A 56,560-nucleotide genomic window follows, 5' to 3' on the forward strand; every position below is an offset into this window, starting at 1 on the left:
CTTCCCGCCAAACGAGTGCAGAAACCTCTTCAAGGCTGCCGGATATGTTGCAGATTAAATGGACGACGCTCTAGCAGCGGTGCACGCGCGGTGCATATGCCGGCGGCGGTATTGGTGAGGCACCCGATGTCCGCCCGCGCCGGCATCTGGTATCATGCCTGAGACGGCTGTTGGCCGGGAGGCCCGGATCACGTCCGGGGCGGTATTGCGCGGGGGGAATGGTAGGCCCGGCAGGACTCGAACCCGCAACCAAAGCGTTATGAGCGCTCTGCTCTAACCAATTGAGCTACAGGCCCCCGAAGCGTTTGGTATTCAGTGCGCGCGGGCGGGTCAAGCGGTGAGCATGCTCCAGAGCCACCATAGCCCGGCGAGGCAGGGCAGGACCACGACGATGATCGCGCGGGCCCAGGCCCAGGCGCGGCCCCGGCGGATCAGGCGCACGACCTTTTCGGCCCAGTGGATCGACAGTTCCTCGGGCGGGTTGCACAATTCCTGCACGGCCTTGGCCCAGGACGGGCTGTCGGCGGCCCAGAGCCCGGCGAGGCCGATCACGGCATGGATGATCGTGGGCAAGAGCGTCGTGCCGGCCATCAGGACCAGCACGCTGACCTGCCCGGTATCACCGGCCAGAACGGCGTCGCGGAAGCCGCGCCAGTCGAAGGCCAGTGTCTGAGGGAAGGCCATTTGCCAAAGCTCCAGCAGGCCGATGATCGCTGTCACCAGCGCGCCCAGGGCAACGGCGGCGGCGCCGATGTCGAGCGCGACATCGTGCAGGATGCCGAGGGCACCGGGGCGGCGGCGCGACATATTGGTCAGGTACCGGCGGGTCGCGGCGAGCGAGGCGAAATCGGCCAGGGCGTTGAGGAGGGGCAGGATGAGAAGGAAGAGCAGAAGGGTGCTTATCTCCGTTGGATCGACACCGACACCGGCAACGAAACCGGCACCGACACCGGCAACGACACCGGCAACGAAACCGGCACCGACACCGACTTCTGACCAACGGGCTGCCTTCGATAGAAAACCAGCCCGTTGGTCAACAGCCTTTGCCGTTTCTATCGCCCGGTCAAGTCTGGCATCCCACCACCGGACCCAGCGCGGCAGAAACATTACCGTGCCGGCGATCAGCAGCAGAACCACCGCCCCGCGCCACATCCCGCCCCAGAAGTCGTAGCTTTGTTCGAAAACAGACAAGCCGCCGATTGTCGCCGTGCCCCAGCCCATCCAGGCGATCAGGATCGCCAGCAGCGGATAGAAGAACGCGATCTGCAGGCACCGGTCGAAAGCCGCCCGGCCCAGAAACGCGGGGCCGTAGATCTGGTCGGCCAAGCCCAGAAGCCGGTCGATGGCGCGGTAATAGCCGGCGGAGCGTGAGACGCTGTAATCCTCGATCAGGCCCGGGTGGCTGGGGCGGTCCCTCACCATGTCGCGCAGGCCGAAGGACTGATAGCGCGCCAACGCCAGCGGCAGGACCAGCGCCAGCACCGCGACGATCAGGCCCAAGAGGGCGATGAGCGGGCCGTGGGCATGCAGCCAGGGCCACGTGGTTTCGGGCATAGACGCGACTTTCGGGTACCGTACCGGGGTACACTATCAACCTGAGCGGGTCATACAACGCCCGCGCCCGCAAGCGGTGCTTTTCTTTGCCGGGCCGTCGCGACGGCGTGGCCCGCTGGCGTCAGACGAATTCGAAGATCAGGGTCTCGAAATCCTCGGTCGTCAGGCCCAGCATTCTGATCTGCGACGGGCCGAAGCCGAAGGTCAGCTCGGATCCGGCGGCAGAGGTGACGTCGATCTGCGCGACACTCGTCAGGCCTCTGATCTCGATGATGTCGAGCCCGGCGTCGAAGCCGCCGATCGTGTCGGACCCGTTGTTGATGTTGGCGTTGAACTGGAAGATGTCGACCTCGCCATCCGCCGGGCCGACGCCCGGCCCGAACCAGTTGCCGAAAAGCTGATCGTCGCCACGGCCGCCGCGCAAGGTGTCGGCCCCAAAGCCGCCGGCCAGACGATCCGACCCGTCGCCGCCGAAAAGCAGATCGTCGCCGCTCAGCCCGTGCAGGGTATCGGCGCCGGACCCGGCAAAGAACTGGTCGTTGCCGCCCGATCCCTCGATCCTGTCGTGCCCCTGACCGCCGCCGACAATGTTGTTACCGTCGCCCGCATAGATGGTGTCGTCGCCGAAACTGCCGGACAAGAGGTCGTCGCCTTCACCCGCCCAAACATAATCGTCGCCGAGGCCCGCCGAGACGGTATCGCTGCTCAAATCGTTGTATACACCGGCCCAGATCATGTCGTCGCCTTGGCCGCCGCCGATCAGGTCGTTGCCCAGGCCGCCCCGGATCACGTCGTTGCCGGTGCCGCCGCCGATGGTGTCGTCGCCATCCCCGCCTTCGATCGTGTCGCCGCCTGCCAGGGCGTCGTTGCCGCCGTTGCCGTAAAGCCTGTCGCTGCCACCGCGGCCCGGGATCAGGTCGTCGCCATCGCCGCCCGTAAGCGTGTCGCGCCCCGCGCCGCCGTTGAGATAGCTGCCCTCGGGATCGGCGGTCAGCGCGACGCCGGGGATGACCTCGGGCCCGGGATAGCCGCCCTCGGCCGCGGTGAAGAACGAAAAGCCTTCGGCGTCCGCAAGCGGGCCGTCCTCGACCGCTTCGCTGTCCAGCAAGGGCGGATCGCCGAAGATCTCGCCATAGGTCAGCAGGGCGATGTCGGGTCCCGCCAGCGGGAACCAGAAGGTGTAGTCGTCGGAATCGATGCTGAATTCCGTGTCTTCCCGCCAATCCAGCACCAGGGTGTCGGTCACCCCGCCGGGGTGGTAAATGCGCTCGACCGACCATTGCGTCCGGGTTGGCCAGTAACCGTCATCGGTGAATTCGTACGAGAAGTCATCGAAACTCAGGACAATCGAACCGAAATTGGGATAGGTCGCGGTGATGTCGCTGATCGATCCGGCCAGCGTCTCGATGGCACCGCCATTTATGACCGCGAGGTGGTCGTCGCTTAACGTCACGCTCAGCGTGACCGGCTGGGTGCCGAAATCGTAATCGCCGCCGTCGGTGGAATAGGACTGGAAATAATACGCACCGATCCCGTCGAAAGTCAGCGTTGGCATTGCGATCAACCTTTTCAAAACACTTTGGAAATCAGTTGGCACGCGCGCGGGGTCCATTGCAAATCGGTTGTCCGCCGCGCAGGCGGCCTGTGGCATTTGGGGCACGAGCGCCGACCGGGGGGCGGCGCATCGGCCAGGACCCGAAATGCCGGTACAAGACCCGCGCCCGCAACCGGCGCTTTCCTTCGACGGGCCGTTGCGCTAAAGCCGCCGCAGTGACCGAAGGGGAGCCCTCATGAGCGATCAGAAACCCGGCATGACCTATGCCGACGCGGGCGTGGATATCGACGCGGGCAATGCGCTGGTCGAGCGGATCAAGCCCGCCGCCAAGCGCACCAACCGGCCCGGCGTGATGAGCGGGCTGGGCGGATTTGGCGCGCTTTTCGACCTCAAGGGCGCGGGCTATGACGACCCGGTGCTGGTGGCCGCCACGGATGGCGTGGGCACCAAGCTGCGCATCGCGATCGATACCGGCCATGTCGAGGGCGTGGGCATCGACCTGGTGGCGATGTGCGTCAACGATCTGGTCTGTCAGGGGGCGGAGCCCTTGTTCTTCCTCGATTATTTCGCCACCGGCAAGTTGGAAACCGAGACCGCCGCCAAGGTGATCGAGAGCATCGCCGAGGGCTGCGCGCAGTCGGGATGTGCGCTGATCGGCGGTGAGACGGCGGAAATGCCGGGCATGTATCCGGCGGGTGACTTCGATCTCGCGGGCTTTGCCGTGGGCGCGATGGAACGCGGCACCGCGTTGCCCGACGGCGTGCGGGCGGGCGACGTGCTGCTGGGGCTCGCCAGCGACGGGGTGCATTCCAACGGCTATAGCCTGGTGCGCAAGCTGGTGGCGCATTCGGGGCTGGGCTGGGACGCGGCCTGCCCCTGGGCCGAAGGGTCGCTGGGTGCTGCGCTGCTGACGCCCACGCGGCTTTACGTCAAACCGGCGCTGGCGGCGATCAAGGCGGGCGACGTCCATGCGCTGGCCCATATCACCGGCGGCGGGCTGACCGAGAACCTGCCGCGCGTTCTGCCCGATGGCCTGCGCGCGCAGATCGACCTTGGCGCCTGGACGTTGCCGCCGGTCTTCGCATGGATGCGCGACACCGGCGCGATGGACACCGGCGAGATGCTCAAGACCTTCAATTCGGGCATCGGCATGGTCGTTGTGGTCGAGGCCGCCCGCGCCGACGCGCTGAGCACGGTGCTGTCCGAGGCGGGCGAGACGGTCCTGCGGCTGGGCAGGGTCACGGCGGGCGAGGGTGTGCGGTACGACGGGACGCTTGCGTGACCAGACGTGTGGCGATCCTGATCTCGGGCAGCGGATCGAACATGGTCAAGCTGGTCGAAAGCATGACCGGCGATCATCCCGCGCGGCCTTGCGTCGTGCTGGCCAATTCCGCCGACGCCAAGGGGCTGGAACGCGCGCGCGAGCGCGGCGTGCCGACCGAGGTGGTGGACCACCGGCCCTTCAAGGGTGACCGGGCGGCCTTCGAGGCCGCGCTGCAATCGACGCTGATGGCTTACCAACCGGATTTGATCTGCCTGGCCGGATTCATGCGGGTGCTGACCGAGGGCTTCGTGTCGCGCTGGCGCGGGCGGATGCTGAACATCCACCCGTCGCTCTTGCCCAAATACCGTGGCCTGCACACCCACGCCCGCGCGCTTGACGCCGGAGAGACCGAGCATGGCTGCACCGTGCATGAGGTCACGCCCGAGCTTGACGACGGTCCGATCCTGGGCCAGGCCCGCGTGCCGGTGCTGACCGGCGACACGCCCGAAACCCTGGCCGCGCGTGTGCTTGAGGAGGAACACCGGCTCTATCCCGCCATGCTGCGGCAGTTTGTTTTGCGTGACACTCCGTCTGTCCAGACCGGCTGACGGAACGATCTGGTTTTGACCGGCGTTACCCCCTATGGTGCCCCGACCGGGCACACGATTGAATAACAAAAGAACGAAGCTTTACAGATGATAACCATCACCACGACGGACGATCTGAACGCCTTTTGCACCCGGGCGCATGCGGCGGACTATGTCACCGTCGACACCGAGTTCCTGCGCGAACGCACCTATTATTCCAAGCTGTGCCTCATCCAGCTGGCCCTGCCGGGCAAGGACGAGGCGGATGCAGTGCTGGTCGATCCGCTGGCCGATGGGCTGTCGCTCGACCCGCTGATGGCGCTCTTTCGCGACGAAAGCGTGGTCAAGGTGTTCCACGCCGCGCGCCAGGATCTCGAGATTTTCTTCATCGACAACGGGGTGATCCCCGCGCCGCTCTTCGATACGCAGGTGGCGGCGATGGTCTGCGGTTTCGGCGAGCAGGTGGGCTATGAGACGCTGGTCAAGCGGATCGCCAAGCAGTCGCTCGACAAATCCTCGCGCTTCACCGACTGGTCGCGCCGCCCGCTGAGCGATGCGCAAAAGACCTATGCGCTGGCGGACGTGACCCATCTGCGCCAGATCTACGAATTCCTGGCCCGCAAGCTGGAACAGACCGGGCGCGACCGCTGGGTCGCCGAGGAGCTGGCGGTGCTGACCAACCCCGAGACCTACATCACCCGCCCCGACGAGGCCTGGAAGCGCATCAAGGTGCGCTCGAACAGCCCCCGGTTCCTGGCCGTGGTGCGCGAGCTGGCCCGGTTCCGCGAGGATATGGCGCAGTCGCGCAACGTGCCGCGCGCGCGCATCTTCAAGGACGACGCGCTGGTCGAGCTGGCCTCGACCAAACCGCAGAGCCTGGCGGATCTGGGCCGGTCCCGGCTGCTTTTGCGCGAGGCGCGGCGCGGCGACATCGCCGAGGGGATCCTGACCGCCGTCAAGCAAGGGGTCGACACCCCGAAAGACGATCTGCCCAAGCCCGACACCAGCCGCGACAAGCTGCAGGTCAACCCGGCGCTGGCCGATCTTTTGCGGGTGCTGCTGAAGGCCAAGACCGAAAGCTCGGGCGTGGCCTCAAGGCTGATCGCGCCGTCGAGCGACCTTGACGCGATTGCCGCCGGGCTGCGCGACGTGGCGGCCCTGTCGGGCTGGCGGCGCGAAGTGTTTGGCGAGGACGCGCTGCGGCTTTGCGAGGGCGAGATCGCCCTGGCCGCGAAGGGCCGGTCGGTGGAAGTGATCGAACTTTAAAATCGAGTAACGGCCGTCAGCGGCGCGCGGTGCGGATGTTGGTCAGCCCGCGCACCCGGATCGTGCGCACACCCGCCAGTTGCTGATCGGTCAGCCAGAGCGCCGCGGTGATCTGGCGCGCGCGCGGCCCGGTGTTGCGCGGCCCGGGCTGCTGCAGCGCGCTCAGCGTATAGGTCAGGGTCGCGCCGTCGGATTCCTCGGCCACCGGCACCAGCCGCACGTCGAAGGGCCCCAGCCGGTTGGCCAGACCGGTGGTGCGCAGGATCGCGCCGCCCGGGCGCCGTTCGATCAGCAACTCTGTGATCTCGGCCACCGGCGTGCCGCGATAGGCGGTCTCGGCCTCTTGCCGGAAAATGTTGGCGCGGCGGCGCGGGATCAGCGGATTGACCGTGGAATCGGCATTGGCCACCGGTTCGGACACGCCGCGCCCGAACCAGTTGAACGGATTGAAGCGCGACTCGCGCACCGTGCCGCAGCTGGTCAGAACCAGGGCCGAAACCAGAAGCACCGAAATGGGTTTGATCATCGCACGCCGCCTTTTTTCCCTCGGATACGGGCGTAACGCATTGCGCGCGCCTTGAAAAGCGTCAAGCGGGTCTGGACCTTCGCCATCGGTCTGCCTAGGTCTTCGGCAACAGAGACAAGGAGACGGCATGGCCCAGGCGGCGTTCGAGGAAGTGGTCGAGGATTTCGAGTTTCTCGACGATTGGGAAGACAGGTACCGGATGGTGATCGAGATGGGCCGCGCGATGGCGCCCATGGACGATGCGCTGAAAGTGCCCGCCACCAAGGTGGACGGCTGCGCCAGCCAGGTCTGGCTGCATCCCAAGATCGAGGATGGCAGGTTCCACTTTCAGGGCGACAGCGACGCCATGATCGTGCGCGGGCTGATCGCCGTGCTGCACCGGCTTTACGACGGGCTGCCGCTGGCGGATGTCGGCGGGGTCGATGCGCGGGCCGAGCTGGGACGGCTGGGCCTGAACGATCATCTTTCGGCGCAACGTTCGAACGGTCTGCGCGCGATGATCGAGCGGATACGGTTGCTGGCGGCAGACTGATCGCTTTTGGCCGGCGTCGGAGTGAGGGGCCAGCCCCTCACACTCCCCGGGAAATTTTTGGATCAGTGAAAGGGCGGGGTCAGCTATTGCCGTCCCGGGTAAAGCGTGCGGCATCGGCGGCGGCGCGGCGGATGGCGTTGGACTTGTGAACGGTTTCCTGGTACTCGGCCTCGGGATCGCTGTCGTAGACCACACCGCCGCCGGCCTGGATGTAAAGCTTGCGGTCCTTCACGATGGCGGTGCGGAGCGCAATGCACATGTCCATGTCGCCGCCCGCACTGAAATAGCCCACGCCGCCGCCGTAGACGCCCCGTTTTTCCGGCTCGAGCTCGTCGATGATCTCCATCGCGCGCACTTTGGGGGCGCCGCTGACGGTGCCGGCGGGCAGACCGGCCAGGAGGGCCGAGAGTGCGTCGTGATCCTCCGACAGCTCGCCGACCACGTTCGACACGATGTGCATGACGTGGCTGTAGCGTTCGATGATGAATTGCTCGGTCGGGCGCACGGTGCCGATCTTGGAGACACGCCCGGTGTCGTTGCGCCCCAGGTCGAGCAGCATCAGGTGTTCGGCCAGTTCCTTCTTGTCGGCCAGCAGATCCTGTTCCAGCGCCTTGTCCTCGGCTGGCGTCGCGCCGCGCGGGCGGGTGCCGGCGATGGGGCGGATGGTGACCTCGCGCCCGAAGACGCGCACCAGGATCTCGGGGCTCGCGCCGATCACCTGGAAGCCGCCGAAGTTGAAGTAGAACATGAAGGGCGAGGGGTTAGTCCTTCGCAGAGAACGATAAAGTGCGAAAGGGGGCAGGGGGAATTCCTGCGTCCAGCGCTGCGACGGCACGACCTGAAAGATGTCGCCCTTGCGGATGTACTCCTTGGCCTTTTCGACCGCGGCCTTGTAACCCTCGTGGGTGAAGTTCGACACCGGGGGCGCGACTTCATGCGCCTCGCCCAGATCGCGGCTGGCCTGCGGTAGCGCGCGTTCGAGATCGCGTACCGCATCCATCACCCGCTCTGCGGCCTGGGCATAGGCGGCGCGGGGCGACAGCCCGTCCTGCGCCCATGCGGGCGACACGACGGTCACCTCGCCCTTGGCCCCGTCCAGCACGCAGACCACCGAAGGGCGCATCAGCATGGCGTCGGGCAGACCCAGCGGATCGGGGTTGACGTCGGGCAGGCGTTCAACCAGCCGGATCATGTCATAGCCCAGATAACCGAAGAGCCCGGCGGCCGCCTGCGGCAGATCCTCGGGCAGGTCGATGCGGGATTCGGCGATCAGGCGGCGCAGTTCTGTCAGGGGATCGCCGGGCAGATCCTCGAAGGCCTCGGCGTCAAAGCGGGCCTGGCGATTGAGGCGGCTCTTGGTACCGTGGCACTGCCAGATCAGATCGGGCTTCATCCCGATGATGGAATAGCGCCCGCGCACCTCGCCGCCGGTGACCGATTCAAGCATGAAGGCGTCCTTGGCCGCCCCAGTGAGTTTCAGCATCAGCGACACCGGTGTGTCGAGATCGGCGGCCAGGCGGGTGTAGACGATCTGATTTTCGCCCGCCTCGAAGGCGCGGGCGAAATCGTCGTATGAGGGGGTGAGGGCCATGGCTACTGGAACTGCGCGTGAACGGCGTTGATCGCGGTCTGGTCGATCTCGACCCCGGCGCGCTGCTGGATGTCGCTGGCCAGCGCGTTGTAGATGTCCTGCGCCATGTCGCCCGCGGCCTGGTTCTGCAGCGCCTGCACCAGCGCCTGCGCCTCTTCGGACGTGCGGTCGGCGGGCAGGACGTCGTCGAGCCGCACCAGCGTGACGGCGGCATCGCCGGGAACGCTCTGCACGGCTGACGTGGCCATGTCGAAGACGGCGGCCAGAACGCCCGCGGGCAGGCCGCGCGCGTTGGCGTTGCGGGTCAGCCCCGGCTCTTCGACCGGCGTAAGGCCGATGTCGGTAAAGGTCTCGCCCTGGGTCAGCCTGGAGACCAGCGCCTCGGCCTGTTCGGTCAGTGCGGCGGTGATCTGGTCGTCGGCCCAGCCGGCGGCCACGTCCTCGGCCACGTCGTCGAAGGGGCGCGGGGCGGGATCGCGGATCTCGTCCAGGCGCATGGCGAAGATGCCGCCGTCGCCCAGCCCGTCGATTGCCGGGAAATCGCTGGTGCCTATGGCGGTGGCGGCCTCGCGGAAGGCGTCATAGGCGGCGATTTCGGCATCGACGCCGGGATACCAGGCGATATTGCCCAGTTGCATGTCGGTCTCGGACGCCAGCTGTTCGAGCGTCGCGCCGCCCGCCAGGCGGTCGTCGAAATCCTGCGCCTGGGTTTCGATCACCCGGCGTGCGCGGTCGAGCGCCAGTTCGCCGCGCAGGTCGGGAATGGCCTCTTCGAAGCTGGTGCTTTGCGCCGCCATCACGCCGTTCACGCGGAAGAGCGCGGGGCCCAGCGACGTGGGCAGCGGCCCGACCACATCGCCCGGCGCGGCGGCGAAGACATCGGCGCCCGCAGCGTCGAGATCGGCCTGGGTCACGTCGCCCATGTCGATGTCCGACAGGCTGAGGCCGCGCGCCTTAACCGCGTCCTCGAACCGGGTTTCACCGGACGCGATGGCGTCGGCGGCGGTTTGCGCGGCGGCGTTGTCGGCAAAGACCAGACGCTCGACCAGACGGCGCTCGGGGATGTTGTATTCGGCGCTGCGCTCGTCATAGGCGGCGCGCAGGGCATCTTCGTCGACCTCGACGCTGTCGGTGATCATCTCGGGCGTCAGCCAGACATAGGTCAGAACCTTGGTCTCGGGCAGGGTGAAGCGGTCGATGTTATCCTCGTACCAGGCGGTCAGGTCACTGTCGCTGGGCACCGGCACGGGCGCGGTCAGATCGGTATCGGTCAGCGTGGCATAGGTGAAGGCGCGGCGTTCCCCGGCGAAGGCCAGCAGCGTGTCGGTATAGGTGTCGGGCATGGCGGTGCCCGACAGGATCGCGCCCTGCAAGAGCGTGCGGGCGGTTTCGGCGCGCAGGTCCGCCTCGAATTGCGCCTCGGTCAGACCGGCGTTCTGCAGCGCAAAGCCGTAAGCCTGACGGTCGAAACTGCCGTCGGGCCCCTGAAAGGCCGGGATCTGTCGCAGTTCGTCTGCCAGCCGCGCGTCGCCGACGGAAATGCCCATCGCAAAGGCCTCGTGATCGAGCGCCGCGGCGGTGACCAGCTGCGACAGAACCTGCTGCGGCAGCCCCAGCGCCTGCGCCTGCGGGAAGGGCAGCGGCTGGCGGGTCTGCGCCTCGACCGCGCGGATTTCCTGCTGCAGTGTCCGGGCGTAGCGGTCGAGCGAAATCTCCTGATCGCCGACCGACCCGATGCTGCGCTGCGTGCCGGTGAAGCTGACCGCGCCGAAGCCTGCGAGGCCGACCATCAGCAATGCCATCACGATCCACATGAAGGTCTTGGAAAGGCTGCGGGATTTCAGGGCCATGGGGGAGCTGTCCTTTGGTGTTTCTTCGCGCGGCGTCGCGGATGTCTACTGGCCCGTTTCCCGGGCCGCAAGGGGCCAGTCGAGCACGGCCAGTCTGTCAAAGAGCGTGGCGATGCCGGCGGCGTCGATATTGGCGAAGGCGACGCGGAACTGGCGCGCGCCGGCGGGGTCGTCCGCGGGCATGAACATCGTGCCGGGCAGGGTCAGGATGCCGGCCTCTTGCACCAGTTTCGGTGCGAGGGTTGCGCTGCTTTCGGCGAAGGGATGTTCGAGATAGGCGAAATAGGCGCCGACGCCCATCAGCCGCCAGCCTTTCGCGGTCAGCTTGGGCATGTTGTCCTCGATCGCGCGGCGGCGGCCCAGGATCTCGTCGCGTTCGCCCGCAAGCCACTGGCGCAGGTTCTGCAGGCCCCAAAGGGCGGCGCGTTGACCAAGCTGGCTGGGGCAGATGGCGACCGTGTCGAGGAATTTCTCGACCTCGGCCAGAAGCGCGGGATGGGCAATCATGGCGCCGACGCGGTGGCCGGTCAGGCGGTAGGCCTTCGAGAAGGAATAAAGCTGGATCAGCGTGTTGTCCCATTCCGCGTCCTGCAGCAGGGTGTGCGGCGGGGTCGGGCGGCTGTCGAAATCGCGGTAGGTCTCATCCACGATCAGCCGGATGCCAGTGTCGCGGGCGAGCGCGAAGAAGGCGTCGAGTGTGTCCGCCGGATATTCGACGCCGCCGGGGTTGTTGGGCGTGACCAGCGCGATGGCGCGGGTGCGCGGGGTGATGAAGGTGCGGGCGGCCTCGGCATCCGGGATCAGATCGCCGCCGGTGGCCAACGGCACGGCCCGGACCCCGGCCATGTCGAGCCACATTTTATGGTTGAAGTACCAAGGGGTTGGAAGGATAACTTCATCCCCTTCGGTGCAGATCGCGCTGATCACCGCGGCAAAGGCCTGGTTGCAGCCCGAGGTGATGGCCACCTGATCGGGGCGGACCGCGCCGTGGTAATGATCGGCCCATTGCGCCGCCAGCTCGGTGCGCAGGGCCGGCAGGCCCAGCACCGGGCCGTAAAGATGTGTTGCGGGGTCCTTCAGCGCCTCTGCCATGGCGTCGAGCAGGGGCTGCGGCGGCGGATCGACCGGCGCGGCCTGGCTGACGTTCAGGAGCGGTTTGGCGTCGGAGAAGGTCACGCCGTCGAGCCAGCGGCGCGCCTCCATCACCGGGGGCGGAAAGGTGGATTCGGTGCGGCTGGTCATGTCGGGGCCATCCTGTCGGTTGCGGCGCGATGTGGTGCGGACGGGAGCGAGGGGCGCTGCCCCTCGCGCTCCCCGGGATATTTGTGGATCAGTGAAAGCAGGGGGCGGGCGCGGTCTGGTCGGGGTCGCGTCATTCGTCGCCGCGGTAGGGTTTGACGTATTGCAGCGCCATGTCCCAGGGGAAGAAGATCCAGGTGTCCTGGCTGACCTCGGTGATGAAAGTGTCGACCTGGGGCCGCCCCATCGGCTTAGCGTAGACCGTGGCCACATGGGCCTTGGGCATGTGCTGGCGCACCACTTCGAGCGTGCGGCCGGTGTCGACCAGGTCATCCACGATCAGAACGCCGGTGCCGTCGCCGACGATGTCCATGTCGGGCGATTTGATCACCTTGGGCTCGGACTGGGTCTGGTGGTTGTAGGATTTGACGCTGATCGTGTCGACGGTACGGATATCGAGCTCGCGCGCGACGATCATCGCGGGGGCCATGCCGCCGCGAGTGATGGCCACGACCGCCCGCCAGCCGCCGTCGTCCGGCCCCTGGCCCTGCAGCCGCCAGGCCAGAGCGCGGGCGTCGCGGTGCAGTTGGTCCCAGCTGACGTGAAAGCCTTTTTCATGCGGCAGGCGGTCGGTCATGGCGTGTCTCCTAGGCGGGAACGGAGGGGCTGGGGCGGCGGGCGCTCAGCCCTTGGTGATGTCGGGGGCGTCAACGGCCTTCATGCCGACGACATGGTAGCCCGCGTCGACGTGATGGGTTTCGCCGGTCACGCCCGAGCCCAGATCGCTGAGCAGGTAGAGCGCGGATTTGCCCACGTCCTCGATCGTCACGTTTCGGCGCAGGGGCGAATTGTATTCGTTCCATTTCATTATGTAGCGGAAATCGCCGATGCCCGAGGCCGCCAGCGTCTTGATCGGGCCTGCGCTGATGGCGTTGACGCGGATACCGTCCTTGCCCAGATCCTCGGCCAGATAACGCACCGAGGCCTCGAGCGCGGCCTTGGCCACGCCCATGACGTTGTAATGCGGCATGATCCGCTCGGCGCCGTAATAGGTCAGCGTCACGGCCGAACCGCCGTTTTTCATCATTTTCTCGGCGCGCTGCATGATTGCGGTGAAGGAATAGACCGAGATGTCCATTGTCATGGTGAAATTGTCGCGGCTGGTGTCGACATAGCGGCCGCGTAATTCCGACTTGTCGGAAAAGCCGATGGCGTGGACGACGAAATCGAGGTTGTCCCAGCGCTCGCCCAGCGCGGCAAAGAGCGCGTCGACCGACGCCATGTCTGACACGTCGCAGGGCAGCACGATGTCCGAGCCCAGCTGTCCGGCCAGCGGACCCACGCGTTTCATCAGCGCCTCGCCCTGATAAGAGAACGCAAGCTCTGCCCCGGCATCGGCGCAGGCCTTGGCAATCCCCCAAGCGATGGACTTGTCGTTGGCCAGACCCATGATAAGGCCCCGTTTTCCCGCCATCAGATCGTTTGACATTGCCGGTCTCCGCCCAATTTTCCCTGTCATCGGTCTTTAGGCGATAGGCCCGGCCCTATCAAGCGATCATGGCGCGGGGGCCGTTCCCTTTGTGCGCGCAAGTGGGTATCAGAGCCGCAGAGGGCCACGACAGGAGGGTGACATGGCGGCACGCGACGGAATTTTTGCAGGTGACGATCCGTTTGCGATCGCACGCCGCTGGATGGGCGAGGCGGAGGCATCCGAGATCAACGATCCCAACGCCATCGCCCTGTCGACGGTCGATGCCGACGGCCTGCCCAATGCGCGGATGGTGCTGCTGAAGGATATCGAAGACGCGGCTTTCGTCTTTTACACCAACTACGGCAGCGCCAAGGCGCGCGAGATCGAGGGTGCCGGCAAGGCGGCATTCGTGATGCACTGGAAGTCGCTGCGCCGCCAGGTTCGCGTGCGCGGTGTGACCGAGCGCGAGGACGGCGAACAGGCCGACGAATATTACAATTCGCGCTCTCTCAAGAGCCGACTGGGGGCCTGGGCCTCGAACCAGTCGCAGCCGCTGTCGAGCCGCACCGCTTTGATGGCCGAAGTGGCCAAGGTCACGGCGAAATACGGCAACCACCCGCCGCGCCCGCCGTTCTGGGGGGGATTCCGGATTTACCCGCTAGAGATTGAATTCTGGGCCGACGGCGCGTTCAGGTTGCATGATCGGTTCGTCTGGCGCCGGCAAGACCTTGCCGACGCGTGGAGCGTCACCCGACTTAATCCCTGATTTACCGGGCCTTACCCCCGAGTTGACACAAAATAGGTCACCTCTTGGGCCTTGCAATTTCCGTTTACCAAGGCGCACAACTTGGGTGGGGATAAAAAAAAAGTGGACACACTCTTGGGACAGCAGGACACGGGAACGCGTCGTGTGGTCGGTAAAGTGAAATGGTTCGACCCGGTAAAGGGTTTCGGCTTTGTTATTGCCGACGAGGGCGGACCTGACATTTTGCTTCACGCGAATGTGCTGAGGAACTACGGACAAGGCTCTGTGGCGGACGGCGCGCTGATCGAAATTGAAGCGCAGCGCACGGATCGCGGCATGCAGGCGACGGAGATTTTGCGGATCGAACCGCCGGCGGCCTCCGAGGGGCTGCCCTTGGCGGATTTCGAGGACATCGATCCAGAGATCATCGCCAATGCACCGCTGGAGCCAGCGCGGGTCAAATGGTTCGACAAGGCGAAGGGGTTCGGCTTTGCCAATGTCTTCGGGCGCACCGAAGACGTCTTTATCCATATCGAGGTGCTGCGCCGGTCCGGCCTGGCCGATCTGGCCCCGGGCGAGGCGCTGGCGATCCGCGTGATCGACGGCAAGCGCGGGCGCATGGCAACCGAGGTCTGCGCATGGGAAGCGGCAAACGACTGAGCCTCGCGGCGGCGTTTGTCCTGTTTGCGGGGCAGGCGCTGGCCGAGTGCGGCGAGGATACGCTCTGGCTGCGCGGCGACTGGGGCAGCGCGCGATTCAGCGTGACCGTCGCCGACGATCCGCAAGAGCGCAGCCAGGGCCTGATGTTCGTCGAGGACATGCCGCGGGCCACGGGGATGCTTTTTGTCTACGACCGTGCCCAGCGCGTGGCCTTCTGGATGAAGAACACGCTCATCCCGCTCGACATGATCTTTGCGGATGCGCAGGGCGTGGTGCAGCGGGTGCATTCGAACGCGGTTCCGGGCGATCTGACGGCCATCGATGGCGGCGACAGCATCCGTTACGTGCTTGAGATCAATGGCGGTCTGGCCAAGGCCATGGGCATCGGGCCGGGCAGCGAGATGCAGCACCCCGCGATCGGCGACGCGGCCTGGCCCTGCGCCGCGCCAGAGTGAGAATCGCCTTTTCAAACCGGGCCGGGGCGGCTAAAGCGGGCCTGTCGGGGCGTGGCGCAGCCTGGTAGCGCGACGGTTTTGGGTACCGTAGGTCGTAGGTTCGAATCCTATCGCCCCGACCATTTTGCAACACCCCCATCACACAACATCTAGTGGCCGGCTGCGGAACACCCCCATTGGGGCGTTAAGATCCGTCTTCATCCAATGTCGCAGCTTCTGTGGATAACTCCCCCGGAATCGGCGGTTTTTCGCAATGGTTCATGCATTGGAAGGATTAACCTTCTGGGGATGAATCATCCGGGGGCTTCGGCAGGGGGCCTCAGGGGCCCGGGGTCAACAAAAAAAGTATGACCGAATCCTAAAAAAAGCCGTTGACGGTGGGCCTCTGGATACGTCAGTTTGTGCGGGCCGGTCGACGAACCACAAGATGTAGTGGTCGGACCGCTCAGGGACAGAAACAGCATCACCACCGGGCCGAACTCCGGTCTCATCCAGGCATCTGCCTGGGCCGGTTGCTTTCGTCCCTGCGCCCGAAACTACGGGGCAGACGGGTTGATAATGCTGGGACATGGGGCAGCGACATGAAAATTGAACGTAAATTCACCAAGGCCGGTCAGGACGCGTATGCGGAGATCGACTTTGTCACCACGACGTCGGAGATCCGCAATCCCGACGGCAGCATCGTGTTCCGGCTCGACGAACTGGAGGTTCCCGCGAAGTGGAGCCAGGTCGCCAGCGACGTGATCGCCCAGAAATATTTCCGCAAGGCAGGCGTGCCGACCGAGCTCAAGCGCGTCGAGGAAAAGGGCGTGCCCGAGTTTCTCTGGCGTTCGGTTCCTGCGTCCAAGGACACGCCCCGCAGCGGCGAAACCTCGTCCAAGCAGGTGTTCGACCGTCTGGCCGGCGCCTGGGCCTATTGGGGCTGGAAGGGCGGCTATTTCACCACCGAGGACGACGCCCGCGCCTATTACGACGAGATGCGCCACATGCTGGCCACCCAGCGCGCCGCGCCCAACAGCCCGCAGTGGTTCAACACCGGCCTGCACTGGGCCTACGGCATCGACGGCCCCAGCCAGGGGCACTATTATGTCGACCACGAAACCGCCAAGCTGACCCGCTCGAAATCCGCCTATGAACACCCCCAGCCGCACGCCTGCTTTATCCAGTCGGTGGGCGACGATCTGGTGGGCGACGGCGGCATCATGGACCTCTGGGTTCGCGAGGCGCGTCTGTTCAAATACGGCTCGGGCACCGGCACCAACTTTTCCAGCCTGCGCGCCGAGGGCGAGCCGCTGTCGGGCGGCGGCAAGTCGTCGGGCCTGATGGGTTTCCTCAAGATCGGCGACCGCGCGGCGGGCGCGATCAAGTCGGGCGGCACCACGCGCCGCGCCGCCAAGATGGTGATCTGCGACGCCGACCACCCGGATATCGAGGAATTCATCAACTGGAAGGTCAAGGAAGAGCAGAAGGTCGCCAGCATCGTCGCCGGGTCGAAGATGCACGAGAAAATGCTCAACGGTCTCTTCGAGGCGATCCGCGCCTGGGACGGGGCCGAGGCCGACGCCTATGACCCCAAGAAGAACGACGCGCTGAAAAATGCGATCCGCGCGGCGAAAAAGGTTTCGATCCCCGAGACTTACGTCAAGCGGGTTCTGGATTACGCGCGCCAGGGCTATGCCAGCATCGAATTCCCGACCTATGACACCGACTGGGACTCCGAGGCCTACGCCTCGGTCTCGGGCCAGAACTCCAACAACTCGATCCGCGTGACCGACGCCTTCCTCAAGGCCGTCCGCGAGGATGCCGACTGGGAGCTGATCCGCCGCACCGACGGCAGCGTCGCCAAGACCATCAAGGCGCGCGATCTGTGGGAACAGGTGGGCCACGCCGCCTGGGCCTGCGCTGATCCGGGCATCCAGTTCCACGACACCGTCAACGCCTGGCACACCTGCCCCGAAGACGGCGAGATCCGCGGCTCGAATCCGTGCTCGGAATACATGTTCCTCGACGACACAGCCTGTAACCTGGCGTCGATGAACCTGCTGACCTTTCTCAAGGACGGCGTGTTCCAGGCCGAGGATTACATGCACGCCACGCGGCTCTGGACGCTGACGCTGGAAATCTCGGTGCTGATGGCGCAGTTCCCCTCGAAGGAGATCGCGCAGCTCAGCTATGACTTCCGTACGCTGGGTCTGGGCTACGCCAATATCGGCGGCCTCCTGATGAACATGGGCTATTCCTACGACAGTGACGAGGGCCGGGCGCTCTGTGGTGCGCTGACCGCGATCATGACCGGTGTGAGCTATGCCACCTCGGCCGAGATCGCCGGTGAGGTGGGCGCTTTCGCCAAGTTCGAAAAGAACCGCGAGCACATGCTGCGGGTCATCCGCAACCACCGCAACGCCGCTTATGGCGCGACCACGGGCTACGAGAACCTGGCGGTCAAGCCGGTGCCGCTCGATCACGCCAACTGCCCCGATTCGACCCTGGTCGAGCTGGCGATGTCGAGCTGGGACGAAGCGCTGCGGCTGGGCGAAAAGCACGGCTATCGCAACGCGCAGACCAGCGTGATCGCGCCCACCGGCACCATCGGGCTGGTGATGGATTGCGACACCACGGGCATCGAGCCGGATTTTGCGCTGGTGAAGTTCAAGAAGCTGGCTGGCGGCGGCTACTTCAAGATCATCAACCGGTCGGTGCCGGCGGCGCTTGAAAAGCAGGGCTATTCCAGCAGCCAGATCGAAGAGATCGTCAGCTATGCCGTGGGCCACGGCACGATGGGCAATGCGCCCGGCATCAACCACACTTCGCTGATCGGCCACGGCTTTGGCCCCGCGCAGATCGAGAAGGTCGAGGGCGCGCTGGCCACGGCCTTCGACATCCGCTTCGTCTTCAACCAGTGGACCCTGGGCGAAGAGTTCTGCCGCGAGGTTCTGGGCATCCCGGCCGATAAGCTGAACGATCCGACCTTCGACATGCTCAAGCATCTGGGCTTTACCCGGGCCGACGTCGAGGCCGCCAACGACCACGTCTGCGGCACCATGACGCTGGAAGGCGCGCCGCATCTGAAGCTCGAGCATTACCCGATCTTCGATTGCGCCAACCCCTGCGGCAAGAAGGGCAAGCGCTTCCTGTCGGTGAAAAGCCACATCACCATGATGGCCGCGGCGCAGTCGTTTATCTCGGGCGCGATCTCGAAGACGATCAACATGCCCAACGACGCCTCGATCGAGGATTGCCAGGCGGCGTATGAGCTGTCGTGGTCGCTGGGGGTCAAGGCCAACGCGCTTTACCGCGACGGGTCCAAGCTGAGCCAGCCACTGGCCGCCGCCCTGGTCGAGGATGACGACGAGGCCGCCGAGGTGCTGGAAAGCGGCTCGCAGACCGAAAAGGCGCAGGTGCTGGCCGAGAAGATCGTCGAAAAGATCGTGATCAAGGAAGTCGAGCGCGCCATGGGCCGCACCAAGATGCCCGAGCGCCGCAAGGGCTATACGCAAAAGGCCATCGTCGGCGGGCACAAGGTCTATCTGCGCACCGGCGAATACCAGGACGGCTCCTTGGGCGAGATCTTCATCGACATGCACAAGGAAGGCGCGGGCTTCCGGGCGATGATGAACAACTTCGCCATCGCGGTGTCGGTCGGCCTGCAATACGGTGTGCCTCTGGAAGAGTTCGTCGATGCCTTCACCTTCACCAAGTTCGAACCGGCGGGCATGGTGCAGGGCAACGACAGCATCAAGAACGCCACCTCGATCCTCGACTACATCTTCCGCGAACTGGCCGTGTCCTATCTCGACCGGACCGACCTGGCCCATGTAAAGCCCGAAGGCGCCACCTTCGACGACATCGGCCGCGGCGAGGAAGAGGGCGTCAGCAACGTCAAGGAGCTGAGCGAAAGCGCTGCGTCCAGGTCGCTGGAGGTGCTCAAGCAGATCAGCTCGACCGGCTACCTGCGCAAGCGCCTGCCGCAGGAACTGATCGTGCTGCAGGGCGGCCAGGCCACGGCCTTCGCCGTGCCGGACGATCCGTCGGCGGCGCTTCAGACCCTGGTGCCCGAAGCCGCGTCGGTGTCGGTGTCGACCACCACGGTTTCCAGCAGCAGCAGCACGCTGTCGATGGACGCCCGCGTCAAGGCCAAGATGCAGGGCTATGAGGGCGAGGCTTGCGGCGAATGCGGCAACTACACGCTGGTGCGCAACGGCACCTGCATGAAGTGCAACACCTGCGGCGGCACGTCGGGCTGTAGCTGAAACGGTTCTGGGGCGGGTGCGCTCGCCCCTGACGCGGACAGGGCCGCAGGCAGAAAACTCGGGCGGTGTATCAAGAGAACCCTGTCAGCGAAACTTTCAAGGGTCCCTTCGGGGGCCCTTTTTCTTTTGGTATGAGGGCCTTGCGCGGGATTGTTCATGCGGTTGGTGGCGGCGTGGTCCCGGGGCGGGCCCGGGACTGTGGCGCGCCTAGTGGCCACCGGCAGGGCTTGCGTCGTTGCGCGTCAGGATTGCGCGACGTAGCGGTCGCGGCGGTGGTTGACCGTGATGATCCCGTTCAGGATCGCAGCCCCCAGCAGCGACCAGGCCACCGTCTGCCAGTCGAACAACGTCAGCGCCACGGCAAAGACGCAGAGGTCAAAGCAAAGCTGTGTGTTGCCCGCCAGAATGCCGCGCCGGTCCTGCAGCCAGAGCGCGACGATGCCGATGCCGCCCAGCGTTGCGCCGTGCCGGAAGAGCGACAAAAGCCCGACGCCCGCCAGAACGCCAAAGAGCGTGGCCCCCAGCGCCGGCGGCACCGGCCCGAGGTCGAGCACGAGCGGGAAGGCATCCGCCAGACCCGACATCAGCGCGACGGTCGCAAAGCTCTTGATCGTAAAGCGCCAGCCCATCTGGCGCACCGCCAGCACGTAGAACGGCAGGTTCAGCAGAAAGAAGGTCAGCCCGAAGGACCATCCCGTGGGATAGCTGATCACCAGCGCGGTGCCGGCGATCTGCCCGGTAAAGAGGTCGGCCGCGCGCAGAAACTGGATCGACAGCGCCACCAGAATGGCGCCGATCAGGATGCCATGCACGTCCTCGGCGAGGGTGTGGCGGTTGGCGGGGGGTGTCTCCAGAAGCAACATGGGTCAGGAATTATGACATATTCCGCGTCGGTCAAGCGCTCTGGCCACCAGCGGCCCGCATGGCCGGTATGCGCCAGCCGTTTTGCCCGGAAAAGCGTCACACTGCCGCCGATCAGCCCGCCAGCGCCTTGTTCAGGTTCTCGTCGATCTTCTCCAGAAAGCCCATCGTGGTCAGCCAGCCCTGGTTCGGGCCGACCAACAGGGCCAGATCCTTGGTCATGAACCCCGATTCGACCGTGTCGATGATGACCCGCTCGAGCGTCTTGGCGAAGGTCATCAGCGCCTGGTTGCCGTCGAGCTTGGCGCGGTGCTTCAGCCCGCCGGTCCAGGCATAGATCGAGGCGATGGAATTGGTCGAGGTGGCCTCGCCCGCCTGGTGCTGGCGGTAATGCCGGGTGACGGTGCCGTGGGCGGCCTCGGATTCGACGACCTTGCCGTCCGGCGTCATCAGGATCGAGGTCATCAGCCCCAGCGACCCAAAGCCCTGCGCCACGGTATCCGACTGCACGTCGCCGTCGTAATTCTTGCACGCCCAGACGAACCCGCCCGACCATTTCATCGCCGAGGCGACCATGTCGTCGATCAATCTGTGTTGATATTCAATGCCTTTCGCCTCGAACTTGTCGCGGAATTCTTCGTCGAAGATGCGCTGGAAGATCAGCATGAACTGGCCGTCATACTGCTTGAGAATGGTGTTCTTGGTCGACAGATACACCGGCCAGCCGAGGTCGAGCCCATAGTTGAACGATGCGCGCGCGAAATCGGCGATGCTGTCGTCGAGGTTGTACATCCCCATGTAGACGCCAGACGAGGGCGCGTCATAGACCTCTTTCTCGATCACCGTGCCGTCCTCGCCCACGAATTTCATGCTCAGCTTGCCCGGTCCGGGGAACTTCATGTCGGTGGCCTTGTACTGGTCGCCAAAGGCGTGGCGGCCGATCACGATGGGCTTGGTCCAGCCCGGCACCAGCCGCGGCACGTTGCGGCAGATGATCGGCGTGCGGAAGACCACGCCGCCAAGGATATTCCGGATCGTGCCGTTGGGGCTGCGCCACATCTCTTTCAGCCCGAATTCCTCGACCCTGCCTTCGTCGGGGGTGATGGTGGCGCATTTGACGGCGACGCCGACCTCTTTGGTCCTTTCGGCGGCGTCGATGGTGATCTGGTCGTTGGTGCGGTCGCGTTCCTCGATGCCCAGATCGTAATAAAGCAGGTCGATGTCGAGATAGGGCAGGATCAGCTTTTGCTTGATGAAATCCCACATGATGCGGGTCATTTCATCGCCGTCCATTTCGACGATGGGGTTTTCTACCTTGATCCTGGACATGGGCGGCCTTTCGCTGGCGTGATCGGTTTCGCCGCCGCCTTAGCGCATATCGGGGGCTGGGGAAAGCTTTGTATGCCATTGCATACCGAAAGTGACGGGGATGCTGGCAAGACAGGCAGGGCGGCGGCTCTCGCCCGGAAATCCGGCAGGTAGGAGAGCCGTCAGAGGCGTTGCTCGACCCGGCGCATGTACACCATCAGCATCACCGCGATGCAGGCCTCGACAAAGATGCCGGTGGCCAGTGGCAACGGCGTGCCGTCGAACATCAGCCCCACCGGTACGGCCAGCATCACCGCCACCACCGTGGCGAGCGCGCCGATCACCGATGCGGCCATGCCGGCGATATGGCCCATCGGCTCCATCGCGATGGCGTTGAGGTTGCCGATGGTCATCCCGGCCTGAAAGAACAACGACGCTTGCCAGACGATGAAACCGGCAAAGGCCCAGTCGGCGGGGCCGAACTGCCACAGCACGATCATCAGCCCCGACAGCGCGACCTGCGCCGTCAGCATCGCCGTGACCAGAACCCGCATCCCCAGCCGCATCACCAGCGTCGCGTTCACGAAACTGGCCGAGGATGCGGCGATCGCGATGCCGCCGAACCAGAGCGGAAAGCTCTCGCCGCGCCCAAAGGTAATGTCAAAGAGTTGCTGGGTCGAGGAGAGCGACGAGAACAGCATCCCAAAGCTCAGCGCCTGAACCGCGATCGAAATCCGCACGATTGGATGCGTCAGCATCTGCCGCACCGCATCGGCCAGAAGCGGCAGGCGGAAGGGGCGTCTCTGCGCGGGCGGCAGCGTCTCGGGCAGGCGCAGGGTCAGCCAGGCCGACGCGATCAGCGCGAAAATGACGAAGGCCCAGAAGATCGCCCGCCAATCAAAGAGCGCGATGATCCCCGCGCCAATCGTGGGCGCGATGGCCGGAACCAGCGAGAAGACGATCATCACAAAGGACATGATCCGCGCCATGCCGCGCCCGGCGTAAAGGTCGCGGATCACCGCCAGCGCCACGACCCGGGGGCCCGATGCGCCCAGCCCCTGCACGACCCGCGCGGCCAAAAGCACCTCGAGCGTTTGCGCCCGTGCGGCCACCAGCGCCGCAGCGATATAGATGACCGCGCCGCAGAGCATGACCGGCTTGCGCCCGAAAGCGTCCGACAAAGGCCCGGTAAAGAACGTGCCCACCCCCATGCCCAGCATGAAGCTGGTCACGACCAGCTGCGCGCGATTGACGTCCTAGGGGCTGAGCGCCGCGCTGATCTCGGGCAGCGCGGGCAGCATCGCGTCGATCGAAAACGCGATGATCGAGAACATCATCGCGATCAGGGCGATGAATTCGGAGCGGGCCATGGTTCGGGGCAAAACGGAATCCAGCTCGGTAAGGGCGGCTGGGCCGTTTTGCGGGGCGCGCGCCGAAAAGGCAACCGGCGGCGCGGTTATTCCGCGGGGTCAGCGCCCGCGCGCAGTTCTGCGATGACCTTGGACCACAGCTCGGGCGGCTGCGCGCCCGGCACGGCGTGCCGTCCGGCGACGATGAAGGTCGGCACAGATGTGATGCCCATCTCGCGCGCCGCCGCGTCCTGTTCGCGGATCTGGTCGGCATCCACATCCGACCCCAGCAGCCGCAGGATCACGCTGGCGTCGAGCCCCGCGCCATCGGCGATGTCGCTCAGCACCTCGGTGTCGCCGATATCGCGCCCGTCGACGAAATAGGCGCGAAAGAGCGCCGAGACGACCGCGGTCTGCCGCCCCTCGATCCCGGCCCAATGGATCAGCCGGTGGGCGTCAAGCGTGTTGGGCGTGCGGGCGATGGCGTCGAGGTTGATCTTGAGCCCGGCCTTTTCGGCGTGCTGGGTCACGGGCAGATAGGCCTGAACCGCGCCGTCCTTGCCGCCGAACTTGCCCTCTAGATAGGCGCGCCGGTCCATGCCGCCCGCGGGCATGTCGGGGTTCAGCTGGAACGGCAGCCAGCGGATCTGGAACGGGTGGTCGGGATTGGCCTCGAGCGCGCGGTCGAGATAGGATTTGCCGATATAGCACCAGGGGCAGATCGGATCGGAGAATATGTCGAGCGTGACCATGACGGTCCTTTCGGTGTCTGTTTGCGGTCGTTTAACAGGTTCGGGCGCGCTTGGCGAACGGATGGCGTTCACAGTGGGATCAGCGCGCGCAGGGCGCTGCGTGAAAGCTTGCCGTTGGGATTGCGCGGCAGCTGCGGCAGATGCACGAAACGGCGCGGGCATTTGTACCGGGCGAGGCGGGTTTGGGCGGCCTTGAGCAGCGCGTCTTCGTCGAGCGGCGCAGGCCCGGTATAGGCGGCGGCGATCAGGCGCACGTCCGGTTTCACCTCGATATCGGTGACGGCGATCTCGGTGATGCCGGGCAGATCGGCCAGCGCCGCCTCGACCTCGAGCGGGGAAACCCGGTAGCCGCCCGCGTTCATCATGTCGTCGGCGCGGCCGCGATAGGTGATCTGGCCGTCATCGTCCATGATCCCGCGATCCCCGGTCAGGAACCACTCGCCAATGTTGCGTGCCGCGGTGGCCTCGGGCGCGCCGACATAGCCCAGCATCAGGCCCGGATCGTCCCGGTGCACGGCGATCGTGCCCTCGGTGCCGCGCGGCACGGGCGTGCCGTCCTCGCCCAGAACGGCCACGCGCCGCCCGGTCTGGGCCATGCCGAGCGCCCCCGGCGCTGCGGGCCGGTGCGGCGCGGCGGAGATGAAGGTCGAACATTCGGACATGCCGAAGGCCTCAAAGACCTCGGTCCCGGTGGCGTCGCGCCAGGCCGCGCGCAGGGGCTCGGACAGCTTCTCGCCCGCCGAAAGCGCGTGGCGCAGGCGCGGCAGGTCGGGCAGCGACCCGCCCAGAAGCTTGCGAAAGACGCCGGGGGCAGCGGCAAAGAGCGTGGCGTCATTGCGCCGGATCAAGAGCGGCAGCTGCGCGATCTCGACCCCCTCGGCGGGGACGAGCGCCGTGGCGCCGACGCTCCAGGGATCGAGCAGACCGGTGCCCAGTGTGAATGTCCAGTTGAAGGCGCCCGCGTGCATCAGCCGGTCGTCGGGGCGCAGGCCGTACCAGTCGCGGTGCATCATCCGTCGCGCCCAGACGGCGCGGTGGGCATGGCCCACGGCGCGCGGCGTGCCCGAGGTGCCCGAGGTGTAGACGATATAGGCCAGCCGGTTCGAGTCGCCCATGTCGAACGCGGCCGGCGGCAGGGCGTGCCAGCCGTCCAGCGCCTCGGCCGAGAGCACGGGCAGATTTGTCGGGCCCAGCGCGATGCCCGGCTGATGCAGGACGGCGGCGGGTTTGAGGCTGGCAAGGATCGCCTGAACCTCGGGCTCGGTCAGCTGCGACGAGGTCGGCACCGGCACGATGCCCGCCGCGATGGCCCCCAGATAGGCGATGGGAAACTCGGGCGTATTGCCCAGCCGCATCAAGAGCTTGTCGCCAGGGTTGAGCCCAGAGTGCAGAAGCCCCGTCGCAGTGCCCAGCACCGCCGAGCGCAGGCTGGCGTGGCTGATCCGCTTGGCACCGGTGGGCCGCAGCACCGCCAGCGCGATCTTGTCGGGAACGTCAAGCCCGGCCTCGAGCACGTATTGCGCGAGGTTGAAGGGGGCGGGGCAGGGGGGCGGGGCCCCGGTATCGTGCAGAGAGAGCGCCATAAGACACCCGGGTAAGCCGCGCGCCCGGCGCTTGCAAGACCCCGCAGGCGCCCGTATAGCCCTGAGCCATGGCTGGCAAAGACCCCAAATCCCTGATCCGGATCGCCCGCGACAGCGGCGAGACCGCCGTGGCGGAACCGCTCGATCTGGGCGTGCGGGTGCGCGAGTTGCGCAAGGCGCGCGACTGGACGCTGGAGCAGGCCGCGAGGCAGGCCGGGCTGGCGCGCTCGACCTTGTCGAAGATCGAGAACGGGCAGATGTCGCCCACTTACGATGCGCTGAAAAAGCTGGCGGTGGGGCTGGAGATCTCGGTCCCGCAGCTTTTCACCGCGCCGCAGCGCGATCAGGTGAACGGGCGTCTGGCGGTGACGAAATCGGGCGAGGGCCAGAGCCACGCCACCGCGACCTATGAGCACGAGCTGCTGGCCGAGCATCTGACCAAGAAACAGATGCTGCCCTACCGCGCGCGGGTGCGGGCGCGGGACATGGATGAATTCGACGGCTGGGTGCGCCACGACGGCGAAGAGTTTCTGTACGTGCTGACGGGGGTCATCCGGCTTTACACAGAGTTCTATGAGCCGATCGAAATGCGCCGCGGCGACAGCGCCTATTACGACGCCACCATGGGCCATAACGTGGTGTCGGTCAGCCCCGAGGACGCGACGATCCTCTGGGTCACGTCGCTGGTCTGAACGCAGGTCTGATCCCAAGGAGCGCCTTCGGCGCGCTGGTTGTCTCGGCCCCCGCTTTGGCGGGGACCTCGGGCCGCAATGGGCCGGCGGTGCGCCTTGTCGTGAGCGGCCGGATCAGAACCAGCTGTCGACCGTGCGGGCCGCACCCGACACATCCTGGCCGATGCCGTCGACCGTGGCGCAGCCGCCGAGTGCGGCGAGCGTGATCAAAAGGGCGAGAATGCGCATGGGTCAGTCCTCTTCGTGCCACCAGACATCCGGCTGCCAGCCGATCCAGTCGCCATATATCGGCAGGGTTTCGGGGAATTTCAACTCTTTGGCGTGGGCGATGCGGCTGATGTTCCACTGGTAGATCGGGATCACGTAGCGCCCCGTCGTCAGCACCCGGTCGAGCGCGCGGGCGGCGGCGATGAAATCCTCGCGGCTTTCGGAGTTGAGCAGCCGGTCGATCATCGCCTCGGCGGCGGGTGAATTCATGCCCATCCAGTTGCGCGTGCCCGGTTCGGTCACGCCCTCGGCCCCCCAGTAGAGCCGCTGTTCGTTGCCGGGGCTCAGCGACAGACCGCGCCGGTAATAGGTCATGTCGAAATCGTAGAGGTTGGTGCGTTCCTTGTACTGGGCGGGGTCGATGGCGGTGATCGTCGGGGTGATGCCCATCCGCTCGAGCGCCTGGGCGTAGATGTCGATGATCGATTGTTCCTCGGTCGAGCCCTGGGGCAGGACGATCTCGAAGGTGAAGGGCTGGCCCTGGGCGTTCTTCATCACCCCGTCCTGCACGGTCCAGCCGGCCTCGGCCATGAGGTCGATGGCGCGGCGGATGTTGGCGCGGTTGCGGGCGCTGCCGTCACCCTGGGGCAGGGCGTAGCCGTCGAGCGCGCCGGGCAGCAGGCCGTCGGCGAAGGGTTCGAGGAAGTCGCGCACGCGGCCCGTCGCCGGGCCGTCCTGCATGCCCAGAACCGAGTTCGAGAAATACGACGTGATGCGCGGCTGTTTCGAGCCGGTCATCGTCTCGTTGATATATTCGAAGTTGAAGGCGTGCAGCATCGCGTCGCGCACCCGCCAGTCGGCAAAGACCTCGCGGCGGGTGTTCATCACGAAGCCGGTGATGCCCGAGGGGCGCTGGTGCGGGACGACGGATTTGACCACGTCACCGGACTGGATGGCGGGGAAATCGTACTGGCTGTCCCATTTCTCGACGTTGAATTCGCGGTTGGAATTCAGGATGCCGCCCTTGAAGGCCTCGAACATGGCTGTGCCGTCGCCGAAGAATTCCATGCGGATTTCATCAAGGTTGGCCTGGCCGCGCATGAAGGGCACGTCCTTGCCCCAGTAATCGGGGTTGCGTTTGAGGCTGACAAAGCGGCCAGCCTCGAATTCGTCGATCACATAGGGAGCGGTCGAGATGGGGATCGTGTCGAGGCCCGACTCTGCAAATTCCTTGCCTTCCCATTGCGCCTTTTTCAGGATCGGGCGCATCCCGACCAGGAGCGCGAGTTCGCGGTCCTCGGTGTTGAAGATAAAGCGGACCGACTGCGGGCCGGTCTGTTCGGCGCTTTCGATCTTTTCCCAGAGGCCCAGGTAGCGCGGGTGGCCTTCGGTTCCCAGCGTCTCGTAGGACCAGATCACGTCCTCGGGCGTGACCGGGCTGCCGTCGGAAAAGGCGGCCTCGGGGCGGAGGGTGAATTCGGCCCAGTCGCGGTCCGGCCCGACCTCGACCGATTCGGCCAGAAGGCCGTAGAGTGTGAAGGGTTCGTCCCAGCTGCGCCCCATGAGCGACTCGTAGGCCAGAAAGCGCAGCTGCCAGGGCACAGAGCCCTTGCGAATGTGCGGATTGAGGCTGTCGAAACTGCCGACCTCGCCGGTGACGATGCGCCCGCCCTTGGGCGCATCCGGGTTGGCATAGGGCAGGGACACAAAATCCGGTGGTAGCGCCGGATCGCCGTACATAGCTATGCCATGCTGGGGTTCGGCCCAGGCCACCGCGGCGCCGAGCAGAAGGCCCAAAGCGGCGCCGTGACGCGCCGCGGTTCGGAAAAAATCTAGGCGCATTTTAGAAACAATCCCCGTCTGCTCTTGTTTTCTTGGCGGCGACCCTAGCGAGGGATTCATTCCTTTTCAAACTTTTAGCTTGGCGTCGGGCGCATAAACGCTTATACAGAGATCACTGCTCGATAGGTTTCTTGCCTGTATGAAACCTGCCTCAATAACTTAACGCCGGCTTCGTGCCGGCGTTTTTTTTTGGCCCAAAGGCATGGCCGGGATTGCATCCGAAAAGCGCGATGGCCCTTTGTTTTGCTGGTGCGGCGTGTCATGCTGCGGTTGCGAAATAACTCAAAGGACCAGGTCATGTCGCTGAAAGACAAAACCGCGATCGTTACCGGATCGAACTCGGGAATCGGGTTGGGAATCGCGCGCGCGCTCGCACGCGAAGGGGCGGATGTCGTGCTCAATTCGTTTACGGACTCGGAGGACGATCATGCTCTGGCAAGCGAGATCGCCCAGGATCACGGGGTCGTCGCGCGCTACATCCAGGCGGATATGTCCAAGGCCGAGGAGTGCCGGGGGCTTATCGAAAAGGCCGGGGCCTGCGACATCCTGGTGAACAACGCAGGGATCCAGCACGTGGCGCCCATCGACAGCTTTCCGGCCGAGAAATGGGACGCGATCATCGCGATCAACATGAATTCGGTGTTTCACACCACCGCCGCGGCGCTGCCGATGATGCGCAAGGCCGGCTGGGGGCGGGTGATCAACGTCGCCTCGGGGCACGGGCTGCGCGCGAGCCCGTTCAAATCGGCCTATGTCACCGCCAAGCACGGCGTGGTGGGCATGACCAAGGTTGTGGGTCTGGAGACCGCGAAAGAGCCGATCACCTGCAACGCCATCTGCCCGGGTTATGTGCTGACACCGCTGGTCGAAGCGCAGATCCCGGACACTGCCAAGGAATACGGGATTTCGGAGGACGAGGCGGTGGAAAAGGTGATCCTGGCCAAGCAGCCGTCGAAGGAATTCGTCACGGTCGAGCAGTTGGCGGGCATCGCGGTGTTCCTGTGCTCGGACAGCGCGGCGCAGATCACCGGGACGTCGATTGCCGCGGACGGAGGATGGACCGCGCAGTGACCGATAGCGGAGTGGGGGCTGGTCCCCACACGCCGGGTCAAGTGAGGGCCAGCCCCCACACGCCGGGTTAAGTGGGGGCCAGCCCCAACACCCCCGGGATATTTAAGGATCAGTGAAAGGGCGGGCCCCGTGCCTGCGAAGTTTGAGGGGTGACGAGGATATGAAGCGGATCAATCTGGCCTTGCAGGGCGGCGGCGCGCATGGGGCATTCACCTGGGGGGTGCTCGACCGGCTGCTGGAGGAAGACGAGATCGAGATCGCCGGGATCTCGGGCGCCTCTGCGGGCGCGCTCAACGGGGCGGCGGTCAAGGCGGGGCTGCTCAAGGGCGGCAATGCCGGCGCGCGGGAAAACCTCGACTGGGTCTGGGCGCAGATCGGCGCCATCGACGACATGCGCCTGCCCGAGTGGCTGAACGCCTGGCTGCCGCGGCCCGAGCTGGTCAGCCGGGCGGTGGAATATTCCCTGCCCTATGCGGTGGGCGACAGCCTGGGGCGGGCGGTGTCGCCCTATTCCTGGGGCCCGTTCTACAGCAATCCGCTGGCGCGGATCGTGGCGCGGTTCGATTTCACCCGGGTCTGCGCGGCCGAGGGGCCTGCGTTCTTTGTGGGCGCCACAAATGTGCGCGACGGCAAGGTGCGGATTTTCCAGGGCGACCGGATCACGCCCGAGGCGATCATGGCCTCGGCCTGTCTGCCGACGCTCTTTCAGGCTGTTGAGCTGGAGGACCCCGAGACCGGCGTGACCGAGGCGTTCTGGGACGGCGGCTATACCGGCAACCCGGCGCTCTTTCCGCTTTTCGAGCCCGATCTGCCCGACGACATCGTGATCGTGAACATCAATCCGCTGAGGCGCGAGGCGCTGCCGGTGACGCCGCCCGAGATCCAGAACCGGATCAACGAGATCAGCTTCAACTCCTCGCTGCTGCGTGAACTCAGGGCCATCGACTTCGTTCAGCGGCTGCTGGAGGACGGATCGCTGCAGCCGGGCACGATGAGACATCTGCGCATTCACATGATCGCGGACGATGCGCTGATGAACGCGCTGTCGGTTGCGACCAAGCTTGTGCCCGTGCCGACGGTCATCGCGCAGCTCAAAGAGGCCGGACGGCGCGCGGCGGGGGCGTTCCTGGACCAGTCGCGCGACGATCTCTGCGTGCGCCAGACGGCGGATCTGCGCGCGATGTTCGGCTGAGGCGGGTCAGCCGGGCAATTGGTCGATAGAGAAGACAAAGTCTTCGATTCCGCCCCGGGTTTCCTCGATCGCCGCGGCGATCTGATCCAGCCGGTCGTCGATGGGGGCCGTGTTGTAATGCCGGGAAATTTCCTGGAATGTCAGGCTGATCTCTTCAGTCGCGTCTTGCGCGTCGCCGCTGTAACCGGCCAGGAAAGTGTCTGGATTGAAGATGAATGTATCGGCGGGCATGAAATTCTCCTTCTTTGAATGTCAGGAGAATACCACGGATCAGGCGGATTTGCGCGCCATAAGCTCGACCGCGGCCTTGGCCTTGTCGCCGTTGGGGTAGACCAGCCCGGCCGAGATCACCAGCTTGGCGGCGTCCTCGATGGTCATGTCGAGCTCGATCACGTCCTCCTTGGGGAAGAACAGAAGAAAGCCCGAGGTCGGGTTCGGTGTCGTGGGCACAAAGACCGACACCATGCCGCCCATGGTGGTCGCCTTGTCCGCCACCTCGCCCCGGGTGTCGGTCGAGATGAAGGCGATGGCCCAGATCCCCTTGCGCGGATATTCGATCAGGCAGGCCTTTTCGAAGCTGCGTTCGGATTGGGCAAAGACGGTCTCTGCGATCTGTTTGATGCCGGAATAGATCGAGCGGACGACCGGCGTGCGTTCGACCAGCCCTTCGCCGAAGCGAATGAGCGACCGGCCGATCAGACCTTTGGCGATCCAGCCCACGACGATCGTGAAAACCAGAAAAAAGATCACGCCCACGCCGCGCAGGTTTATGCCGATGTATTGCTCGGGGTTGAAGCGCGAGGGCACCAGCGGCAGCACAAATCCGTCGACCCAGCCGACCAGGGTCCAGATCAGCCAGATGGTCAGGCCCACGGGCGCGATGACGACGATCCCGGTCAGGAAACTCGCGCGCAATCCGGCGAGGATGCCGCGGCGGCGGGGCTCGGGGTCGAATGGGGTGGTCATGGCATGTCCGAAGATGGGCGTTGACGTGAACCTAGGGGCTCTGCGGCGTCACTACAATGGCCCTGGCGGTCAGCCCGGCGATTGCGCGCGCAAGGCGCACAATTCGCGGGCGATTTCGGCCCCCAGACGGGCATTGTTGAGAACCAGCGCGATATTGGCGTCGAGCGAGCGGCCGTTGGTCAGCTCGTAGATGCGTTGCAGCAGGTAGGGCGTCAGCGCCTTGCCGGTGATGCCGTGGGTGTCGGCGTCGCTTGTGGCCTGGGCGATGACCGGGGCGAGCGTGTCGCGCGGGATCTCGGCGGCCTCGGGGATCGGGTTGGCGATCAACTGCCCGCCGGGCAGATCCAGCGCGCCGCGCATCAGGTGCGCGCGAGCGATGGCGGCGGGGTCGTCCATCCGCAAGGGGCTGCGCAGCCCGCTCTGGCGCGACCAGAAGGCGGGCAGCATGTCCTGGCCATAGGTGATGACCGGCACGCCGAGGGTCTCGAGCACTTCGAGCGTCTTGGGCAGATCGAGGATGGCCTTGGCCCCCGCGGCCACCACGGTGACGGCGGTCTGGGCCATTTCCTGCAGATCGGCGGAAATGTCGAACGAGCTCTCCGCGCCCCGGTGCACGCCGCCGATGCCGCCGGTCGCAAAGACGCCGATCCCGGCACGTTGGGCGGCGATCATCGTGGCGGCGACGGTGGTCGCGCCAGTGCGCCCCTCGGCCATGCAGACGGCCATGTCGGCGCGGCTGAGCTTGGCCACACCCTTGGCCTGGGCCAGCGCGGTCAGCTGCGCATCGTCGAGCCCGACGCAGAGCGCGCCATCGAGCACCGCAATGGTGGCCGGTTCGGCGCCAGCCTCGCGCACGGTCGTCTCGACCTTGCGCGCCACCTCGAGGTTATGCGGCCAGGGCATCCCATGGGTGATGATCGTCGATTCGAGCGCCACGACGGGGCGGTTTTCGGCGATGGCGGTGGCGACGGGGGCGGACAGGTGAAGCTGGGTCAAAACGCGGTTTCTCCGGAGACATAGGCGGCGGCGGTGGAAATGGCGCGCATGAGCGCGGTCTGGCGGTCGGCCCCGGCCAGTTCGGACGCGATATGGGCCGCCATGAAGGTGTCGCCCGCGCCGGTCACGCGGGTGACCAGCACCTCGGGCGGGCGCTGCAGGACCAGCCCGGCGGGGGTGGCGTCGCAGCTTTCCTCGCCGCCGTTGGTCACGATGGCCCGCGCGGCACCTCGGGCGACCAGCCTTTGCGCGGCCTCGGCGGCACTGGCAAAGGTCGTCTGGCAGAGCAACCCGGCCTCTTCGAGGTTGACGTAAAGCACGCCGCGCCCGGCGCGGATGAAGGGCAGCAGGCGTTCGGCCTTGCCGGGGCTTGCGGGTGCGATGCGCAGATCGGCGGCGGTAAACGCCGGGTGATGCGCGATGTCCTCAAGCAGCGCCTCGGTCAGGTTGCCGTCCAGCGCCACGGGGCCGGGGTAGGGCGCGTCGGCACTGCCAAGCGCCCCGCCGGTTAGGGGGCCCAGGATCTTATCGCCCGCCGCCTCGAGCGAATGGGCATCGGCGATGGCCGCGATCAGCCCGTTCGCCCCTTCGACGGCCATGTAACGGTCGGTCGGCAGATCGTCCGAGAGGTAGACATGCTCGGTGATCAGCCCCAGCTTGCCGCAGGCGGCGATCAGCTCGGCCCCTTCGGCGTCGCGCCCCACGGCGCTGAGCAGCGCGGGGCGCAGGTCGAACCGTGCGAGCGTCATGGCGATATTGAGCGCAACGCCGCCGGGCAGGCGGGTGATGCGACCGGGCACATCGCTGCCCGCGCGCATGTGGCTCGCCGAGCGGCCGATCACATCCCAGAGGACCGATCCGATGCACAGAATGTCAGGTGTTGCGCTCATGCACGTCCTTTTGGCGCGACCGCCCGGGCGGCGCAAGTGCGCTTTGGCGGGCCGGAGCGCTTGAACTCTCTGTCGATTACGCCATTTTGCGCCCGGAATGTAGGTGAGGGCAAAGATGCGACGGTTTCTGACGATTTTGCTGGTGTGGCTATTCGGTGCGACGCTGGCCGCCGCACATGAGGTCCAGCCGGCGATTGCCGATCTGGAAACTGAAAACGGTCAACTGACCCTTTTCATCGCGCTGAATGCCGAGCCGATCGTCGCGGGCGTCGACCTTGAAGGCGTCGAGGACACCAACGACACCGACAGATCCGACGAGGTCGACCGCCTGCGCGCGCTGGAACCTGACGCGCTGGAGGCCGCGCTTCGCGATGCGCTGCCGCAGATCGCCGAGGCGCTGAATGTCCGCACACCGGATGCGCCCGTGACGCTCGAGGCGACAGAGATCACCGTCGCGCCCATCGGCAATGTCGATCTGCCGCGCGAGACCGGCATTCTTTGGCAAGGCGCGCTGCCTGCGGGCGCAGACCAGCTATTTGTCGACTGGCCGGCGGAATACGGCACGCTGATCCTGCGCCAGCAGGGGGTCGAGGAGCCCTACACCGGCTATTTGACCGGCGGCGAGGGATCGGGCCCGATCCAGATCGAAGGCGGCGACGCGCAGAGCGGCTGGCAGGCGTTCTTCGGCTATATCCCGGTGGGCTTCGATCACATCCTGCCGCTGGGGCTGGATCATATCCTGTTTGTGCTGGGGCTTTTCTTTCTGTCCACCCACCTGCGGCCGCTGCTCTGGCAGGTGTCGGCGTTTACACTGGCGCATACGGTGACGTTGGCGCTGGGGGCGCTGGGGATGGTCAACATCCCGGGCAGCATCGTCGAGCCGCTGATCGCGGCCTCGATCACCTTCGTGGCGGTCGAAAACATCCTGTCCCGGGGGCTGAGCCGCGCCCGCCCCGTGGTGGTCTTTGTCTTCGGCCTGCTGCACGGGCTGGGCTTTGCCAGCGTGCTGGGCGAGTTCGGCCTGCCGCAACAGGCCTTCGTGCCAGCCCTGATCGGCTTCAATGTCGGCGTCGAGCTGGGCCAGCTGACGGTGATCGCGCTGGCCGCGCTGCTGGTCTGGCTGGCGGTGGCGGTGGATCGGGGCGATGCGGACAGCGAAAAGGCCCGCGTCGTCTATGCCGTGCTGGCGGTGGTGTTCGTGGCGCTGGGGCTGGCGCTGAACGGCGACGGGTTCACGGCAGTCATGGGCTCTTCGGCGCCGGTCTTCCTGTGGCCGCTGGCGGCGCTGGCGGGGCTGTGTTTTCTGTCGGCCACCTTCGTCGACCGGCTGGACGCCTACCGCAATTTCGTCGCGATCCCGGCGTCGGCCGCGATCGGGCTCGTGGGGGCGTGGTGGTTCGTCGAACGGGTCTTCCTGTAACGCGCGCCTTGGCCCTTGCGCCCGTCGCCCCGGCGGTCTATACGCGCGCCACTTAATCCCACAGGCGGGGTCGGGCCTTTGGGGGAGACATCCCCGAATGTCCACCGGTTGTCCCGGACGTGATCCGGGACCTCACCCCCGCCGAGGCGTAAACCGGAAAGGAAACGACCATGGCTCTTCCCGAGTTCACCATGCGTCAGCTGCTGGAAGCTGGCGTTCACTTCGGCCACCAGACGCAGCGCTGGAACCCCCGTATGGGCGAGTTCATCTACGGCGCGCGCAACGGCATCCACATCATGGACCTCACGCAGACCGTCCCGATGCTGGACGCGGCGCTGAACGCGATCCGCGAAACCGTGGCCAAGGGCGGCCGTGTGCTGTTCGTCGGCACCAAGCGTCAGGCGCAGCAGCCGATCGCCGAAGCCGCCGAGAAATGCGCGCAGTACTACATGAACCACCGCTGGCTGGGCGGCACGCTGACCAACTGGCAGACCGTGTCGCAGTCGATCAACCGTCTCAAGCAGATCGACGAGCAGATGGAGCAGGGCGCCGAAGGCCTGACCAAGAAAGAGCGTCTGAACATGGAACGCGACCAGGGCAAGCTTCAGGCTTCGCTGGGCGGCATACGTGAAATGGGCGGCGTGCCGGACATGCTGTTCGTGATCGACGTCAAGAAAGAGGCGCTTGCCGTGGCCGAGGCCAACAAGCTGGGCATCCCGGTCGTCGGCATCGTCGACACCAACTGCTCGCCCGACGGCGTGGATTACATCATCCCTGGCAACGACGACGCCGCCCGCGCCATCTCGCTTTACTGCGATCTGGTCAGCCGCGCCGCTCTCGACGGCATGAGCGCGCAGATGGGCGCCGCCGGTGTCGATCTTGGCGCGCTGGAAGAGGCCCCGGTCGAAGAGGCCGTGACCGAAGCCGCCGCCACCGAAGAGACGGCCAGCCAGGCCTGAGCCGTCATCCAGATGTTGCGCAGGGCGGATCATGATCTGCCCTGCATCCGATTCGCAAATTGAGGAGAGCCAAGATGGCGATTACCGCATCTCAGGTGAAAGAACTGCGCGAAATGACCGGCGCAGGCATGATGGACGCAAAGAAGGCGCTGGTGGAAACCGACGGCGACATGGACGCCGCGGTCGACTGGCTGCGCACCAAGGGTCTGGCCAAGGCCGCCAAGAAATCCGGCCGCACCGCCGCAGAGGGCCTCGTGGCCGTCGCGGTCGAGGGTGGCACCGGCGTGGCGGTCGAGGTGAACTCGGAAACCGACTTTGTCGCCAAGAACGCCGAATTCCAGGACATGGTCGCCAAGATCGCCGCCGCCGCCGTCAACGCGGCTGACGTCGAGGAGCTGCTGTCCGCCGATCTGGGCGGCAAGTCCGTGGCCGACACGATCACCGACAAGATCGCCACCATCGGCGAGAACATGTCGCTTCGCCGCATGGCCAAGGTCGAAGGCGATGTCGTCGCCAGCTACATCCACAACGCAGCGGCCCCCGGCATGGGCCAGATCGGCGTTCTGGTCGCCATGACCGGCGGTGACGAGGCGTTTGGCAAGCAGGTGGCGATGCACATCGCGGCCGCAAACCCGCAGTCGCTGTCGTCGGACGACCTCGACCAGGCCGTGGTCGAAAAAGAGCGTCAGGTGCAGATCGACATCGCGCGCGAATCCGGCAAGCCCGAGCAGGTCATCGAAAAGATGATCGAAGGCCGCATGAAGAAATTCCTGGCCGAAGTGACGCTGCTGGGTCAGCAATTCGTGGTCAACCCCGACCTCACGGTCGAGAAGGCCGCCGAAGAAGCCGGCGCCAAGATCACCGGCTATGTCCGTCTGCAGGTCGGCGAAGGCATCGAGAAAGAGGCCGAGGATTTCGCCGCCGAGGTGGCGAAGGCCGCTCAGGGCTGACCGCCCGGTTTTCCGATGAAAAAAGACCTCTGAAAATGACGGAGCCGCCCACGAACTCGGGCGGCTCCGTTACCTTTATGCGACCCCCCAAAACGTTTGGGGATGAGGCGAGGGGCCGCATCAGGGTGCCGACCCGACGCCGCATGAATTGCGACGCCGGGCCAGCTCCGGCATTCACCGGTAAGACCACATTGCCCAACAATGACAGGGGTGTAGCCTTATTGTTCCTATGGCAAAACGCCACCACTCACGGAACGTCGATAACCTGCCAAGTAATATCGCCGTGAGGAAGTGGGGAATTCCTGACTTTACTTGGATATGACCGGTTCTATCGACGAATTCACGAAGAGTTTACGGTCTCAGCCCTCGACAATGAACATCTGATTCTGGAACGCCGCTTTCAGGACCGCTTGCGCGGTTGTGTCGACATTCAGAGCCTCGCGCGCAAGGCGAAGATGCTTTTCGACCGTGGCCGGAGTCAGCCCCATGATCTGGGCGATGTCCTGCGTCGTCTTGCCATCGCCGACCCATTGCAACGCCTCGCGCTGGCGTTTCGTCAGCGAGCGGTTGGCGGGCATGTAGGGCAGGGTGAGGATCTTGAGATGCACGAGATTGTTCATCAGAACGATGGCTTCGCCGTGCTCGGCCCAGACCGCATCCGCCTCGTCCTGGCTCATGCCCCGGCGCGCGGCCAGCGAGATCGCCCCCTTGGCGCGCGACGACACGGATTTGAAGCTGACAGTATATCCGGCCGTGACGCCATGCTGGATATTGAACTCCAGCACGCGCTGTTCGTCCGGGGTCAGCGTGCCCTCGGAGACCATTCGGGCCAGCACCGACCAGCTGCAAGAGCCTTCGTTGTTCAGCGCCCAATGCACCATGGGCCCGTGATGATAGAGACCCTCGTCCATGAAGCCGTACACATACGTCGGGTCGTGGTTGCTCAGCAGGATGAAATCGTTCGGATCGCCCAGCGAGGTCGACGTCCGGAACCGCGTGAACCCATAGAGCAGACGGTCGAACCCATAGTCCGCCATGCGGCGGCAATGGTTGCGCCACAGACACTCGATCGTGTCGGCATTCGTGAGCTTGATCAGATATGTCCGTTCGCCGGGGGTCATGCGCGCGCCTCGAGATGGCCAAGCATCGCGTCGATGGCCAGCGTGTAGCCGCGCGCGCCGAAACCGCAGATGATCCCGACGGCGGCCTTGGCGATATAGCTTTGGTGGCGGAAGGGCTCGCGGGCGTGCACGTTGGACAAGTGCAGCTCGATCGTCGGGATCTCGGCGGAAAAGATCGCATCCATCAGCGCGACAGACGTATGCGTATAGGCACCGGCATTCAGGATGATCCCGTCGAACGTGCCGCGCGCGGCATGGATCGCATCGATTAGCGCGCCTTCGTGATTGGATTGCGCAAAATCCAGCGTGATCCCGCGGCTCTGCGCATGATCGCGGCAGGCGCGTTCGATATCGGCCAATGTGGTCGTCCCGTATACTTCGGGCTGCCGGGTCCCAAGCAGATTGAGGTTGGGGCCGTTCAGAATAAGAAGCGCTGCCATGGCGGATAATCCTTTTGATCGGCACAGATAGCCAGCCGATCGGGGCAGTGTCCAGTAAGCGCGGGTCGAATGGCGACCAAAGTGGCAAGTCTGCCGTTCGTTTTAAATTACATAATACTGATTATGAGGATATTGCTGACGCCGAAACGTGGCGCTGGCCAGGTAATCCGCGCCTGACTTTTGTCTCCCCCATTTGATGATCCACGCGAGGAATGCGCGCCAAGCAATTGGGATTGCGGCGGAACCCCGCGCCGGGGCTCCGCCGATCAGGCTTAGAAAAACGCCTGCAGGCCGGTTTGTGCGCGGCCCAGGATCAGCGCGTGCACATCGTGCGTCCCCTCGTAGGTGTTGACCGTCTCAAGGTTCATCATATGACGGATCACCTGGAATTCGGCCGAAATGCCGTTGCCGCCGTGCATGTCGCGGGCCATGCGCGCGATGTCGAGCGCCTTGCCGCAATTGTTGCGCTTGACGATGCTGATCATCTCGGGCGCGCCGTTCGCCTCGTCCATCAGCCGGCCCACCCGCAAAGACGCCTGCAGGCCAAGCGCGATTTCGGTCTGCATGTCGGCCAGTTTCTTTTGAAAGAGCTGCGTTTGCGCCAGCGGACGGCCGAACTGCTTGCGGTCAAGTCCGTATTGCCGCGCGCCGTGCCAGCAGAATTCCGCTGCACCCAGCACACCCCAGCTGATGCCGTAGCGGGCGCGGTTCAAACATCCAAAAGGCCCTTTAAGTCCTTGAACATGCGGCAACAAAGCCTCTTCCCCGACCTCGACGCCATCAATGACGATCTCGCCCGTCACGCTGGCGCGCAGCGACAGTTTGTTGCCGACCTTGGGGGCGCTGAGGCCCTTCATGCCCTTTTCGAGCACAAAGCCGCGAATCTTGCCGCCGTGGGCCTCGGATTTGGCCCAGATCACGAAGACATCGGCGATGGGGCTGTTCGAGATCCACATCTTGGAGCCAGTCAGCCGATAGCCGCCCTCGGTCTTCTCGGCGCGGGTCTTCATCCCCGAGGGATCGCTGCCGGCGTCGGGTTCGGTCAGGCCAAAGCAGCCGATCCACTCGCCGCTCGCGAGTTTGGGAAGGTATTTCTGGCGCTGTTCTTCGCTGCCGTAGGCGTAGATCGGGTACATGACCAGCGAGGATTGCACCGACATCATGCTGCGATAGCCGGAATCGACGCGCTCGATCTCGCGCGCGACCAGGCCGTAGGACACATAGGACGACCCCAGCCCGCCGTATTCCTCGGGCACGGTCACGCCCAGCAGACCCATCTCGCCCATTTCTGCAAAGATTTCAGGCTCTACCGTCTCGTTGTTAAAGGCCTCGATGACCCGGGGCTGCAGCTTTTCCTGCCCATAGGCGCGGGCGCTGTCGGCGATCATGCGTTCGTCTTCGGCCAGCTGGTCGCTGAGGCGGAAGGGATCTTCCCAGTCGAACGTGCCCAGATCGGGCGCGTCTTTCGGTTTCAGGCTGGGCTGCGGCGGATTCATCTGGTTCATACCATGCTCCTTTTGCTTGGGCGTGGGTATAACTTGCGATACTAACATGCAAAAGCGACATATTGGCATGACTTCATGCGGAATGAGAATGAACTTGCGCGGCGCCTGCTGCCACCCCTGCCCGCGCTTCGCGCGCTCGAGGCGTTGGAGCGGCTCGGGTCAGCCACGGCGGTGGCGCGTGAGCTGGACCTGACGCAAAGCGCCGTGTCGCGTCAGCTGGTCACGCTCGAGGCGCAGCTGGGGGTCACACTGATCCACCGCGAGCGCAAGCGGCTGGTGCTGACCGACGAGGCGCGCGCCTATGCCGCCACGGTGCGCGAGGCGCTCAACCGGCTGTCCGAGGCGGCGCTGACGCTGCGCGGGGATCGTGGCGGCGGCGCGCTCAGCCTGGCGATCCTGCCCAGTTTCGGCATGCGCTGGCTGGTGCCGCGCCTGCCCGATTTCACCCGCCGTCATCCCGAGGTGACGGTAAACATGACCACCCGTCTGCGGCCGTTCCGATTTGCCGACGAAAGCTTTGATGCAGCCATTCACTTTGGCGCACCGGACTGGCCCGGAACGGATCATCTGCTGCTAAAGACCGAACGGGTGCTGCCGCTGGCGAGCCCGTCGCTTGTTCCCGCGCCCCTGCCGCCCGAAAAGCTGCGCGCGCAACCGCTCTTGCACATCCAGACCCGGCCCGAGGCCTGGCCGAACTGGTTTGCCGCGCAAGGGGTGGCCAGCGGCAGTCTGTCGGGCGCGCAGTTCGATCAGTTCACCACGATCCTGCAGGCCGCGCTGCATGGGCTGGGGGTGGCGCTGATGCCCGACTACCTGGCAGAGACCGAGCGCGCCGCGGGCCGGCTTGTCCCGGCCAGCACCGCGCCGCCGGTCACGCTGGGCGGCTATCATCTGGTCTGGCCGACGGGCCGACCGATGCCGTCGGCGCTGCGGCACTTCCGCGACTGGCTGGCGACCCAGGCCGAGGACGACGATCCCCTGCCCCGCTGAACGTCACCCCAGGGCGTAGCCCGCGCCGCGCACCGTGCGCACAGGGTCTTCGCCGCCGTGTTGCATGAGCGCCTTGCGCAGCCGCCCGATATGCACGTCCACCGTTCGCGTGTCGACATAGATGTCGCGGCCCCAGACCCGGTCGAGCAATTGCTCGCGCGACCAGACGCGCCCTGGCTTATCCATGAAGGTGCTGAGCAGCCGGAATTCCGTGGGCCCGAGCTTGAGTTCCTTGCCGCCGCGCGTCACGCGGTGGGTTTCGGCATCCAGCACGATATCGGCATATTCCAGACGCATACCCGCCGCCGCTGGACGGGTGCGGCGCAGCTGCGCGCGGACACGGGCCATCAGCTCGACCACGGAATAGGGTTTGACGACATAATCGTCGGCCCCGGTTTCCAGCCCGCGCACCCGGTCCACCTCTTCCGAGCGGGCCGACAGCATGATCACCGGCACGCCGCGCGTGGCGCTTCGGATCTTGAGCTGGCGGCAGACCTCGATGCCCGAGAGGTTGGGCAGCATCCAGTCGAGCACGATGATATCGGGCTGTTCCTCCTCGACCATCACCAGCGCCTCTTCGCCGTTCACGGCGCGCGCGACGCGAAAGCCCTCGGCCTCGAGATTGTAGCTTAGAACCTCGCGTTGCGACGGTTCGTCCTCGACCACCAGGACGGTCGGCTGATCGGCAGACACGCGATCACTCCTTGCCCTGGGCGGCGTCGGATTCGAGGCTCAGCTCGGGGTCCGTCGACGTCACATCGGCCTTGATGCGCGCCTCGTCGGGCTTGTGGCCCGTTGTCAGGAACACGACCTGTTCGGCGATCGAGGTCACGTGGTCGCCCATGCGTTCGATATTCTTGGCGATGAAATGCAGGTGCATGCAGGCGGTGATGTTGCGCGGATCCTCCAGCATGAAGGTCAGGAATTCGCGGAAGACGGTGTTGTACATCTGGTCGACGTCGCTGTCGCGGGCGATGACGTCGGCGGCCAGCGCCTCGTCGCGCTGGATGTAGCTGTCAAGCGCGTCCTTCAGCATCAGCTCGACCTCGCGCGCCATCCGGCGCAGCGCGGTCGACGTGCCGCCGATGGGCTGAAGATGCACCAGAACGCCGGTGCGCTTGGCCATGTTCTTGGCCAGATCGCCGATCCGTTCCAGATTGGCCGACATGCGCATCACCGACAGCACGACCCGCAGATCGCCCGCCGTGGGGGCGCGCAGCGCGATGACGCGCGCGGCCTCTTCGTTGAGCTGCTCTTCGAGCGCGTCGATCAGCTTGTCGTTGGCGCGCACCAGCTCGGCCAGTTGTTCATCCCGGGTTTCAAGCGACTTGGCGCTGTCGCGGATGGCGGTTTCCACCAGCCCGCCCATCTTCATGATCCGCGCCTGAATGCCCTCGAGATCGCGGTCGAAGGCGCTTGCGATATGCTGCTTCATCTCGTGCATGGGATTATCCGATCCGGCCGGTGATGTAGGATTCGGTGCGTGAATCCTCGGGGTTGGTGAAAATCTGCCCGGTCTCTCCGTATTCGACCAGATGGCCGAGATGGAAGAACGCGGTTTTCTGGCTGACGCGGGCGGCCTGCTGCATCGAGTGGGTGACGATCACCACCGAATAATCCTGCCGCAGCTCGTCGATCAGTTCCTCGACCTGCGCGGTGGCGATGGGGTCGAGCGCCGAGCACGGCTCGTCCATCAGAAGAACCTCGGGTTCGGTGGCAACGGCGCGCGCGATGCAAAGCCGCTGCTGCTGACCGCCCGAAAGCCCCGTGCCCGGCGCTTGCAGCCGGTCCTTGACCTCGTCCCAGATGGCGCCGCGGCGCAGGGCGCGCTCGACGATCTCGTCCAGCTCGGCGCGGTTCGCGGCCATGCCGTGGATGCGCGGCCCGTAAGCCACGTTGTCATAGATCGACTTGGGGAACGGGTTGGGCTTTTGAAAGACCATGCCCACCTTGGCGCGCAGCTGCACCGGATCGACGCGCTTGTCGTAGATATCCTCGTCATCGAGCCGGATGTCGCCCTCGACCCGGCAGATGTCGATGGTGTCGTTCATCCGGTTGAGGCAGCGCAGAAAGGTCGACTTGCCGCAGCCCGACGGGCCGATGAAGGCCGTCACGGTCTTGTCCTGGATATCGACGTTCACGTCCTTGATGGCGTGGGTGTCGCCGTACCAGACCTGGACGCCGCGCGCGGCAATTTTCACGTTCGTCACAATCTGGTCCTCTTTCGGTCTTTGCAGATCGTACATGGTTCTACCTCTCTCACCAGCGGCGTTCAAACCGGCGGCGCAGCAGGATGGCAATCAGGTTCATCGTCAGCAGGAACACCAGCAGGATGATGATCCCGCCCCAGGCGCGTTCGTAATAGGCAGGATCGGCCCGCTTGGCCCATTCGTAGATCTGCGCGGGCATGGCCGAATTGGGGTCGAGAAAGCCACTGGCGAGCCCTTCGGGATAGTTGGTGGCGATATAGCCGACCATGCCGATCAGCAGCAGCGGCGCGGTTTCGCCCAGGGCCTGCGCCAGGCCGATGATCGTGCCGGTCAGGATGCCGGGCATGGCCAGCGGCAGGACGTGGTGGAACACCGCCTGCATCTTCGACGCGCCCACGCCCAGAGCCGCATCGCGGATCGACGGCGGCACCGCCTTGAGCGACGCGCGGGTCGAGATGATGATCGTCGGCAGCGTCATCAGCGTCAGCACCAGCCCGCCCACCAGCGGGGCCGATTGCGGCAGATGCGCGAACTGGATGAAGACGGCAAGGCCAAGGATACCGAAGACGATCGACGGCACCGCAGCGAGGTTCGAGATATTCACCTCGATCAGGTCCGTCAGGCGGTTCTTGGGCGCGAATTCCTCGAGGTAGATCGAGGCCGCCACGCCGATGGGCAGCGACAGCACAAGCACCACCAGCATCATGAAGAACGAGCCCAGCATCGACACCCCCAGCCCGGCCTGTTCGGGCCGCGATTCCGAGGCGTCGGCGCCGAGGATGAAATCCACGTTGAAGCGCTTTTCGACCAAACCCGCGGCGCGCAATTCGTCCACCAGATCAAGGTGTTCGGCGTCGATGTTCTTGTCGCGGGCGACGTCCTCGCGCACCACGCGGCCTTTCAGATAGCCGTCGACGCGGCTGGAGGCGAGGATGCGGAAGGCGACCGTGTCGCCGATGCGGTCAGGATTGGCGATCACGAAATCCCGCACCTGCGCCGGGGCAGAGGCCGACACCAGCGCCTTCATGTCCTTGGCCCTGGTCAGCGGCGTCTCGATCCCCAGGCTTTCGACGGATCTGAAGACGGCATTCTCGACCAGCGGCGCATAGCCGAAGGTCGACACCTTCTTGATGTCCTCGATGTCGCGCTGGCCGTTCTTGTCGAGCTTGGCCGGGTCCAGATAGACATCCGCGGTGATGAAGGTCTGCTGGAACGCGCCCATGCCATTCGAGAGGATCGACCCGAGCAGGATCACCAGCGCCAGCAGGCCGACGCCGATGGCGGTCCTGCCGTACCATTGAAAGCGTCTCTCGGCGGCGTTGCGTTTCGCCGTGCGGGCATCGACGGCGGTCAGGGATTTGCCGCGCGGGGTGTCCGAAGGGATGCTTGCGTCGGTCATTCGTATTGCTCCCGGTAGCGGCGGACGATCCATAGGGCGAAGACATTGAGCCCCAGCGTGATGACAAAAAGGGTCATGCCAAGCGCGAAGGCCACCAGCGCCTCGGGCGAGGCGAAATCGGCGTCGCCGGTCAGCTGGCTGACGATCTTGGCGGTGACGGTGGTCATGGCGTCGAACGGGTTGAGCGACAGCCGTGCGGCGGCCCCTGCCCCCAGCACCACGATCATCGTCTCACCGATGGCGCGGCTGGCGGCAAGCAGGATCGCCCCGACAATGCCCGGCAGGGCGGCGGGCAGCACCACCTGGCGGATCGTCTCGGACTTCGTCGCGCCCAGCCCGTAGGAGCCATCGCGCATGGCCTGCGGCACCGCGTTGATGATGTCGTCCGAAAGCGAGCTGACGAAGGGGATCAGCATGACACCCATGACCAGCCCGGCGGTCATCACTGCCGTCCCCGCCTGCATCCAGCCCAGCCCGTCATCGCCGAAAACCCGCATCAGCAGCGGCCCCACCGTCAGCAGCGCGAAAAGGCCGTAGACGATGGTCGGGATGCCGGCCAGCACCTCGAGCAGCGGCTTGACGATCGCGCGGGTCCGGGCTCCGGCGTATTCCGACAGATACACCGCCGAGAAGAGCCCCACCGGGACCGCCACCAGAAGGGCGATCACCGAGATGTAAAGCGTGCCCCACAAGAGCGGCCAGATCCCAAGCTCGGACCCGCCGCCGAAGGATGGCGACCAGGTGAGTGAACCGAAGAAGTCCGAGGCCGGGTAGATGCGGAAGAACTCGATCGTGTTGAAGATAAGCGACAGCACGATGCCCAGCGTCGTGGCGATGGCCAGCATCGCCGCGGCGATCAGCAGCGCGCGGATGCCCTCCTCGACGACGTTGCGGGCGCGGTACTCGGGCGTGGAATTCGACAGGCCCAGGGCCAGACCGCCCAAGGCGGCCAGCAGTACCACCGCCGTCATCGCGAAACCGCCGATGCGGTTCAGGCTGCGGTACTCCTGCGCGGCGCGCAAGATTTGGGCCGTCACATCGCTGCCGAGAGCGACCCCGGCCTCTGCCAGGCGGGCGCGCACATCGGTGAATTCCACACGCAGGGTCGCGGCCTCTTCGGACGTCATGATGCCCTGCGCCACGACCGCATCCAGCCCGTCGGCCACCCGGCGCACGTCGGACATCACCAGCCCGATGGTGGTGTCCTCGGACACCGCCGTGGCGGGCAGATCGGCGGTCACCAGCTGGTTCACCGCCAGCGGCTGCACCAGCAGCCAGCCCGCCAGCACGCCGAACGCCGGCACCAGCACCTTCAGCGCCACGTTCCAGCCGTAGTAGGCGGGCAGCGAATGCAGGCGGCGGCGATTGCCGCCCGCCTTGCCAAGCGCACGCCCCCGTCCGAAAACGAAGCCCGCCGCGGCGACCGCAAGCACGATCAGGATCAGCCAGAACACCGGCATCGAAGCCCCCAAGCTTGTCTAAATGACCTAAAAGGAAACGGGGCGGCGCAATATGCCGCCCCGGTACCGACGGTGATCCGTCTTACATGTTCGAGCCCATCACCTGCTCGTCCGCGACCATGGCCTGCGTGTCGCCCAGTTCGGGATCGGACACAAGGCCGTATTCCGCCAGCGGGCCGTCGGGGCCGGCGATCTCGTCGGCGACGAAGAACTCGGCAAATTCCTTGAGGCCGGGGATCACGCCGATATGCGCCTTCTTGATGTAGAAGAACAGCGGACGCGACACCGGGTATTCACCGGTCGAGATGGTCTCGGTCGAGGGCGCGATGCCGCTCATGGTGGCGACCTTCAGCTTGTCGGTGTTGTTCTCGTAGAACGCCAGGCCAAAGACGCCGACACCGTTCTGGTTGCTGTCGATGCGCGCCAGGGTTTCGGTGTAGTCGCCGTCGATGTCGACCGACTTGCCGTCGGTGCGGACCGCGATGCAGGCGTCCTCGGCGTCGTCCTCGGACATGCCAGCGGTGATCATGGCGTCATGCGCGCCGGTGACTTCACAGCCCGTGGCCAGGACCTTTTCCTCGAACACTTCGCGGGTGCCGTGCTTGGTGCCCGGGATGAAGGCGGCGATTTCGACGTCCGGCAGATCGGCGTTGAATTCGGCCCAGGTGTTGTAGGGGTTGTCGACCAGCGCGCCGTCGACGACGACCTTGGGCGCCAGGGCGTTGTACCAGTCGGCAGGCTCGAACGCGGTGAAGGCCGGGCCGTCGATCTGGCTGGCGAAGACGATGCCGTCATAGCCGATGCGAACCTCGATGATGTCGGTCACGCCGTTGTCGGCGCAGGCCTTGACCTCTTTCTCGCGGATGGCGCGCGAGGCGTTGGCGATGTCGATGGTGTTCTCGCCCACGCCTTCGCAGAACCGCTTGAGCCCGGCTGAGGAGCCGCCCGATTCAACGACCGGCGTCGGGAAGTCGAAGTTTTCGCCAAAGGCTTCGGCGACGATCGAGGCATAGGGCAGCACGGTCGACGAACCGGCGACCTGAACGTTGTCACGGGCGGCGGCGGCGGTTGCGGAAACGGCAGCGATCGCCAGAGCGGAAGTGGCGAGTTTTACAGAGGTCATGGAATGCTCCTGATAGGTCTGTTCCTGATCATCCCCACGATGATCTCGACGCCGTGCTAAGGGCTGTCGGCTATGGTTTTGTGACACTTGTGTAACGGTTTCATGACAGCGCCCGTGGCCCTGCGAGGACTTGCTTTGATGTCGGTTAAGTCACCGAAATTATGAGGGAAAATCTCTGTGCCATTCAGGCGGATTTTTTCCCGCGTCCGCCGCGCGGCATACCGAGAGCGCTGGAAATGACGCCGAATCCCGGGAACCACTCGGACCGAGTCGCGATTCCCCCGCCGCGTCAGGCGATCTCGGCGGGCAGCAGGACAGTGAAGGTGGTGCCCCGGCCCGGCGCGCTCTCGATCCGCAGCCGCCCGCGGTGGCGGTTGACGATATGCTTGACGATGGCCAGCCCCAGCCCCGTGCCCCCCATCTCGCGCGAGCGGTGGGAATCGACGCGGTAGAACCGTTCGGTCAGGCGCGGGATGTGGTGCTGCGCGATCCCCGGACCGGTGTCGCGCACCGACAGCGACACGCCGTTCTGGCGCAGCCGGGGCCGGTACTCGGGGCCCCCGAGCGTGACGGTCACCCGCGCCCCCTGCCCCGAATACTTGATCGCGTTTTCGAGAAGGTTGGTGATCACCTGCCGCAGTTGGTCGCTGTCGCCGGGGATCGCCGGGAAACCCTCCGTCGCGCCCTCGATCAGCAATGTCACCCCGGCGTCCTGCGCCAGCGGCGTCAGGCGGCCGATCTCTTCGGCCGCCAGCGCGGGCAGGTCCACGCGACCGGTCGGGCGCAACCGCTCGTCGGCCTCGACACGGCTGAGCGACAACAGATCGCCCACAAGCCGGTTCATCCGCCCCGCCTCGTTCTGCATGATCCCCAGAAACCGGTCGCGGGCCGCCGCGTCGTCGCGGGCCGGGCCGCGCAGGGTTTCGATGAAACCCATGAGCGCGGTCAATGGCGTCCGCAGCTCGTGGCTCACGTTGGCCACGAAGTCGCGCCGCATCTGCCCGGCCTGTTCCAGGTGGGTGATGTCCTCGAAGGTGACCAGAACGCCCGGCCCGCTGTCCAGTTCGACCCTGCGGCAGGAGACGCGAAAGGTGGTGTCCTGACGGCCGTCGTTGGTCAGAAAGCTGGTCAGGCGCGGTTTCCCGTCGCGGAGCGTGGCCTCGATACTGTCCAGAAGCGTGGGCTGGCGCAGGGCGGTAATGAAATGCCGCTGCACGATGCCACGCCCCAAGAGGCGTTCGGCATCGGTATTGGCGGCGGCGATCCGTTCATCCGCCCGGATCAGCACCGCCGGCATGGGGATGGCGGCGACGAAACTGTCGATCAGGCTCATCCGCCGGGCACGGCATTGGCCGCGTTCAGCCCGTCGCGGAAGGTGGCCTGCAACGCCTCGGGCGGCTCCAGCCCGACCGAGACGCGGAAGAACCCCTCGGACACGCCGATGGCCGCGCGCCCCTCGGGCGTCAATGCGCGGTGCGAGGAACTGGCGGGATGCGACAGGGTCGTGCCCACGTCGCCCAGCGTCGGCGCAAAAGCCACGCCCGTCGCCGCCCCGGCAAAGGCATTGGCGGCAGCGCGCCCGCCTTTCAGCTCGAAGCTGACCATGTTGCAGCCATGCCCGCGCAGCACCGATTGCGCCCGCGCCGCATCGGGATGGTCGGGCCGCGTGGGATAGAGCACACGGGCCACGCCGGGCTGATCCGCCAGCCAGCTGGCCAGCGCCTTGGCGTTGGTCTCGGCCTTTTCGAAGCGCAGATCGAAGGTCATCATCCCACGCTCGCCCAACCAGCAATCGAAGGGGCTGGGGGTGAGGCCCGTGGTCACCGCAAAGACCCGCATCTGCTGGGCGATCTGCGCATCGCTTGCAGCGACCCAGCCCAGCGTCACGTCGGAATGCCCGGCCATAAGCTTGGTCACCGAATGGATGACGATATCCGCCCCCCGCTCGAACGGCTTGATCGCGGCGGGGGTGGTAAAGGTGTTGTCCACCGCCAGCAGAACGCCGCGCGCCTTGCAGAGCGCCGCGATCCCGTCCAGATCGGCGATCCGCAGCGTCGGGTTCGAAACGACCTCGATCAGCACCATCCGCGTCTCGGGCCGCAGGGCCGCGGCAAAGGCCTCGGCGTCGGTCGGATCGGCGAGGCTGGTGGCGATCCCCAGGCGCGGCAGATCCTCGGTCATCATGCGCAGCGACCGGCCATAAAGCTGGTTGCCGCCCAGCACATGATCGCCCGCCTTGCACACACCCAGCAGCGCCGCCGTGACCGCCGCCATGCCCGAGGCGGTGACGATCCCGCCCTCGCAGCCTTCCAGCGCGTCGATCCTTTGGGCCAGCACGTCGGCATTGGGGTGACCCTCGCGAGCATAGGTGTAGCCCTGCGCGCGGCCCTCGTATTGCGCATCCAGCGCATCCGGCGTGTCGGAGGCATAGACCACCGAGGGCATCAGCGGTGTCACCACCGGGGTCGAGGCGCTGGGCGGCAGGCCGCCGGGGCGCTGGATGGTTTTCTTCATCATGTCCTTGTTCCCTGCTCTCGCGTGCTATAGCGCCCGCAGACCCTTGGCGAAGCGCGCGGCGTTTTCCTGGTAATGCAGCGCCGACAGCTCCAGCCCCCGGATCGCCTTGGCGTCGAGCATGCGGACAACCTTGCCCGGTACCCCCATCACCAGAGCGCCGTCGGGGATCTCTTTCCCTTCGGTGATCAGCGCGCCTGCGCCGATCAGGCAGTTGTTCCCGATCCTGGCGCCGTTCAGCACCGTCGCGCCCATGCCGATCAGTGAATTGTCGCCGATGGTGCAGCCGTGCAGCATGACCTTATGGCCAATGGTGCAGCCCCGCCCGATCACCAGCGGAAAGCCCGCGTCGGTGTGGCAGACCACGTTTTCCTGCACATTGCTGCCCGCGCCCACGCGGATCTCTTCGTTATCGCCCCGCAGGGTGCAGCCGAACCAGACCGAGCCTTTGGCCTCGACCACCACATTGCCGATCATGTTCGCGTCGGGCGCGATCCAGGCGTCCTCGGCGATCTTGGGGGCCACGTCGTCCAGGGCATAAAGCGTCATGTCAGATCCTCGAATTCGTTCTGCAGTTTGCGCACATGGTCGACCAGCGCGGGCTGCTGCGATCTGCGCAGGCGCGTGGCGGTGACGATGGTGCGCAGATCGTCGAAGGTGCGTTCCAGATCGTCATTGACCAGCACGTAATCGTAGCTGCCCCAGTGGCTGATCTCGTCCCAGCTTTTCTGCATCCGCTTGGCGATCACCTCGGGCGCGTCCTGGCCCCGGCTGACGAGCCGGCGGCGCAGCTCGATGATCGAGGGCGGCAGGATGAAGACCGACAGCGTGTGCGGCCCCAGCGCCGAGTTGACGATCTGCTGCGCGCCCTGCCAGTCGATGTCGAAGACCACGTCGCAGCCCGCGCCGATGGCCTCTTCGACCGGGCCGCGGGGCGAGCCGTAGAAATGGCCGAAGACATGGGCGTGTTCCAGCATCCCGTCCCTGGCCACCTCCTGTTTGAAGCGGTCCTCGGGCATGAAATGATAATCCTGCCCGTCCACCTCGCCGGGGCGCGGCGCGCGGGTGGTGGCCGAGACCGAAAATTTCAGCGTAGGGTCCCACTCCAGCAGCCGCTTCGACAGGGTCGATTTGCCCGCGCCCGAGGGCGAGGACAGGATGATCAGAAGGCCGCGCCGGGCTGTCATCGTTCACTCCACATTCTGGACCTGCTCGCGCATCTGGTCGATCACGGTCTTGAGCGTCAGCCCGATCTGCGTCAGCACCGCCGATCCCGCCTTGGAACAGAGCGTGTTGGCCTCGCGGTTGAATTCCTGCATCAGGAAATCGAGCTTGCGGCCCACCGGGCCTTTCTGATCCAGCAGATCGCGGGCGGCGGCAATATGGGCGCGCAGGCGGTCCAGCTCTTCGGTGACGTCGGCCTTGACCGCGATCAGCGCCAGTTCCTGCGCGATGCGCTGGGGGTCGGCATCGGCGGCGTTGTCCATTACGCGGGCCATGGCGGCGGCCAGCTTTTCGGCCTGTTCGTCGCGCCGCTGCTCGACGGCCTCCGCCGCCTCGGCGACCAGCTGTTCGATTTGGTCGACCTGTCCGGTCAGAAGCGCCTGCAGCGCAGCACCTTCGCTTTTGCGCATGGCCACGAAGGCCGTCAGCAGGGTCTGAAAGTCGGCCAGCAGCGCCTCCGTAAGCGCCTCGGTGTCGGTTTCGGCCGCGCCCGCATCCATCACCCCGCGCAGCCCCGCGATCTGCGCCGCCGTCGACGGTGCAAGCGACAGGCCCGCGTTCATCGCGTCGGTCTCGATCCGCGCCATGGCGCTGAGCACCTGCGCCAGCTGCGCCTCGTTGAGCGATAGCGCGCCCTCTTCGTCATTGCCCTGCACCCGCAGCGTCAGTTGCACGTTGCCGCGCGCCAGCGCCTTTTGCGCCACGGACTTCAGCCGGGGCTCCAGCCCGCCGATCCAGTCGGGTACGCGAAAGCGCAGCTCTAGCCCCTTGCCGTTGACGCCGCGCATGTCCCAGCTCCACCGGTGCAGGCCAAATTCGCCCTGCCCCGAAGCATAGCCGGTCATAGACTGCCGCATGCGCTGTCCTTTCGATTTGCCGATTGGGGTCCCTGTCGCATCGGGGGGTACAAAATGAATGACCCGGTGGCAAGCGCGCCGCGGATTTTAGGATGATTAACGAATCCGGCAGTTATTAACCATTTAGTTACAATTGAGGCGAAAATGGGACCGAGTTGCGGTAGGTTAACGAGTGTGGGGCAAGTGATAATGGGGATCGCAGTTAACAGAAGCGATCTGCAGGGTTTGGGAGTGAAGACATGTTCCGAAGAGGTGAACATGGAGTGGTGTCCATGAACGCGCGCGGGCTGGACCGCGCGATGGCGCCGTTGCGCCTGGTGGAAAGTTACTGGCTGGGTCTGCGCGAGGGATCCGACGTGCCTCTGCGCAGCGTCATCGACCCGCGCGGCATGGAAGATGCGCTGGAGAACGCCTTTCTGGCCGAACGGCTGGGGCCGTCGCTGGCCAAGATCCGCGTGGCCGGCAGTCATCTGAACGATCTGATGGGGATGGAGGTCGGGGGCATGCCGCTCAGCGCGCTTTTCACCCCCGCCGCCCGCAACCGGCTGTCCGAGGCGATCCCGCGTCTCTTCGGTGATCCCGCGATCTTGCGGATCACTTTGCGCGGCGAAGCCGGTTTCGGCAGGCCCGCGCTCGACGGCGCGCTGCTGCTGCTTCCTCTGAGATCCGACATGAACGATGTCACGCGCGCTTTGGGCTGTCTGGCGACGCATGGCGACATCGGCCGCACGCCCCGCCGGTTCGACATCACCGGTGTCGAGATCACACATGCTTTGGGTGATCTGGTGCCTGATGAGGCAGCGGAAGCTTTCCAAGACAGATCGAATGCGTCCCCCGGCCTTGCCGAGGACGCGGCCCCGTTCGCCCATGCTCCGGCAGAACCCGGAAAGCCGCATCTGCGGATCGTCGTGTCGAACGACGATTGACGCAGCACCGCGCGACGAAAAAACCGCCGGGGCCTGGGGGGGCTCCGGCGGTTTCGTGTTCACAGGTTGTTCGGCCGTTACTCGGCTGCCAGCAGCGTCGGTTGGAACGCGTTCAGCACATCGCGGTATTCTTCTTGCCCCGCTGCATAGGCGAGCGTCGCCTGCAGCATTCCCGGCTTCGACCCGCAATCATACCGCTGACCTGAAAAGCGGAAGCCGCCCAGCGTCACCCGCTCGAGCCCCTTGGCGATAGCGTCGGTCAGCTGAATCTCGCCGCCCGCGCCGGGCGGCAGCCCGCGCAGATCGTCGAAGATCGACGCGTCCAGCACGTAACGCCCCACGACCGCCTGACGCGACGGCGCATCCTCTGGCGCGGGTTTTTCGACCATGCCGTCAGCCATCAGAACCGGCCCGTTGCGCCCGGTGACAGAGAGGATGCCGTATTTCGACACGTCCTCATCGGCAACTTCCATGGTCGCCACGAGGTGCGCGCGGTTCATAAAACTGTACGCCTCGATCATCTCGGCCAGCGCGCCGCGCCCGCCCAGGATCAGATCGTCTGGCAGTATGACGGCCACCGGCCCCGGCAGCGCGTCTTCGGCGGCGCAGAGCACCGCGTGGCCCAACCCCAGTGGTTCGGGCTGCATCACAAAGCGCACGTCTTCCTGCGACGGGTCGATGGCGTGATCGTCCAACTCGGCGGCGAGCTTGTGTTTGCCGCGCTCACGAAGCGTGGCGCAGAGGTCTTCGTCGGCGCGGACATAGCGCTCGATCGCCCCTTTGTCGGGATGGCTGACGAAGATCATGCGCTCGACCCCCGCCGCGCGCGCCTCGTCGATGGCGAACTGGATCAGCGGGCGATCCAGGACCGGCAGCAGCTCTTTCGGAGTGGCCTTGGTGGCGGGCAGAAAGCGGGTGCCCATTCCTGCCACCGGGAAGATGGCGGTACGGACTTGGGCGAAACCGGTATTGTCCGGATCGGGCATGGAAAACTCCTTCGCTATGCAAACCAATCGCCGCGCTGCGGCGTCAGTATAAAAGGTACGACGCTTGTCTTGCGAGTCAAACGACGCAACTCGCGCTTTGGTTCCACAGCGGATTTTTGGTATATTTTGTGCCGTATATCCGCGTTTCGGTGATTAGGGCACATGATCTGGAACGACCTTGGCGTATCCCGGACGGGAAATTCCACATAGTTTGGTTGCAAAAAATACTTAGCGTGCCTAATTTTTGTGCGGTCGCGGCAAGAAAGAGCGTGAAAATGCGTCTTTTCGTGAACCAGTGTGGAAAACACGGAAAAGCCAGGGCGATTCCCTGGAACCCAATGCCGCCCTGCATAGTTTGAGATCGGACGGAACAGACATGAGGTCTTGGAACGGGGCGTTCCCTCTCGCCCCCGAGGATGATGGACGGAACACATATGAACATGCCGATCGCGCCGGACGTGCCTGAAGCGCCGGATACAAAGCAATCCCGACCCTATCGCACGATTGCGGTTCTGGGCATGGGCAGCTGGGGCACGGCGCTGGCCTGCGTCGCCGCGCGCGCTGGAGGTCAGGTGCGGCTCTGGGGCCGGCGAGAGGCGCTGGTTCAGACCATGCGCGCCACCGGAAGGAACGCCGATTACCTGCCGGATGTCGAGTTGCCCGAACGCATCGCGCCGACCTCGGACATCGCCGAGGCCCTGAGCGGCGCCGATGTCATCCTGATGGTCACCCCGTCGCATTCCCTGCGCCAGATGTGCGACGACATGCGCCCGCACATCGCGCCGGGCACGCCGATTGCGCTTTGCTGCAAGGGGATCGAGCGCGGCACGGGCTATCTGCTGACAAAGGTGATCGAAGAAGAATTGCCGGGCCATCCGGTCGGCGCGCTGTCGGGCCCGACCTTCGCGCGCGAGACCGCGCTGGGGCACCCGACCGCCGCCACAGTCGCCTTCCCGTTTTCCTACGCAGACCGGCTGGCCCCGCAGGACAGCCCCGCAGCACGGCTGGCCGTCAGCATGAGCGACGCCAATTTCCGCCCCTATATGTCGGACGACATCGTAGGGGTCGAGATCGGCGGCGCGGTCAAGAACGTGATCGCCATCGCCTGCGGCATGATGACCGGGGCGGGATTTGCCGAGAACACCCGCGCCGCGCTGATCACCCGCGGCATGGACGAGATGAAGGCGCTGGCCGAGGCGCTGGGCGGCCGCCGCGAGACGGTCACCGGCCTGTCGGGCGCTGGCGATCTGACGCTGACCTGCTCGTCCACCACCTCGCGCAACATGTCGCTTGGCGTGCAGCTGGGCCAGGGCACACCGCGCGACGCCTGCTTCGAAGGCCGCGCCGTCGTGGTCGAGGGCGAGGTCAACGCGGTGTCCGTCGTCGATCTGGCGCGCCGCGTCGGCGTGCCGATGCCCATCTGCGAAGCGGTCCACGCCATCCTGCACGAAGGCGCGGACCTGACCCGAACGTTTTCGGACCTCTGGGCGCGGCCCATCGAATCCGAACCGAGGGCGCTCGACATCGCCCTGGCACACCCGATCTCCGCAAGGATATGACGTTATGAAAGACCTAAGCATCCGACCCCCGATCAACGATCGGCAATTCGTACTGGCCACCGATCTCGATGGCACCTTCCTGGGCGGCTCTGACGAAGACCGCCGCCGGCTTTACGACTGGATCGAAGAGAACCGCGACACCATCGGGCTGATCTTCGTGACCGGCCGCGACCCCGAATTCATCGCCGAGCTTTGCGACGGCGGGGTGCCCTGGCCGGAATTCGTGATCGGCGACGTCGGCACCACCATCGCGCGGGTCGACAATGGCGAGATCCTGCCCATCGAAACGCTCGAACACGAGATCGCCCAGGCCTGGGGCGATGCCGGTGACAAGGTGCGGCGCGCGCTGGCCGACGTGCCGGGGCTGACGCCACAGAACACCGAATTCCGCTACCGCGTCAGCTTTGACGTCGACATGTCGCTCTACGACGGGCACGCAGAACACCTCGTGCGGGGCATGGGGCTCGACCCGCTGCTGTCGGACAACCGCTTTTTCGATGTGCTGCCGCGCGGGGTCAGCAAGGGCCCGTCGCTGCGCCGGCTGGTGCGGCACCTGCGCATCGCCGAGGAAAAGGTGCTGGCCGCGGGCGACACGCTGAACGATCTGTCGATGCTGGAATGCGGCCTGCCCGCCGTCGCCGTGGGCGGCGCGGAACCTGCGCTTTTGTCGCGCGTTGAACCCTTGAGCCACGTTCACAAGGCGGGCGGTGTCGGCGCGGCCGGCATTCTCGAGGCCGTCGAGGTGAACGAAATGCATTCTGTTGCGAAAGGATCCTGACCCATGTCCAGCGATCTCGTGATCGTCTACCACCGCCAGCCTTATGAAGAGGTCGAGGAAAACGGCCAGATCGTGCTGCGCGAAAACAAGAGCCCGAACGGCATCGTTCCCACGCTCAAAAGCTTTTTCGGCCGCGTCGACAATGCCGCCTGGGTGGCGTGGAAACAGGCCGAAGACCCGTCAAACCCCGGGTTCGAGCGCGTGGTCGAGATCGAGGACAGTTTCGGCAAGTACACCGTGTCGCGGCTGCCGCTGACCGCCGAACAGGTCAGCAGCTTCTATCACGTCACCTCGAAAGAGGCGTTCTGGCCGATCCTGCACGGGTTCAAGGAAAAGTATAACTACGATCCCGTCGACTGGCCCACCTTCCGCGAGGTGAACTGGGCCTTCGCCGAGGCCGCCGCCGCTGAGGCGGCGCAGGGCGCGTCGGTCTGGATCCACGACTACAACCTGTGGCTGGTGCCGGGTTATCTGCGCAAGATGCGCCCTGACCTGCGCATCTCGTTCTTCCACCACACCCCCTTCCCCGCCGCCGACATGTTCAACGTGCTGCCCTGGCGCGGCGAGATCATCGACAGCCTGCTGGCCTGCGACGTGGTGGGCTTTCACATTCCGCGCTATGCCGCCAATTTCGTGTCCTGCGTCCGGTCGCTGCGCGACGTGCAGAGTGTGCCGCGAACCTCGGTCGACGAGGAATTCGTGTCCGAAGGATCGGCCCTGTCGGACCGCACCGTGCCCACGGCCATCCACACAGAGGACCGCGTGGTGCAGCTGGGCGTTACGCCGGTCGGCGTGGACACAAGCTATATCAACCAGATCGCCACCAGCGACGCCACCGCCGCGCAGGCCGGGGAAATCCGCGAAGAGCTGGGCGGCGCACAGCTG

General features: G+C 65.4%; 52 protein-coding genes, 2 tRNA genes and 1 pseudogene (1 of these 55 cut by a window edge). 20 read left to right on the forward strand and 35 right to left on the reverse strand.

The genetic code is table 11. The features are described 5' to 3' along the window. Positions 1-219 precede the first annotated feature (219 nt). From RXV88_RS12320 to RXV88_RS12330, 3 genes are all read right to left on the reverse strand, one after another. A tRNA-Ile gene (locus tag RXV88_RS12320) sits at positions 220-296 on the reverse strand. A 34-nt stretch (positions 297-330) separates the two neighbouring features. After that, the gene (locus RXV88_RS12325; RefSeq protein WP_316293268.1) at positions 331-1,554 is read right to left on the reverse strand and encodes a hypothetical protein; all 1,224 of its coding nucleotides are present in this window, start codon (positions 1,552-1,554) and stop codon (positions 331-333) included. A 121-nt stretch (positions 1,555-1,675) separates the two neighbouring features. After that, on the reverse strand, positions 1,676-3,109 hold the full coding sequence (locus tag RXV88_RS12330; RefSeq protein ID WP_316293270.1) for a calcium-binding protein: 1,434 nt from the start codon (positions 3,107-3,109) through the stop codon (positions 1,676-1,678). A gap of 235 nt (positions 3,110-3,344) precedes the next feature. On the opposite strand from RXV88_RS12330, the gene purM reads away from it, so the two are divergent. From purM to rnd, 3 genes are all read left to right on the forward strand, one after another. Next, entirely contained in the window at positions 3,345-4,391 is a 1,047-nt protein-coding gene (purM, locus tag RXV88_RS12335) for a phosphoribosylformylglycinamidine cyclo-ligase (RefSeq protein WP_316293272.1), read from the forward strand. Further along, positions 4,388-4,981, forward strand: coding sequence for a phosphoribosylglycinamide formyltransferase (gene purN, locus RXV88_RS12340; RefSeq protein ID WP_316293274.1), 594 nt, complete (start codon positions 4,388-4,390; stop codon positions 4,979-4,981). The genes purM and purN overlap by 4 nt, the downstream gene beginning before the upstream one ends. 87 nt (positions 4,982-5,068) lie before the next feature. Next, positions 5,069-6,226: a ribonuclease D gene (gene rnd, locus RXV88_RS12345; RefSeq protein WP_316293276.1), complete on the forward strand. Its 1,158-nt coding sequence runs from the start codon at positions 5,069-5,071 to the stop codon at positions 6,224-6,226. Positions 6,227-6,242: 16 nt separating this feature from the next. Here the strand turns inward: rnd and RXV88_RS12350 are convergent, their stop codons facing one another. Further along, positions 6,243-6,752: a hypothetical protein gene (locus RXV88_RS12350; protein ID WP_316293278.1), complete on the reverse strand. Its 510-nt coding sequence runs from the start codon at positions 6,750-6,752 to the stop codon at positions 6,243-6,245. Between the two features lie 127 nt (positions 6,753-6,879). On the opposite strand from RXV88_RS12350, the gene RXV88_RS12355 reads away from it, so the two are divergent. Continuing rightward, positions 6,880-7,284 carry a SufE family protein gene (locus tag RXV88_RS12355; RefSeq protein ID WP_316293280.1) on the forward strand — a complete coding sequence of 135 codons (405 nt, stop codon included), beginning with the start codon at positions 6,880-6,882 and terminating at the stop codon, positions 7,282-7,284. Between the two features lie 79 nt (positions 7,285-7,363). Here the strand turns inward: RXV88_RS12355 and trpE are convergent, their stop codons facing one another. From trpE to fabI, 5 genes are all read right to left on the reverse strand, one after another. Further along, a complete protein-coding gene (gene trpE, locus RXV88_RS12360; protein ID WP_316293282.1) occupies positions 7,364-8,875 on the reverse strand; it encodes an anthranilate synthase component I in 1,512 nt (503 codons plus the stop codon). Between the two features lie 2 nt (positions 8,876-8,877). Continuing rightward, positions 8,878-10,725: a peptidylprolyl isomerase gene (locus RXV88_RS12365; protein ID WP_316293284.1), complete on the reverse strand. Its 1,848-nt coding sequence runs from the start codon at positions 10,723-10,725 to the stop codon at positions 8,878-8,880. A 45-nt stretch (positions 10,726-10,770) separates the two neighbouring features. Continuing rightward, a complete protein-coding gene (locus tag RXV88_RS12370; protein WP_316293287.1) occupies positions 10,771-11,967 on the reverse strand; it encodes an aminotransferase in 1,197 nt (398 codons plus the stop codon). A gap of 130 nt (positions 11,968-12,097) precedes the next feature. Next, positions 12,098-12,601 (reverse strand): xanthine phosphoribosyltransferase, encoded by a 504-nt coding sequence (gpt, locus tag RXV88_RS12375; RefSeq protein WP_316293289.1) that lies wholly within the window; start codon positions 12,599-12,601, stop codon positions 12,098-12,100. 45 nt (positions 12,602-12,646) lie between these two features. Further along, entirely contained in the window at positions 12,647-13,453 is an 807-nt protein-coding gene (gene fabI, locus RXV88_RS12380) for an enoyl-ACP reductase FabI (protein WP_316293290.1), read from the reverse strand. A gap of 142 nt (positions 13,454-13,595) precedes the next feature. Between fabI and pdxH the strand changes: the two genes are divergently transcribed. From pdxH to RXV88_RS12405, 5 genes are all read left to right on the forward strand, one after another. Then, positions 13,596-14,201 carry a pyridoxamine 5'-phosphate oxidase gene (pdxH, locus tag RXV88_RS12385; protein ID WP_316293292.1) on the forward strand — a complete coding sequence of 202 codons (606 nt, stop codon included), beginning with the start codon at positions 13,596-13,598 and terminating at the stop codon, positions 14,199-14,201. A gap of 114 nt (positions 14,202-14,315) precedes the next feature. Next, complete coding sequence (locus tag RXV88_RS12390; protein ID WP_410468823.1) at positions 14,316-14,840, forward strand: cold-shock protein; 525 nt, start codon at positions 14,316-14,318, stop codon at positions 14,838-14,840. Then, positions 14,819-15,295 carry a DUF192 domain-containing protein gene (locus tag RXV88_RS12395; RefSeq protein WP_316293294.1) on the forward strand — a complete coding sequence of 159 codons (477 nt, stop codon included), beginning with the start codon at positions 14,819-14,821 and terminating at the stop codon, positions 15,293-15,295. Before RXV88_RS12390 ends, RXV88_RS12395 begins: the two co-directional genes overlap by 22 nt. Before the next feature lie 45 nt (positions 15,296-15,340). Beyond that, positions 15,341-15,417, forward strand: a tRNA-Pro gene (locus tag RXV88_RS12400). A gap of 459 nt (positions 15,418-15,876) precedes the next feature. Continuing rightward, the gene (locus RXV88_RS12405; protein WP_316293296.1) at positions 15,877-19,545 is read left to right on the forward strand and encodes a vitamin B12-dependent ribonucleotide reductase; all 3,669 of its coding nucleotides are present in this window, start codon (positions 15,877-15,879) and stop codon (positions 19,543-19,545) included. A gap of 242 nt (positions 19,546-19,787) precedes the next feature. Here RXV88_RS12405 and RXV88_RS12410 read toward each other — a convergent pair whose 3' ends face one another. From RXV88_RS12410 to RXV88_RS12430, 5 genes and pseudogenes are all read right to left on the reverse strand, one after another. Further along, on the reverse strand, positions 19,788-20,408 hold the full coding sequence (locus tag RXV88_RS12410; RefSeq protein ID WP_316293299.1) for a YitT family protein: 621 nt from the start codon (positions 20,406-20,408) through the stop codon (positions 19,788-19,790). 112 nt (positions 20,409-20,520) lie between these two features. Then, on the reverse strand, positions 20,521-21,735 hold the full coding sequence (locus tag RXV88_RS12415) for an NADP-dependent isocitrate dehydrogenase (protein ID WP_316293301.1): 1,215 nt from the start codon (positions 21,733-21,735) through the stop codon (positions 20,521-20,523). A 161-nt stretch (positions 21,736-21,896) separates the two neighbouring features. Next, positions 21,897-23,084, reverse strand: a pseudogene (locus RXV88_RS12420) (multidrug effflux MFS transporter). Positions 23,085-23,170: 86 nt separating this feature from the next. Continuing rightward, complete coding sequence (locus RXV88_RS12425; RefSeq protein ID WP_316293302.1) at positions 23,171-23,815, reverse strand: DsbA family oxidoreductase; 645 nt, start codon at positions 23,813-23,815, stop codon at positions 23,171-23,173. 68 nt (positions 23,816-23,883) lie between these two features. Next, positions 23,884-25,398: a class I adenylate-forming enzyme family protein gene (locus tag RXV88_RS12430; protein WP_316293304.1), complete on the reverse strand. Its 1,515-nt coding sequence runs from the start codon at positions 25,396-25,398 to the stop codon at positions 23,884-23,886. 68 nt (positions 25,399-25,466) lie between these two features. Here RXV88_RS12430 and RXV88_RS12435 point away from each other — a divergent pair, with 68 nt between their 5' ends. Then, positions 25,467-26,090, forward strand: coding sequence for an XRE family transcriptional regulator (locus RXV88_RS12435; RefSeq protein WP_316293306.1), 624 nt, complete (start codon positions 25,467-25,469; stop codon positions 26,088-26,090). Positions 26,091-26,204: 114 nt separating this feature from the next. On the opposite strand, the gene RXV88_RS12440 is transcribed toward RXV88_RS12435, so the two are convergent. Continuing rightward, the gene (locus RXV88_RS12440; RefSeq protein ID WP_316293308.1) at positions 26,205-26,318 is read right to left on the reverse strand and encodes an entericidin EcnA/B family protein; all 114 of its coding nucleotides are present in this window, start codon (positions 26,316-26,318) and stop codon (positions 26,205-26,207) included. Positions 26,319-26,321: 3 nt separating this feature from the next. After that, the gene (locus tag RXV88_RS12445; RefSeq protein WP_316293310.1) at positions 26,322-28,139 is read right to left on the reverse strand and encodes an extracellular solute-binding protein; all 1,818 of its coding nucleotides are present in this window, start codon (positions 28,137-28,139) and stop codon (positions 26,322-26,324) included. 297 nt (positions 28,140-28,436) lie between these two features. Between RXV88_RS12445 and RXV88_RS12450 the strand changes: the two genes are divergently transcribed. After that, positions 28,437-29,210 carry a 3-hydroxybutyrate dehydrogenase gene (locus tag RXV88_RS12450; protein ID WP_316293312.1) on the forward strand — a complete coding sequence of 258 codons (774 nt, stop codon included), beginning with the start codon at positions 28,437-28,439 and terminating at the stop codon, positions 29,208-29,210. Positions 29,211-29,370: 160 nt separating this feature from the next. After that, positions 29,371-30,402, forward strand: coding sequence for a patatin-like phospholipase family protein (locus RXV88_RS12455; protein WP_316293314.1), 1,032 nt, complete (start codon positions 29,371-29,373; stop codon positions 30,400-30,402). A gap of 6 nt (positions 30,403-30,408) precedes the next feature. On the opposite strand, the gene RXV88_RS12460 is transcribed toward RXV88_RS12455, so the two are convergent. The 4 genes from RXV88_RS12460 to RXV88_RS12475 all read right to left on the reverse strand — a co-directional run bounded on the left by RXV88_RS12460 (position 30,409) and on the right by RXV88_RS12475 (position 33,254). Then, entirely contained in the window at positions 30,409-30,633 is a 225-nt protein-coding gene (locus RXV88_RS12460; protein WP_316293316.1) for a hypothetical protein, read from the reverse strand. Between the two features lie 39 nt (positions 30,634-30,672). Continuing rightward, entirely contained in the window at positions 30,673-31,368 is a 696-nt protein-coding gene (locus RXV88_RS12465; RefSeq protein WP_316293318.1) for a DUF502 domain-containing protein, read from the reverse strand. A 69-nt stretch (positions 31,369-31,437) separates the two neighbouring features. Further along, on the reverse strand, positions 31,438-32,364 hold the full coding sequence (locus tag RXV88_RS12470) for a pseudouridine-5'-phosphate glycosidase (RefSeq protein ID WP_316293320.1): 927 nt from the start codon (positions 32,362-32,364) through the stop codon (positions 31,438-31,440). After that, a complete protein-coding gene (locus RXV88_RS12475; RefSeq protein ID WP_316293322.1) occupies positions 32,361-33,254 on the reverse strand; it encodes a PfkB family carbohydrate kinase in 894 nt (297 codons plus the stop codon). Before RXV88_RS12475 ends, RXV88_RS12470 begins: the two co-directional genes overlap by 4 nt. Before the next feature lie 115 nt (positions 33,255-33,369). Here RXV88_RS12475 and RXV88_RS12480 point away from each other — a divergent pair, with 115 nt between their 5' ends. The 3 genes from RXV88_RS12480 to tsf all read left to right on the forward strand — a co-directional run bounded on the left by RXV88_RS12480 (position 33,370) and on the right by tsf (position 36,583). Beyond that, on the forward strand, positions 33,370-34,674 hold the full coding sequence (locus RXV88_RS12480; protein ID WP_316293323.1) for a HupE/UreJ family protein: 1,305 nt from the start codon (positions 33,370-33,372) through the stop codon (positions 34,672-34,674). A gap of 170 nt (positions 34,675-34,844) precedes the next feature. After that, complete coding sequence (gene rpsB / locus RXV88_RS12485) at positions 34,845-35,633, forward strand: 30S ribosomal protein S2 (protein ID WP_316293325.1); 789 nt, start codon at positions 34,845-34,847, stop codon at positions 35,631-35,633. A 74-nt stretch (positions 35,634-35,707) separates the two neighbouring features. Then, positions 35,708-36,583: a translation elongation factor Ts gene (gene tsf, locus RXV88_RS12490; RefSeq protein WP_316293326.1), complete on the forward strand. Its 876-nt coding sequence runs from the start codon at positions 35,708-35,710 to the stop codon at positions 36,581-36,583. A 359-nt stretch (positions 36,584-36,942) separates the two neighbouring features. On the opposite strand, the gene RXV88_RS12495 is transcribed toward tsf, so the two are convergent. The 3 genes from RXV88_RS12495 to RXV88_RS12505 form a co-directional block, all read right to left on the reverse strand. Further along, positions 36,943-37,704 carry a LuxR family transcriptional regulator gene (locus RXV88_RS12495; protein WP_316293328.1) on the reverse strand — a complete coding sequence of 254 codons (762 nt, stop codon included), beginning with the start codon at positions 37,702-37,704 and terminating at the stop codon, positions 36,943-36,945. Next, the gene (gene aroQ / locus RXV88_RS12500) at positions 37,701-38,144 is read right to left on the reverse strand and encodes a type II 3-dehydroquinate dehydratase (RefSeq protein WP_316293330.1); all 444 of its coding nucleotides are present in this window, start codon (positions 38,142-38,144) and stop codon (positions 37,701-37,703) included. The genes RXV88_RS12495 and aroQ overlap by 4 nt, the downstream gene beginning before the upstream one ends. Positions 38,145-38,416: 272 nt before the next feature. Then, positions 38,417-39,640: an acyl-CoA dehydrogenase gene (locus RXV88_RS12505; protein ID WP_316293397.1), complete on the reverse strand. Its 1,224-nt coding sequence runs from the start codon at positions 39,638-39,640 to the stop codon at positions 38,417-38,419. Between the two features lie 84 nt (positions 39,641-39,724). On the opposite strand from RXV88_RS12505, the gene RXV88_RS12510 reads away from it, so the two are divergent. Beyond that, positions 39,725-40,639 carry a LysR substrate-binding domain-containing protein gene (locus RXV88_RS12510; RefSeq protein ID WP_316293332.1) on the forward strand — a complete coding sequence of 305 codons (915 nt, stop codon included), beginning with the start codon at positions 39,725-39,727 and terminating at the stop codon, positions 40,637-40,639. Positions 40,640-40,642: 3 nt separating this feature from the next. On the opposite strand, the gene phoB is transcribed toward RXV88_RS12510, so the two are convergent. The 11 genes from phoB to RXV88_RS12565 form a co-directional block, all read right to left on the reverse strand. Continuing rightward, positions 40,643-41,332, reverse strand: a complete 690-nt coding sequence (gene phoB, locus RXV88_RS12515) for a phosphate regulon transcriptional regulator PhoB (protein ID WP_316293335.1) — start codon at positions 41,330-41,332, stop codon at positions 40,643-40,645. Between the two features lie 4 nt (positions 41,333-41,336). Further along, on the reverse strand, positions 41,337-42,083 hold the full coding sequence (gene phoU / locus RXV88_RS12520; protein ID WP_316293337.1) for a phosphate signaling complex protein PhoU: 747 nt from the start codon (positions 42,081-42,083) through the stop codon (positions 41,337-41,339). Positions 42,084-42,087: 4 nt separating this feature from the next. Further along, complete coding sequence (gene pstB, locus RXV88_RS12525) at positions 42,088-42,885, reverse strand: phosphate ABC transporter ATP-binding protein PstB (protein ID WP_316293339.1); 798 nt, start codon at positions 42,883-42,885, stop codon at positions 42,088-42,090. A gap of 13 nt (positions 42,886-42,898) precedes the next feature. Beyond that, a complete protein-coding gene (gene pstA, locus RXV88_RS12530) occupies positions 42,899-44,248 on the reverse strand; it encodes a phosphate ABC transporter permease PstA (protein WP_316293340.1) in 1,350 nt (449 codons plus the stop codon). After that, the gene (gene pstC, locus RXV88_RS12535) at positions 44,245-45,708 is read right to left on the reverse strand and encodes a phosphate ABC transporter permease subunit PstC (RefSeq protein WP_316293341.1); all 1,464 of its coding nucleotides are present in this window, start codon (positions 45,706-45,708) and stop codon (positions 44,245-44,247) included. The genes pstA and pstC overlap by 4 nt, the downstream gene beginning before the upstream one ends. 82 nt (positions 45,709-45,790) lie before the next feature. After that, positions 45,791-46,831: a substrate-binding domain-containing protein gene (locus tag RXV88_RS12540; protein WP_316293343.1), complete on the reverse strand. Its 1,041-nt coding sequence runs from the start codon at positions 46,829-46,831 to the stop codon at positions 45,791-45,793. 289 nt (positions 46,832-47,120) lie between these two features. Next, positions 47,121-48,164 (reverse strand): ATP-binding protein, encoded by a 1,044-nt coding sequence (locus tag RXV88_RS12545; protein ID WP_316293344.1) that lies wholly within the window; start codon positions 48,162-48,164, stop codon positions 47,121-47,123. Then, positions 48,161-49,345, reverse strand: a complete 1,185-nt coding sequence (locus RXV88_RS12550; RefSeq protein ID WP_316293399.1) for an aminotransferase class I/II-fold pyridoxal phosphate-dependent enzyme — start codon at positions 49,343-49,345, stop codon at positions 48,161-48,163. The genes RXV88_RS12545 and RXV88_RS12550 overlap by 4 nt, the downstream gene beginning before the upstream one ends. Positions 49,346-49,372: 27 nt before the next feature. Next, complete coding sequence (locus tag RXV88_RS12555) at positions 49,373-49,894, reverse strand: gamma carbonic anhydrase family protein (protein ID WP_316293346.1); 522 nt, start codon at positions 49,892-49,894, stop codon at positions 49,373-49,375. Beyond that, positions 49,891-50,532 (reverse strand): guanylate kinase, encoded by a 642-nt coding sequence (gene gmk, locus RXV88_RS12560; protein ID WP_316293348.1) that lies wholly within the window; start codon positions 50,530-50,532, stop codon positions 49,891-49,893. Before gmk ends, RXV88_RS12555 begins: the two co-directional genes overlap by 4 nt. Positions 50,533-50,535: 3 nt before the next feature. Then, the gene (locus RXV88_RS12565) at positions 50,536-51,426 is read right to left on the reverse strand and encodes a YicC/YloC family endoribonuclease (RefSeq protein WP_316293349.1); all 891 of its coding nucleotides are present in this window, start codon (positions 51,424-51,426) and stop codon (positions 50,536-50,538) included. Positions 51,427-51,665: 239 nt separating this feature from the next. Between RXV88_RS12565 and RXV88_RS12570 the strand changes: the two genes are divergently transcribed. After that, positions 51,666-52,352 (forward strand): PAS domain-containing protein, encoded by a 687-nt coding sequence (locus RXV88_RS12570; protein ID WP_316293352.1) that lies wholly within the window; start codon positions 51,666-51,668, stop codon positions 52,350-52,352. A gap of 77 nt (positions 52,353-52,429) precedes the next feature. On the opposite strand, the gene RXV88_RS12575 is transcribed toward RXV88_RS12570, so the two are convergent. Then, entirely contained in the window at positions 52,430-53,338 is a 909-nt protein-coding gene (locus RXV88_RS12575; protein WP_316293354.1) for a UTP--glucose-1-phosphate uridylyltransferase, read from the reverse strand. Positions 53,339-53,757: 419 nt separating this feature from the next. Between RXV88_RS12575 and RXV88_RS12580 the strand changes: the two genes are divergently transcribed. The 3 genes in view from RXV88_RS12580 to ggpS are tightly spaced (at most 4 nt apart) and all read left to right on the forward strand, a layout consistent with a single transcriptional unit that may run on beyond the window. Then, positions 53,758-54,897, forward strand: coding sequence for an NAD(P)H-dependent glycerol-3-phosphate dehydrogenase (locus RXV88_RS12580; protein WP_316293355.1), 1,140 nt, complete (start codon positions 53,758-53,760; stop codon positions 54,895-54,897). 4 nt (positions 54,898-54,901) lie between these two features. Further along, positions 54,902-55,675 carry an HAD family hydrolase gene (locus tag RXV88_RS12585; protein ID WP_316293357.1) on the forward strand — a complete coding sequence of 258 codons (774 nt, stop codon included), beginning with the start codon at positions 54,902-54,904 and terminating at the stop codon, positions 55,673-55,675. Between the two features lie 3 nt (positions 55,676-55,678). Then, a protein-coding gene (gene ggpS, locus RXV88_RS12590; RefSeq protein WP_316293360.1) for a glucosylglycerol-phosphate synthase crosses the window boundary here: on the forward strand, positions 55,679-56,560 show its 5' portion. The gene runs 609 nt beyond the window's last position; 882 of the gene's 1,491 nt are visible here — the first part of the coding sequence; it begins with the start codon at positions 55,679-55,681; its stop codon lies beyond the right edge, outside the window.

This window comes from Aestuariicoccus sp. MJ-SS9, from assembly GCF_032586235.1.
GTDB lineage: Bacteria > Pseudomonadota > Alphaproteobacteria > Rhodobacterales > Rhodobacteraceae > Aestuariicoccus.

Coding starts and splice junctions, on each gene's coding strand:
- RXV88_RS12585 (WP_316293357.1), top strand. CDS start 54,902: ATGAAAGACCTAAGCATCCGACCCCCGATCAACGATCGGCAATTCGTA.
- gmk (WP_316293348.1), bottom strand. CDS start 50,532: ATGACAGCCCGGCGCGGCCTTCTGATCATCCTGTCCTCGCCCTCGGGC.
- gpt (WP_316293289.1), bottom strand. CDS start 12,601: ATGACCGACCGCCTGCCGCATGAAAAAGGCTTTCACGTCAGCTGGGAC.
- RXV88_RS12580 (WP_316293355.1), top strand. CDS start 53,758: ATGGACGGAACACATATGAACATGCCGATCGCGCCGGACGTGCCTGAA.
- RXV88_RS12435 (WP_316293306.1), top strand. CDS start 25,467: ATGGCTGGCAAAGACCCCAAATCCCTGATCCGGATCGCCCGCGACAGC.
- RXV88_RS12555 (WP_316293346.1), bottom strand. CDS start 49,894: ATGACGCTTTATGCCCTGGACGACGTGGCCCCCAAGATCGCCGAGGAC.
- tsf (WP_316293326.1), top strand. CDS start 35,708: ATGGCGATTACCGCATCTCAGGTGAAAGAACTGCGCGAAATGACCGGC.
- pdxH (WP_316293292.1), top strand. CDS start 13,596: ATGGCGGCACGCGACGGAATTTTTGCAGGTGACGATCCGTTTGCGATC.
- RXV88_RS12405 (WP_316293296.1), top strand. CDS start 15,877: ATGAAAATTGAACGTAAATTCACCAAGGCCGGTCAGGACGCGTATGCG.
- RXV88_RS12395 (WP_316293294.1), top strand. CDS start 14,819: ATGGGAAGCGGCAAACGACTGAGCCTCGCGGCGGCGTTTGTCCTGTTT.
- fabI (WP_316293290.1), bottom strand. CDS start 13,453: ATGTCAAACGATCTGATGGCGGGAAAACGGGGCCTTATCATGGGTCTG.
- RXV88_RS12505 (WP_316293397.1), bottom strand. CDS start 39,640: ATGAATCCGCCGCAGCCCAGCCTGAAACCGAAAGACGCGCCCGATCTG.
- RXV88_RS12445 (WP_316293310.1), bottom strand. CDS start 28,139: ATGCGCCTAGATTTTTTCCGAACCGCGGCGCGTCACGGCGCCGCTTTG.
- phoU (WP_316293337.1), bottom strand. CDS start 42,083: ATGCACGAGATGAAGCAGCATATCGCAAGCGCCTTCGACCGCGATCTC.
- pstA (WP_316293340.1), bottom strand. CDS start 44,248: ATGACCGACGCAAGCATCCCTTCGGACACCCCGCGCGGCAAATCCCTG.
- pstB (WP_316293339.1), bottom strand. CDS start 42,885: ATGTACGATCTGCAAAGACCGAAAGAGGACCAGATTGTGACGAACGTG.
- RXV88_RS12495 (WP_316293328.1), bottom strand. CDS start 37,704: ATGACCCCCGGCGAACGGACATATCTGATCAAGCTCACGAATGCCGAC.
- RXV88_RS12370 (WP_316293287.1), bottom strand. CDS start 11,967: ATGACCAGCCGCACCGAATCCACCTTTCCGCCCCCGGTGATGGAGGCG.
- RXV88_RS12570 (WP_316293352.1), top strand. CDS start 51,666: ATGTTCCGAAGAGGTGAACATGGAGTGGTGTCCATGAACGCGCGCGGG.
- RXV88_RS12540 (WP_316293343.1), bottom strand. CDS start 46,831: ATGACCTCTGTAAAACTCGCCACTTCCGCTCTGGCGATCGCTGCCGTT.
- RXV88_RS12545 (WP_316293344.1), bottom strand. CDS start 48,164: ATGAGCCTGATCGACAGTTTCGTCGCCGCCATCCCCATGCCGGCGGTG.
- RXV88_RS12440 (WP_316293308.1), bottom strand. CDS start 26,318: ATGCGCATTCTCGCCCTTTTGATCACGCTCGCCGCACTCGGCGGCTGC.
- rnd (WP_316293276.1), top strand. CDS start 5,069: ATGATAACCATCACCACGACGGACGATCTGAACGCCTTTTGCACCCGG.
- RXV88_RS12575 (WP_316293354.1), bottom strand. CDS start 53,338: ATGCCCGATCCGGACAATACCGGTTTCGCCCAAGTCCGTACCGCCATC.
- RXV88_RS12355 (WP_316293280.1), top strand. CDS start 6,880: ATGGCCCAGGCGGCGTTCGAGGAAGTGGTCGAGGATTTCGAGTTTCTC.
- RXV88_RS12350 (WP_316293278.1), bottom strand. CDS start 6,752: ATGATCAAACCCATTTCGGTGCTTCTGGTTTCGGCCCTGGTTCTGACC.
- RXV88_RS12430 (WP_316293304.1), bottom strand. CDS start 25,398: ATGGCGCTCTCTCTGCACGATACCGGGGCCCCGCCCCCCTGCCCCGCC.
- RXV88_RS12330 (WP_316293270.1), bottom strand. CDS start 3,109: ATGCCAACGCTGACTTTCGACGGGATCGGTGCGTATTATTTCCAGTCC.
- RXV88_RS12425 (WP_316293302.1), bottom strand. CDS start 23,815: ATGGTCACGCTCGACATATTCTCCGATCCGATCTGCCCCTGGTGCTAT.
- RXV88_RS12550 (WP_316293399.1), bottom strand. CDS start 49,345: ATGAAGAAAACCATCCAGCGCCCCGGCGGCCTGCCGCCCAGCGCCTCG.
- RXV88_RS12410 (WP_316293299.1), bottom strand. CDS start 20,408: ATGTTGCTTCTGGAGACACCCCCCGCCAACCGCCACACCCTCGCCGAG.
- aroQ (WP_316293330.1), bottom strand. CDS start 38,144: ATGGCAGCGCTTCTTATTCTGAACGGCCCCAACCTCAATCTGCTTGGG.
- trpE (WP_316293282.1), bottom strand. CDS start 8,875: ATGGCCCTCACCCCCTCATACGACGATTTCGCCCGCGCCTTCGAGGCG.
- RXV88_RS12325 (WP_316293268.1), bottom strand. CDS start 1,554: ATGCCCGAAACCACGTGGCCCTGGCTGCATGCCCACGGCCCGCTCATC.
- purM (WP_316293272.1), top strand. CDS start 3,345: ATGAGCGATCAGAAACCCGGCATGACCTATGCCGACGCGGGCGTGGAT.
- rpsB (WP_316293325.1), top strand. CDS start 34,845: ATGGCTCTTCCCGAGTTCACCATGCGTCAGCTGCTGGAAGCTGGCGTT.
- RXV88_RS12565 (WP_316293349.1), bottom strand. CDS start 51,426: ATGCGGCAGTCTATGACCGGCTATGCTTCGGGGCAGGGCGAATTTGGC.
- RXV88_RS12510 (WP_316293332.1), top strand. CDS start 39,725: ATGCGGAATGAGAATGAACTTGCGCGGCGCCTGCTGCCACCCCTGCCC.
- pstC (WP_316293341.1), bottom strand. CDS start 45,708: ATGCCGGTGTTCTGGCTGATCCTGATCGTGCTTGCGGTCGCCGCGGCG.
- RXV88_RS12450 (WP_316293312.1), top strand. CDS start 28,437: ATGTCGCTGAAAGACAAAACCGCGATCGTTACCGGATCGAACTCGGGA.
- RXV88_RS12475 (WP_316293322.1), bottom strand. CDS start 33,254: ATGAGCGCAACACCTGACATTCTGTGCATCGGATCGGTCCTCTGGGAT.
- RXV88_RS12455 (WP_316293314.1), top strand. CDS start 29,371: ATGAAGCGGATCAATCTGGCCTTGCAGGGCGGCGGCGCGCATGGGGCA.
- RXV88_RS12465 (WP_316293318.1), bottom strand. CDS start 31,368: ATGACCACCCCATTCGACCCCGAGCCCCGCCGCCGCGGCATCCTCGCC.
- RXV88_RS12415 (WP_316293301.1), bottom strand. CDS start 21,735: ATGTCCAGGATCAAGGTAGAAAACCCCATCGTCGAAATGGACGGCGAT.
- RXV88_RS12365 (WP_316293284.1), bottom strand. CDS start 10,725: ATGGCCCTGAAATCCCGCAGCCTTTCCAAGACCTTCATGTGGATCGTG.
- RXV88_RS12480 (WP_316293323.1), top strand. CDS start 33,370: ATGCGACGGTTTCTGACGATTTTGCTGGTGTGGCTATTCGGTGCGACG.
- RXV88_RS12460 (WP_316293316.1), bottom strand. CDS start 30,633: ATGCCCGCCGATACATTCATCTTCAATCCAGACACTTTCCTGGCCGGT.